The following is a 56265-nucleotide window of genomic DNA, read 5'->3' on the forward strand; positions in this document are numbered from 1 at the left end:
CGTGGGAGAAGGAGCGGCGTCCGGTGCGTGCTCTCGGCGTGCGGCGCGGAAGTCCTCGTAGCGGCGCTACTTGGGCTTTCGCGCGGTGCGGCGAGGGTGCGCGCCGGGCGTCGCGACGCCGCGGAGATCAATCAGAAGGGCCCCTAGGGGGTACCAGGGGTCGCGTGGCGTTGCCTGCGGGCGCGGGTGTCCCGCTACGCCGACGCCTCCGTCAGACGTTGCTTCTCCGCCTCCGTCAGCTTCAGCTCCGCCACGCCCAGCAGGGCGGGCAGTTGCTCGACCGTGCGTGCCGAGGCGATCGGGGCGGCGACGGTGGGCCGGTCGGCGAGCCAGGCCAGGGCAACCGTGGCGACCTCGGTGTCGTGGGCCCGGGCGATCTCGTCCAGGGCAGCGAGGACCTTCTGGCCCCGCTCCGTGCCCAGGTGCTGGGCGGCGCCCTGGGCCCGCGCGCTGTCCACCGTCGTACCGGGGCGGTACTTGCCGGTGAGGAATCCGGAGGCGAGCGCGAAGTACGGGACGGCCGCGAGGCCGGCGCGGTCGGCGAGGTCCTGGAGGTCGCCCTCGTAGGTGTCGCGGGAGACGAGATTGTAGTGCGGCTGGAGCGCCACGTACCGGGCGAGGCCCTCACGGTCGGAGAACTCCAGGGAGGCACGCAGGCGTTGGGGCGAGATGTTGGAGGCGGCGATGTGCCGCACCTTGCCCGCCTTCACCAGGTCGTCGAGCGCGCCGATGATCTCCTCGACGGGCACCTCGGGCTTGTCGAAGTGGGTGTAGTAGAGGTCGATGCGGTCGGTGTCGAGGCGGCGCAGGGAGGCGTCCGCGGCGGCCTTGATGTTGGCGGCGGTCAGGCCCTGGAAGTCGGGGTGCTGGCTGACCTTGGTGGCGATGACGACGTCGTCGCGGTTGCCGCGGGCCTTGACCCACTTGCCGATGAGGGTCTCGGACTCGCCGCCGCTGTTGCCGTCGACCCACGCCGAGTAGGAGTCGGCGGTGTCGAGGAAGTTGCCGCCGGCGGCGGTGTAGGCGTCCAGCACCGCGAAGGAGGCCGTCTCGTCGGCGGTCCAGCCGAAGACGTTGCCGCCGAGGGCGAGCGGGAAGACCTCGAGCCCCGAGGAACCGAGCTTGCGAAGAGAAGTCATGCTTCTCCTCAACACCGCGGCCGGAGGCGGGTATTCCGCGCCTCCGGCCAACGGTTCGCAACCGTCCGGGAAACCACCTCACCGGTCCCCGGACGTCAGGGGAGGTACGGGACCTCAGGGGTGGGGCCTCGGGGTTTGGGGCCCTTACGCTGTCGGATCTTCGGGCCCTGACGCCGTCAGGGTCCCAGCGGGCTCAGATGCTGAGCCCCTTGCCGCGCAGCCAGGCCGCCGGGTCGATGCCGGAGGAGCTGCCGCCCGGGTGCACCTCCATGTGGAGGTGGGCGCCCGTGACGTTGCCGGTGGCGCCGACGCGGCCGATGACCTCACCGGTGGAGACCTTCTGGCCGACGCTGACGCTGATGGAGGACTGGTGGGCGTACCAGATCTCGGTGCCGTCGTCGAGGGTGAGCACGGTCTTGTACCCGTACGACCCGTCCCACCCTGCGGAGGTGATCGTGCCGCTGTGGACGGCCTTGAGCAGGGTGCCGGTGGGGGCGGCGAAGTCGAGGCCGGTGTGGTAGCCGGAGGACCAGTAGGCGCCGGCCTGACCGAACGTCGAGGTGATGGTGTACGAGGAGGTCGGCAGCGTGTACTGCTTGGCGAGCGCGGCCAGGCGCTCGGCCTCGGCCTTCTTCGCGGCCTCCTCGGCGGCCTTCTTCTTCGCGGCGGCGGCCTCGGCCTCCGCCTCCTGCTTGGCCTTGGCGGCCGCGTCGGCCTCCGCCTTGGCCGCGGCGGCCTCGGCGGCGGCCTGGGCCTTTGCCTCCAGCTGGGTCTGCTGCGACTCGGCCTGGGCCATGATGCGGCTGCGCAGGGTCTCGCCGGCGTCGGCGGCGCTCTCGACGGTGTCGTCGGCCGCGACGGTGGTGCCGAAGCTCGCGAGGGCGGGTGCCGTCTCCTCGGGTGTGTTGTCGTCCGAGATCAGGGAACCCACGGAGGGGAGGTCCGGCATGGAGATGGAGACCGGCGGCTTGCCGGTGTTGGCACTGGCCATGCCGCCCGCGCCGACGGCGGCTATGACGCCGACGCCGAGAACGGTGGAGCTGCGGGCGAGTCCGCCGCGCTGCTTGGCGACGCGGTGCCGGCCGCGTACCGGGCGAATGGACTCCGCGGTGGGGTTCCATTCCTCCCAGGGGCCCTCGTCGGTGCGGTAGCCGCCGTAACCGAAGGTCTGGCTGGGCGCGATGGGGGCTTCTGGGGCAGGCGGGTTGGACGCCACGCGGGCGTGCTCCTTTCCTTCCGTCGCCTACCGGGTTAGCTGACGGGTTCGGAGCGGGAAGGTCTCCTACGCGCGTATACCGACCGTTGTTACACGGCGGATTCCGCGTGATTCACCCCAAGGTGGTGGTTCCCCGGTTCCCTTACGGGATTCGGCGCGTGCGCACGGAGCCGCCTCTTGTGACGGCTGGGACGACCGCGCTGCGTTATCGAACGTTAATAGACCCGAGGGCTGGTTTCCAAGCTGTTCCGCTTGATCAACAACATTTTTGGCCTGGACTTTCGGCGCAGGAGCGGTGAAAAACGGGCGAGTTGGCCGCCGCGGGGGACGCGGGGGCCAACCCTCCGGTTGTGATGGTGACTCAGTTGTTATGCGCTGGGCGCTCGCGCGCTCACGAAACGTGACGACAGGCGCCAGAGGAGACGTGGAAAACCGCGACAGACGCGACGAGGCGGATTCGGGGACAACCGGGGAGAAACCGAGGGGAACCGAGGGAAATCGGAGAACCGGGAGGACCTGGGGGAAACACACCGAGGGCCGGAATCCTGATCGGATTCCGGCCCTCGGCTTTCAGTAGCGGGGACAGGATTTGAACCTGCGACCTCTGGGTTATGAGCCCAGCGAGCTACCGAGCTGCTCCACCCCGCGTCGGTATGACACCAGTGTACGCCATGCGCGGGACCCGAAGTACAACGGTTATTCGAACGGGGTTTCCCGGGGTGGACGGCCCTCCACCCGGAGGTGGAGGTTCGGGGCCTTGGCCAGGTCCTCGTACTCCGGGAGCACCACGACGTCGACGCCTTCCGCGGCCAGCAGACCGGTGCCGTCGGCCGCGGTCACGAAGGTGTCCGGCTCCCGCCAGGCGGTCACGACCCGGCGCACCCCGGCCTCCAGGATGAGCCGGGCACAGGGGGCGGGCCGGGAGGACCGACGGGCGCAGGGTTCCAGGCTGCTGTACACGGTGGCCGTGGCCAGCCGCGGGTCGGCCGGGTCGATCTTCGCGAGGGCCGCCTCCTCGGCGTGGACGACGGGGTCGCCGGCCTCGCGGGAGTGGCCGCGCGCCAGCTCCGTCCCGTCGGCGGCCACCACCACCGCGCCCACGCTGAACGCGGTCTCCGACGGCGGGCAGGCGGCCGCCAGCTCGCAGGCCAGGGCCAGCCAGTGCCGGTCGGCGGCGGACGCGACGCGTCCGGTGCCCGGCCCGGTGGGCTCGTAGCGCATGAGGACGACGTCCTCGATGCGGCGGGTCTCGACGAGCCGCAGGCGTCCGCCCTGGTACCCGCCGGGGCCGAAGAGCCGGGGCGCGTCCGGGTCGCCCACGAAGAGAGGGGCCAGGACGAGCTGGAGCTCGTCGGCGAGGCCTTCCCTCAGCAGCTGGGTGTGGATGGTGCCGCCGCCCTCGACCATGAGCCGCCGTACACCCCGTACGTCGTGGAGGTGACGCAGGAGCGCACGCCAGCCGACGTCGGCACCGAGGGGGACGATGTCGGCTCCCAGCCCCAGCGAGGCGGCCCGTCCGGCGCCCCGGTCCGTCGTGTAGAGGACCTTCTCCCCGCCCGTGTGCCAGAACCGCGCCCGCGGGTCCAGCTCCCCCGAGCCGCTCACCGTGACCTTGAGCGGGTACTCCGGCTGCCCGGCGGCGACCCGGGCGGCCCGTCGCTCGGACGAGTTCACCAGCAGACGGGGGTTGTCGGCGCGGATCGTGCCGGCGCCGACCAGGATGGCGTCGACCGAGGCGCGGACCTCGTCGACCCGGTCGAAATCGGCGGGGCTGGAGAGCAGCAGGCGCTCGGGGCCGGTGTCGTCGAGGTAGCCGTCGAGGGAGACGGCGGCGGACAGCAGGACGTACGGGAACGGCATCGGCGCGGTCTCCGGGCTCGGTCCGACAGGGTCTTGGTTCAAGTTTGAAGCAAACCTACACTGGTCGCATGACGACCCGCTGGCTCACTCCCGAGGAGCAGCGCGCCTGGCGCGCGTACGTCGCCGCCTCCCTGCTCCTGGAGGACGCGATCGACCGGCAGCTCCAGCAGGAGGCCGGCATGCCACACCTGTACTACTCCATCCTGGCCAACCTCTCCGAGGTCGCGGAACGGCGCCTGCGCATGACCGACCTCGCGGAGCGGCTGAAGATCACCCGCAGCCGGCTGACGTACGCGGTCACCCGGCTGGAGAAGGACGGGCTGGTGCGGCGCGAGAACTGCCGCTGGGACAAGCGCGGCAGCGTCGCGGCCCTGACGGAGGCGGGCACGAGGGTGCTGGAACGGACGGCGCCCGGCCATGTCGAGACCGTCCGCGCCGCCCTCTTCGACCGGCTGACGCCGGAGCAGGTGGGCCAGTTGGAGGAGATCTGCACGAGCGTCGCGCAGGGCCTGCAGGGGGACGACGCGGGGGCCGCCCCCGAGGGCGGCGTGCCGTGGCTGCGCCGCTCGTCACCTCCGTGCTCGCCCTCGTGAGCCCCGCCGAACCGCAATGAGCCCCGCCCCACCACCATGAGCCGGGCCGGAGCGTGAGCCGCGCCGATCCGTAATGACCCGCGCCGAAGCGTGAGCCGGGCCGAAGCGTGAGCCCTGCTGAGGCGGCAGCCGGGCCGAAGCGCGTGAGCCGGACCGGAGTGTGAGCCGGGACACAACTCCATTGCTTCAAAATTAAAGCATGAGGTAAGGTCTCGACCCGTAGATCTGCTTCAGTTTTGAAGCAGATGACTCCCTGACCGGACCCGGAGAACCCGCATGCCCGACACCATCGCCGCCACCCCGCGTGCCCGCGTCCGGGTACCGCTGCGCTTCGACGACGGCTACTCTGTCGACGCCGAACTCGTCACCTTCCACGGCCTGACCGACGGTCAGGAGCACGTCGCCGTCGTCCTCGGCGATCCCGCTTCCGCTACCGTCCCCGGCAGCGTCCCCCTGGTCCGGCTGCACTCCGAGTGCCTGACCGGTGACGTCTTCGGTTCCGCCCGCTGCGACTGCGGGCCCCAGTTGCGCGAGGCGGTCGAGCGCATAGCCGACCGCGGCGGCGTCCTGCTCTACCTGCGCCAGGAGGGCCGGGGCATCGGCCTGTACAACAAGCTCGACGCGTACGCCCTCCAGGACCAGGGTCTCGACACCTACGAGGCGAACGCCGCCCTCGGCCTGCCGGAGGACGCCCGCGACTACACGGCCGCCGCCCAGATGCTGCGCGCCCTGGGCATCACCGGCCTGGACCTGCTGTCCAACAACCCCGACAAGGCGGAGCAACTGCGCTCGTTGGGCATCGACGTCCGCGACCGGGTGCCGACCGGCGTCTTCACCACCCCGCACAACGTCCGCTACCTGCGGGCGAAGGTCCTCCAGACGCAGCACACCCTGCCGCTGGGGGACCTCACGGAGCTCAGTGTGGGCTGACGCCCGCTCAGGCGTCCACCACCCGGAACGCTATGCACACCACGGGCGTGTCGTCCCCGACCGGTACGCCCTCGGTGCTCCAGAAACGTCGGTGACCCGCCCGCCACTCCTCCAGGTCGGCGTCGCCCTCGCCCTCGGCCGCCGCGTGTTCCCAGGTGACCCCGGCGAAGGTGGTCCGCTCCACGCCGGTCACCTCCAGGGTGGCGACGAATGAGCCGTCGCCGTCCAGGAGGGCGAGGCGCTCACCGACGTACTCCAGGCCCTCCGTCTCCTCCACGTACTCCGCGAGGAGACCCGTCGTGGCCCTCTTCCTGCCGGCCAGGACGAGGGAGTTCAACCGGACGCGCATCTCGTCCGGGGAGCCGAGCTCCATCGCCCGCATGCCGTTGACCCGTGGCCACATGGCCGTCTCCTCACTTCTCGGTTCGCGTGCCGGTTCGGTGGTCGGTCGTTCGGAACGGGCCGTCGAGCGCGGCCCACTGGAGCAGCATGACGGTCTTCGCGTCGGCGATCACACCGCCGCGGACGAGGTCGAGCGCCTCGGTGAAGGGCAGTTCCACGACGGTGATGTCCTCGCCCTCGTCGGCCACGCCCGCCCGGTCCGCGCCGGGCTCCGAGCCGTCGTAGGGGGCGGCGAAGAAGCTCAGCCGCTCGGTGACCGAACCGGGGCTCATGTAGGCGTCGAAGACGTGCTCGACCTCGTGGACGGTCCGGCCGGTCTCCTCCTCGGCCTCACGGCGGATCGCCGCCTGCGGGTCGTCGCCGTCCAGCAGCCCGGCCGCCGTCTCCAACAGCATGCCGTCGGGGTGCCCGTTGACGTAGGCCGGCAGCCGGAACTGACGGGTCAGCAGGACCGTACGCCGGTCGATGTCGTACAGCAGGACGGTCGCGCCGTCGCCCCGGTCGTACGTCTCGCGCCGCTCGCGGCTCCAGTGGCCGTCGGTGTGCCGGTAGTCGAAGGTGGTCCGCCGCAGCACCGACCAGTCGCAGGCGAGGACCTCGACGTCACGGATCCGGACGCGGGGGTTTCCGGTCAGGTCCCGGCCCTGGAGGTCGAGCCCGGTACGGCCGCGGGGGTCGGGGACGTCGATGCCCGGGCGGGGCGGCACCGCCTCCCCGGCGTCCGCCCGCCGTTCGCTGTGCCCGGTCATCGCCGGCCGCCGTCCGGTACGTCGGCAAGCGCGGAGTAGACGTCCTTGCCCTGCGCCCGGGCCCGCGCCACCATCCGGTCGGCGCCCGCCGAGGGCCCGCCGACGCGCAGGACCGCGTCGCAGCGGTCGAGCAGGCGTTCGGCGACGGGATGGAAGAGCTCCTCGAAGAGCGGGTCGTCGGGGCCGGTGCACCCGGCCGTCTCCAGCAGCGGGAGCGCCAGCGCCTCGCCGGTGACGGGCAGGTGCCCGGCACGGAAGAGTTCGAGGGCGGTCTCGTTCATCGCGCGGACGTTCGCGGCGAGCTTCGGGGGGTCGTCGCCGGTACCCGAACGGTACGGACCGGCGACGAGGATCATCAGGGGTGGATGGGACACAGGGGTCTCCTGGTGCTCAGGCGGTGGTGAGGCTCGGGGGCGGGCGGGCCAGGCGGTCGTACAGCTCACGGGGTGAAAGGCTCAGGCGGTCGTACAGCTCACGGAGTGAATGGCTCAGGCGGTCGGCTCAGGTTGTAAGGCTCACGGGGGTGAATGGCTCAGGGAGTGAGTGGCTCGGGCGGCCGCCCGATCCGGAGGGCGGCGCAGGTGGCCCCTGGACGGCGGGTGGCTCAGGCGGGCCGCCGGACCCGAAGGGCGGCTCACGGCGGGCCGCCGGACCCGGCGGTTGCTCACGCGAGGACCGTCCCCACGCCCGCCTCGCGCAGGGCCTCCAGGGTCGGCGGGCCGCCCGGATGGGTGGCGGGGTCGGCTGCGGCGGAGTCGGTGACGAAGGTGTCCACGGCGTCGAGCGGAGCGACCCGGCTGAAGGCGCGCACACCGAGCTTGGTGGCATCGGCCACGGCGACCGTACGGGTCGCCTGCCGGAGGCCGGCCTGCTTGACGGCGGCGTCGTCCAGGGAGAACTCCGACCAGCCGTGCGCGGCGTGCACTCCGCCGATGGACATCACGAACACGTCGAAGGCGAGGGACTCCACCGTGCGCAGCGCCAGCGGCCCCACCAGCGACCGCTCCCCCGGCCGGGACCGCCCGCCGACGACCAGCAGCTCGATCCCGGGCCGGTCGGCCAGTCGTACAGCCGCCTGGAGACTGAGCGTCGCGACGGTCAGCGGGCCGCGTGCTGCCAGGTGTTCGGCCACGTGCACGGTCGTCGTCCCGGCGTCGAGCAGGACGCGCGCGCCAGGCTCGACCAGGCCTGCGACGGCCGCGCCGAGCCGGTCCTTGGTCGCGGCCTGCCATCCCTCCCGCGCGTCGAACCCACCGCCCTCCTCCCGCGCCCGCCCGGCGACGGCACCCCCGTGCACCCGGCGCACGAGGCCCTGTCTCTCCAGCGCGTCGAGGTCCCTGCGCACGGTCATCTCGGACACCCCGAGCCGCTGCGACAGCTCGGACACGGAGACCCGCCCGGCGGCGCCCTGCACCAGGCGCAGGGTCAGGTCGAGACGGTGGGCGACACTCATGGAGCATTTCTACCACCCCAGCGGTAGAACGAACATGAAACTGTTCGAGCGCGCCCGCCCGACGCCGTCCACCCTCCGCCCGTGTCACAGCGCGGCCACCGCTTCGACCACGGCCAGGCAGCGGGCAGTTGTCCCGCCCGCGGCGCGGCTGTCGGCTCGGCGCCCGGCACCCCGACGACCATCCACCAGCGGGCGGCACGGGTAACGAGACGTGCCCGGGGAGCGGCCGGCCCGCCCAGTCATCCGAAGCCGTGACGTCCGCGGCCGCGGCCGGCACCCGTTGCCGACCGGGGCCGCTCGCGTGCCTGGGTGACTGCTCCCTCGCGTGGGCATACCGATTGCACCGGAACGGGGGGAGAAGCCATGGCTCGGTACGAGGGTGGCTGGTGGACCAAGAAGGTGTACTTCACCAAGGAGGAGACGGAAGACCTCGCGGACGCCGCCGCAGCGGCGGCAGTCATCGCCACGGCCGTCCCGGATCCCGGCGTGAGCAAAGGCGTGGCGGTGGTGGCGGGGCTGGTCACCATCCTGGCGCGGACGGCGAAGCGCAAGGACAAGGCGCTTGGCCTCACGATCAGGACTTTCCCGGCCGGGTCGGTCCTCCCTTTCTTCCACGACGACGAATGATCGGCGGCGCTACCGGTCGGGCGTCACAGCTGTAGCCCTCCCGGCCGAGCAAATGATCACCGGAGTCCCGGAACACGCCTGAGCCCCCGCGCCAATCCCTGTGACGTGGGGGCTCTGCGGTAGGCCCTGTGGGACTCGAACCCACAACCAATGGATTAAAAGTCCACTGCTCTGCCAATTGAGCTAAGGGCCCAGGCGATGTCGCCTCCATGAGCATAGCCGGACGAGGCCGCGTCTCCGATCGGGTATCGGGGACACGGCCCCGCCGGGGACGGAGAAAGGTCACGGATCCGTCGTTTCGGCCGGTACCCCCTCCCGTGTCGCCGTCCCGGCGTCCGCGGGGGCGAGGAACCAGTGGCGTGCCGAGACCAGCCACCAGGTCGCCGCGAAGCCGAGGACGACCAGGACGGCGACGGGGGCGTAGTTGAAGGTCTCCCAGGTGACGGGGGAGACCTGGGGCAGCATGAACAGGACGGTGATGACGGCCACCCAGCCCACCGACACCACGCCCACCACGCGCGACCAGCGGCCCAGGTGCCACGGCCCCCGTTCGAAGGCCTCGCCCTTGCGCAGCCGCAGCAACGTCGGGATGACGTACGCGATGTAGAGGCCGATCACCGCGATCGAGGTGACCGCCGCGTACGCGGTGACGTTGATCAGATACGGCAGGCCCAGTGCGAGCGCGCCGCCGGCCGCCAGCCAGACCGCCGCGACCGGCGTGCGGTTGACGGGGTCGACGGTGCTCCAGACCCGGGAGAAGGGCAGGGCGCCGTCGCGTGAGAAGGCGTAGATCATGCGGCTGTTGGCGGTGACCGAGGCCATGCCGCAGAAGAGCTGCGCGCCGATGACGACGAGCAGCAGCAGCTTGCCCGCGGTCGCGCCCAGCGCGTCGAGGAGGATCTGGGCGGGCGGCGCGCCGGTCGGGGAGGCGAGGGCGCCCTCGTACGACTGGATGGCGAAGGTGAAGCCGAGGAGCAGGACGAAGCCGGCGATCCAGGAGGTCCAGATGGAGCGGACGATGCCCTGAGGACCGGCCGTCGAGGCGTCGCGGGTCTCCTCCGTCATGTGCGCGGAGGCGTCGTACCCGGTGAAGGTGTACTGCGCCATCAGCAGACCCAGCAGCACCACGTACAGTCCGCTGCCCCAGCCGGTGTTGTTGACGAACTCGCCGAACACGAAGGACGCCGACTGGTGCCGGTCGGGGACCAGGACGAGCGCGCCGACGATCACCGCGACCCCGCCGACGTGCCACCACACGCTCACGCTGTTGAGCAGCGCGACGATGCGCACACCGAAGGTGTTGAGCAGGCCGTGCAGCAGCAGGATCGCCGCGAACAGCAGGATCGTCCGGCCCGGCGTCACCTCGAAGCCGAACTGGAGGTTCAGGTAGGCGCCGAGGAAGGACGCGGCCCCGAAGTCGATCCCGGCCGTCACCGCGACCTGGCCGAGCACGTTGAACCAGCCCGTGAACCACGCCCAGGCGGCGGCGCTGCGCGGCGGCGCGAGGCGGTGCGCCCAGAAGTACAGGCCCGCCGAGGTCGGGTACGCCGAGCAGATCTCGGCCATCGACAGCCCCACGAACAGGGTCATGAGACCCACGGCCACCCAGCCCCAGGTGATGACCGCCGGGCCGCCCGTGTTCATGCCGAACAGGTACAGCGTCAGACAGCCCGACAGCACCGAGATGATCGTGAAGGAGACCGCATAGTTGGAGAACGCCGACATACGGCGGGCGAGGACCTGTGTGTAGCCGAGCTGAGCCAGCCGTTCCTCGTCCGACAGCCCACTCGCTCTGACGTCATCTGTCATGCCCCCAGCAATTCCCTGCCGGAGGGCGTGACACACGTCACAACTTGGCCGGAAAGCACGCGGTCGGCCCCGAGCGGCACCCCGGACGCGAGAACGCCGTGGCCCCCACCGAAGAGTCGGTGGGGGCCACGGCGTTCACTCAGCGGAGCCGTCCGGCGGTGCGTCCGGCGTCGCGCCGGACGTCAGCCGTTGCGCTTCCAGCGCGGCTTGTCCTCGCGGCGGCCGAAGGAACCGCCCCGGTGGTCGTCACGACGGTGGTCGTCGCGGCGGCCGTTCGGGCGGTCGTGGCCGCCGGAGCGGAAGCCCGGGCGGTCGTCACGACGCTCGCGGTTGAACGGACGGTCGCTGCCACGGTGACCGCCGCGGTCGTCCCGGCGGAAACCGCCCCGGTCGTCACGACGCTCGAAGGAACGGCCACCGCGGTCGTCGCGGTCACGGTTGAAGCCACGGCCGCCACGGTCGTCGCGGTCACGGTCGAAGGGACGACGCTCGTCCCGGCGCTCGAAGCCACGGCCACCCCGGTCGTCACGACGCTCGAACGAACGGCCACCGCGGTCGTCACGGTCACGGTTGAAGCCACGGCCGCCACGGTCGTCGCGGTCACGGTCGAAGGGACGACGCTCGTCCCGGCGCTCGAAGCCACGGCCACCCCGGTCGTCACGACGCTCGAACGAACGGCCGCCACGGTCAGCGCGGTCGCCCCGGTCGCCCCGGTCGTCACGGCGGAAGCCGCCCCGGTCGTCACGACGCTCGAAGGAACGGCCACCGCGGTCGCCACGCTCACCCCGGTCACCGCGGTCGTCACGGTCCCGGTCGAACGAGCGGGCGCCCCGGTCCATGTCCCGCGCGGCCGGCTGCTCCGGCACGGAGACCTCGGTCGCCACCGCGGCCTCGACGGCCTCGACGGCCACCGCTGCCTGCGCCTCGGCCACCGCGGCCTCGGGGTCCTCGCCCCGCTCGCGCGCGACCCGGGCCACCAGCCGGTCGGCCTCCTCGCGCAGCTCGGTCGCGCGCCGCTGCGCCCGCTCCAGCTGCTTGCTGAGGTGGGCGACCTCACGCTCGGCCTGCTGCGCCGCGTTGCCCGCGGACTCGGCCTGCACCTCGGTCATCGACCGGGCGCCGGTGATCTCGGCGACCGCCGGGTCGAAGGCCGCGCCGCCCTGGATGATGTGACGCCCGGCGTCGACGCCCGCGTCCTCCATCAGACGGAAGATCTGACGCCGCTGGTGCGGCAGCGACAGCGAGACGACCGTGCCGGTGCGGCCGGCGCGCGCCGTGCGGCCGGCGCGGTGCAGGTAGTCCTTGTGGTCGCCGGCCGGGTCGACGTTGAGCACCAGGTCGATGCCGTCGACGTGGATGCCGCGCGCCGCGACGTCCGTGGCGACCAGGACGTTGACGTACCCGTCCTTGAAGTCGGCCAGGGTGCGGGTGCGGGCGCCCTGCGTCATGCCGCCGTGCAGCGCGTCGGCCTTCACACCGGCGTCGCGCAGCTGCTCGGCGACGCGGTCGGCGCCGAGCTGGGTGCGCACGAAGATGATGGTGCGGCCCTTGCGGGAGGCGATCGCGGCGGTGACCGGCGCCTTGTCCTTGGGCTTCACGATCAGGATGTGGTGCGACATGGTCGTCACGGCGCCCTGGGCGGCGTCGACCTCGTGGCTGACCGGGTCCTTCAGGTACCGGTCGACGAGGGTCTTGATCTCGTTCTCCATCGTCGCGGAGAACAGCATCCGCTGACCGCCCGCCGGCACCTGGTCCAGCAGCTCGGTCACCTCGGGCATGAAGCCCAGGTCGGACATCTGGTCGGCCTCGTCGAGGACGGCGATCTGCACGTTCTCCAGGGAGCAGGCGCCCCGGCTGATGATGTCGCGGAGACGGCCGGGCGTGGCGACGAGGACGTCGACGCCGCGCTCGAGGGCGTAGATCTGGTTGCCCATCGAGGTGCCGCCGCAGACGACCTTCATCTTCAGGCCGAGGACGTCGCCGTACGGCTGGAGGGCGTCGGCGACCTGCATGGCGAGTTCACGGGTCGGCGTGAGGATGACCGCGCGCGGCTTGTGCTTCTCGGTGCGGCCGCCGGCCAGCGTGGCCAGGGCCGGCAGACCGAACGAGAGGGTCTTGCCGGAGCCGGTGCGGCCACGGCCGAGGATGTCCTTGCCGGCCAGGGCGTCCGGGATGGTCGCGGCCTGGATCGGGAAGGGGGTGGTCACGCCGTTCTGCGCCAGCTTGCGCACGACACCCTCGGGCAGACCCAGGTCCGCGAAGGTCGTCTGGGGCGCCTCGTCGGCGACGGCCTCGAGGGTTTCGACGGCCTCGACGGCCTCGTCGTTCTCGGGCACGACGACGTGATCAGTACTGGAAATGGACATGCGTATGCGAAACCTTCCGGAGTCTCGTCGGCACGCGCCCGTCAACTCCGTGATTCGCTCTACGACCGCCTCGATGCGGTCCGCCACGGCAAGGGAGAGTACGCGCCACACGGCGCGCTCTGCGTTGGCGCCGGGCAAATAGGGTCAAACGATCTACCACCATACGCACCCACCACCCCCGAAGGCAAACCGGGTCCCAGGGACGTGCGTCACACCCCGGGCGGTGGTCGGTGCGGTGTCTCAGGCCGGCGAACCCGCCTCGGGCGCCGGCTCCCGCTCCACGAGCTGCGGCGCCGGCTCCTCGTGCGCCGAGGACGACGGCTCCGGGGAGGGCGACGGCGGGGGCTCCGGGGACGGCGGCGGCTCCGGCGAAGACGGCGGCTCGGGATCGGCCGAACGGGTGGGTGTCGGCTCCTCCTTCGGCGGCCCGGGCATGCCCGGATGCTCGCTCCGGCCCGGATGCGCCCCGGTGGAGGCGGGTGCGCTCACGCCCGCCGACGGGGAGGCCTGCGGGGACCCGGACCGGTCCGCCCCGCCCTTCCCGCCGCCCTTGCCGTGCCCGTGCCTGCCCTCGCCGCCCGCCGCGCCGAACCCGTGCCCGCCGGCCGGCCCGCCGGGCCCGCCGTCCGGCGCCTCACCGCCCCGCTGCCCCGCCGACCGCGACGGCTCGACCCGACCCCCCTCCCCGTCCCCCACGCTCATGCATCCGGCGGCCGCGGCGACGGCCATGACCGTGGCGGCCAGGCGAACGGGTACGTACAAGGGGCGCACAGGGCCACCTCCGGGGGAGAAGCAGAAGTAACCTCCCCAACTCCCTCCGCCCGCGGGAGGACACGCGCCCCGTTCACGACGGCTCCGCGCCGCGGGCCCGTCAGCCGTACCCGAGCGCGTGCAGCCGGGCGTCGTCGATGCCGAAGTGGTGGGCGATCTCACTCCTGTCGGACTTCCTCAACTGCGCGGAGTGCGGGGCCCGGATGTCGTACGACGCGTACTGGATCCGCAACGGCAATCCCTGGCCGCGCTATCGCTGCTCGCGTCGCCAGATGAGCGGCAGGTGCCCTGGAACGCTGATGAAGGGTGACCATGCGGACGCGCTGGTCACGGGGGCGCTGGTCGGCCACCTGACCGCCTTGGAGGATGACTCCCCTGCGCTCCTGGCCATCGCGGAACGCTGGGTGGTCCCGCACCTGTTCCAGGCGCGCGTCAACAAGGTCGCGGACGTGCGGGTGGTCGTCGTCGGCCCGAAGGTGTTCGCCATCAGGATCGACTCCGACCTGTTGGACTGGCGGGCGGATTACAGCGCCCTGACCTACAGGCCCATGACTCTGCCCACCGGGGTGGAGGGGCGCTGACCGCCCACCTGGAGCATTTCGGCCTTGCCTCCGGCAGCTTTGACCTGTGCATCACCCGTGATGGTGACCTCCAGTGGCTGGAGCTGAACCCGAACGGCCAATGGGGTTGGCTCGAAGAGGAGACCGGGCTACCGATCGCTGCCGCATTTGCTGATCTCCTGGGACAAGGAGCCACAACGTGACCCACTCCGACCCCGCGACCCTCCGCCGCGTTCTGGCTGACCACTTGGCAGACGGAGGAGTCCTGAAGACGCCAGCGTGGCGAAAGGCCATCGAATCCGTACCCCGGGAACTGTTCCTCCCGTCGTTCTTCAAGGACGAGCCGGGCCCCAACGGCATCACCCAGTACGTTCCCATCAGCCACAACGCCGACAAGGACGAGCGACCCTCACTCATCTACCAGAACGAGACCTGGGTGACCCAGCTCGACGGCCACCTGACAGCCGACACCGCCAAAGGGTCGGTGACCGACTTTCCCACCTCCTCCTCCACCATGCCGGCAGACCAAGCCCGGCGGGATCATCCTCGCCACCGTAGGGCCCAGCGCCTGGTCCTACGGCACCGGCCTGGCGAAACTCACCGTCAAGGACGACGGCACCGCAGAGGGCCGGATCATCGGTCGAACCTCGTTCATGCCTGCCCGGGCGGAGGCGGCCGTCCCGCTCTCCGGGGACCTTTCCGCCCGCGCCGCGCACGCCGACACCGAGCGGCGGAGCACCCTCTCCCCCGGCATCCTGGACGACTGGGTGCCCGCCTTCCTGGCTCAGCTTGCCGCGCCTGGCGCCCATCTCGTACGGGCGGTCAGCGACAGCCGGGAGACGGTCTACCTGTTCGACACGGCACGCGAGGCGTTCGCCGCCCTCACCGCCGGCGGGAACGGATGGGCAGTCCGGCAAGGGGGACCAGTCGCCATCTCGAAAACACGCTGACCGCCTGGCGGGACGCTGGCGAACCCGACATCACCGCCGTGCGCATGGAGGTCACTCCCACAGCGCACGCGTACTGGATCGGCGGACAGCAGATCACGACTCAGGCCCGCTCCTACCGGATCGGTGACCAACCGGCACTCCGCTGGAAGCACCAGCACCCCCCGCTGAGCGTCTGACCCCGCCGCCACACCGCACAGCCCTGGCCGGCCGTCCCCGGGTGGTGCCACGGCTGTGCGCTACGGCACGACGGCTCCACAGCCACTCCGCTACGCGCGGTCGTCCTGGACAATGACGGTGTGCTGGAGATGACACGCGACAGGTTCGAAGAACTGGTGAGTGAGGCCCTGGACCAGATCCCGCCGGAGCTGACGCGGGTCATGGACAACGTGGCCGTGTTCGTGGAGGACGAGCCCCCGGCGGACGATCCGGAGCTACTGGGCCTGTACGAAGGGACCCCACTCACCGAGCGCGGGGAGTGGTACGCCGGAGTCCTCCCCGACCGCATCACGATCTACATGGGCCCGACCCTGCGCTACTGCGAGACGCCGGAGGACGTGGTGCACGAAGTTGCGGTGACCGTCATCCATGAGGTGGCGCATCACTTCGGCATCGAGGACGCCCGGCTCCACGAACTGGGCTGGGGCTGACTTCCGGGCATCCCCGGCCACGCACCATAACGCCACTGACCAGGACGGATACCAGGCTCTACCGGCGACTCATCCAGTTGGCCGAAGATCAGCAAAAGATGTGTACGACGGGGCATCCTGCACCACGGTCACCTCGGTCTCCTCGACGACCTCCTCGCGCGTACCGCACATCCGCAGGGTCGGCCCCCGGTAGATGGTGATCCGGTCGGGCAGCACCCCCGCGTACCACTCGCCCCGGTCCGTCAGCGGCGTGCCCTCGTACAGCCCGAGCAGCTCGGGATCGTCCGCCGGCGGCTCGTCCTCGACGAACACCGCGACGTTGTCCATCAGCCGCGTCAGCTCCGGCGGAATCCGGTCCAGGGCCTCGGCGACCAGTTCCTCGAACTCCTCGCGCGTCATCTCCAGCACAAACCCATTCTCCGGCACGCGGGCGCCGTACGAGGGGCACGAACGGCCCGCATATCGGGGCGCGCACCTGGGCATACGGGACCAATGGTCCGCGTCCGCGTCCCCGCAGCCGCCCTGAGCCCCAAGAACCACCTGAACCGGATCCGCTCCTCCCGCCGCTCCCCCGTCACTCCCGAACTCACCCACCGGCCCCGCCCCTGGGGCCGCGCCGCCGGCCTCACCGCCGTCGTCCTGTTCGGCGCCTGGCTCGGCCTGCTCGTCGTCGGCAACGTCGGCGTCCCCGTCGGCCCCATGAACACGACGATGACGCTGCGCCCGTCCGTCACCGGCGGCACCAAGATCAACGTCTCGCCGCTGGGCGCCCTGCACCTCGACAGCCACATCGCCCCCGTCCGCCTGGACGTGAACGTCGACCAGCTCGATCCCGCCCGTTCCCAGGCCCTCGTGGACCACCCCGAGCGTCTCTCCGGCCTCCAGGACGAGGTCGCCCGGGACGTCGAGCACGGCACCCTCGACCTCGCCGTCCGCTCCTGCGTCGCCGTCGTCGTCGGCGCCACCGCCCTCGGCCTCGCCGTCTACCGCAGGCCCCGCCGCGCCCTGGCCGCCGGCGGGCTCGCGCTGGCCCTCCTCGCCGCCTCCGGCGCCACCGCGTACGCCACCTGGAACCCCAAGTCGGTCCTCGAACCCCGCTTCTCGGGACTGCTCGCCTCGGCTCCCTCCCTCGTCGGCAACGCCCGCAGCATCGTCACCGAGTTCGACGTCTACCAGCGGGAACTCGCCCGCCTGGTCACCAACGTCACCAAGCTCTACGACGCCACCTCGACCCTGCCCGCCTACCAGCCGGACCCCACCACCGTCCGCGTCCTGCACGTCTCGGACATCCACCTCAACCCGGCGAGCTGGAAGATCATCGCCTCGCTCGTGGCGCAGTACAAGGTCAACGTCATCGTCGACTCCGGCGACACCATGGACCATGGCACGGCCGCGGAGAACGGCTTCCTCGACCCCATCGCCGACCTCGGCGCCCCCTACGTCTGGGTACGCGGCAACCACGACTCGCAGATCACCCAGGAGTATCTGGGGGGCATCAAGAACGTCCACGTCCTGGACGACGGCCGCGCGGTCACGATCGCCGGTCTGCGCTTCGCCGGCATCGGAGACCCCCAGTTCACCCCCGACCGCTCCACCCGGCAGAACACCGAGGGCCTCCAGGAACGGGCCGGCGACCGCCTCGCGTCCGCGCTGCGCGTCCAGCGGACCCGGGGCACCCCCGTCGACATCGCCGTCGCCCACGAACCCGCCGCGGCCCGCCGGACCGACGGCGAGGTCCCCCTCGTCCTGGCCGGGCACGTCCACCACGAGGAGATGGAGGTCCTCGAGAAGGGCACCCGGCTGCGCATCGAGGGCTCCACGGGCGGCAGCGGTCTGCGCGCCGTCGAGGGCAAGTACCCCGACCCCATCCAGGCGTCGATCCTCTACTTCGACCGCGACACCCGCCGCCTCCAGGCCTGGGACGAGATCGAACTGGGCGGCCTGGGGCTGACGACGGCCGAGGTCAGCCGCCACCTCCCGAAGGAGAACCAGCCGGGCGCCGGCCCCTCACCCAGCGCTCCGACCCCCTCCGCCGACACGCCGTCCCCCACCGCCTCCGTCCCGCCCGCGGACAGCCCCTCGGCCACCGTCCCGTAAACCGTTTTGGCGATCCCTCCCGCCATCCCATATGCTTCTCACGTCCCCGACGCGCTGAGAAGCGCCCAGGCGGGCCGATAGCCCTCATCGTCTAGCGGCCTAGGACGCCGCCCTTTCAAGGCGGTAGCACGGGTTCGAATCCCGTTGGGGGCACGCAACACCGTGTGCGACACTGTCGTACACAAAGCTTGGTCCTGTGGAGCAGTTTGGAGTGCTCGCCACCCTGTCAAGGTGGAGGCCGCGGGTTCAAATCCCGTCAGGACCGCTGAGGTTTCACGTGAAACCTCGTGGCTGGGTAGCTCAGTTGGTACGAGCGTCCGCCTGAAAAGCGGAAGGTCGCCGGTTCGACCCCGGCCCCAGCCACCGTCGCTGAACAGCGAGAGAACCCCCGTCGAGATCCTCGACGGGGGTTCTTCATTGGCGTGACGGTGCGGAGCGGTTCCGGACACCTGAGGAGCCGGGTCAGCCGCACGGACGTCCGCGGCGGCCCAGCGACTCACTCCGGGACGTCCGCCGGCCCTGTCTGCCTGGCGGATCTGCTGGACGAGGCCTCCGGCCGACAGGCCCGTCACGGCTGCTGACGCCGTCCTCGCCCGCCTTCGCCGCTCGCCGCCCGTGCCCGCAGTCCGTCCGCCGTGCGTGGTCGGCCGTCCGCAGCCGTCCGCCCAGGACATCGGCGGGAGACACGGCGCGGCAAAAGCGTTCGCCACGTTTTTCCCCGGGATGAGATCCTGGACCGCGTATGTCTACGCACCCTGCCCCCGCCCTCGGCGCCCTCGCCCCCCGCCTGGCCGAGCTGACCCTGCGCGATGCGCATCGGCTCGGGCGCAGGCTCGAAGGTGCGCGCAAGATCCGTAAGCCGGAGGCCCGCGCCGCCGTTCTCGCCGAGATCGAGGCCGAGGTCGCTCTGGCCGAGGAGCGCATGGAGGCGCGGCGGGCGCGGATGCCTGCCGTCAGCTATCCCGAGCAGCTTCCGGTCAGCCAGAAGAAGGACGCGATCGCGGAGGCCATCCGTGATCACCAGGTCGTCATCGTCGCAGGTGAGACGGGGTCCGGAAAGACGACCCAGATCCCGAAGATCTGTATGGAGCTGGGGCGGGGGGTGCGCGGCATGATCGGGCACACACAGCCCCGGCGGCTCGCCGCCCGGACCGTCGCCGAGCGGGTGGCCGACGAGCTGAGGACACCGCTCGGGGAGACCGTCGGCTGGAAGGTGCGGTTCACCGACCAGGTGAACCCGGACGCCACCTTCGTGAAGCTGATGACCGACGGCATCCTGCTCGCCGAGATCCAGACCGACCGCGAGCTGCGTGCCTACGACACGATCATCATCGACGAGGCCCACGAGCGGTCCCTCAACATCGACTTCCTGCTGGGCTACCTCGCGCAGTTGCTCCCGCGCCGGCCCGACCTGAAGGTCGTCATCACCTCCGCGACCATCGACCCCGAGCGGTTCTCCCGGCACTTCGGCGACGCCCCGATCATCGAGGTCAGCGGGCGGACGTATCCGGTGGAGGTGCGGTACCGGCCACTCCTGGAGGACGACTCCGAGGACGCCGACAGGGACCAGATCACCGCCATCACCGACGCCGTCGAGGAGCTGATGGGTGAGGGGCAGGGCGACATCCTCGTCTTCCTCTCCGGTGAGCGGGAGATCCGGGACACCGCGGACGCGCTGGAGAAGAAGAAGTACCGGTTCACCGAGGTTCTCCCGTTGTACGCCCGGCTCTCGCACGCCGAGCAGCACCGCGTCTTCCAGGCGCACACCGGTCGCAGGATCGTTCTGGCGACGAACGTCGCCGAGACCTCCCTGACCGTCCCCGGCATCAAGTACGTCATCGACCCCGGCTTCGCCCGCATCAGCCGCTACAGCCACCGCACCAAGGTGCAGCGGCTGCCGATCGAGCCGATCTCGCAGGCCAGCGCCAACCAGCGCAAGGGGCGCTGCGGCCGTACGTCCGACGGCATCTGCATCCGCCTCTACTCCGAGGACGACTTCCTCGCCCGCCCGGAGTTCACCGACGCGGAGATCCTGCGCACGAACCTGGCCAGCGTCATCCTGCAGATGACCGCCGCCGGCCTCGGCGACATCGAGAAGTTCCCCTTCATCGACCCGCCGGACCACCGCAACATCCGCGACGGCGTGCAGCTGCTCCAGGAGCTCAACGCGCTGGACCCGGCGCAGAAGGACCCGCGCAAGCGGCTCACCGACACCGGCCGCAAGCTCGCCCAGCTCCCCGTCGACCCGCGTCTGGCCCGCATGGTCCTGGAGGCCGACCGCAACGGCTGTGTCCGCGAGGTCATGGTCATAGCCGCCGCGCTGTCCATCCAGGACCCGCGCGAGCGCCCGGCCGACAAGCAGGCCCAGGCGGACCAGCAGCACGCCCGCTTCAAGGACGAGACCAGCGACTTCCTCGCCTACCTCAACCTGTGGCGGTACGTGCGCGAGCAGCAGCGCGAGCGCGGCTCGTCGTCCTTCCGCCGCATGTGCAAGCAGGAGTACCTGAACTTCCTGCGCATCCGCGAGTGGCAGGACATCTACACCCAGCTCCGCACCGTCGCCAAGCAGATGGGCATCCACCTCAACGAGCAGGACGCCCCCGCCGACAGCATCCACACCTCGCTCCTCGCCGGCCTCCTCTCCCACCTCGGGATGAAGGACGTGAAGGACGGCAACAAGAACGAGTACCTCGGCGCCCGCAACGCCAAGTTCGCGATCTTCCCCGGCTCGGCGCTGTTCCGGAAGCAGCCCCGGTTCGTGATGTCGGCGGAGCTGGTGGAGACGAGCCGTCTGTGGGCCCGGGTCAACGCGAAGATCGAGCCGGAGTGGGTCGAGCCGCTCGCCGAACACCTGCTGAAGCGGACGTACAGCGAGCCGCACTGGGAGAAGGACCAGGCCGCGGTGATGGCGTACGAGAAGGTCACGCTGTACGGCGTACCGATCGTCGCCCAGCGGAAGGTGAACTACGGGCGCATCGACCCGGAGGTCTCCCGGGAGCTTTTCATCCGCAACGCGCTCGTGGAGGGCGACTGGCGAACGCACCACAAGTTCTTCGCCGACAACCGCAGACTGCTCAGCGAGGTCGAGGAGCTGGAGCACCGGGCGCGGCGCCGGGACATCGTGGTCGACGACGAGACACTGTTCGACTTCTACGACCGGCGGGTGCCCGAACACGTGGTGTCCGGCGCCCACTTCGACTCGTGGTGGAAACACAAGCGGCACGAGCAGCCGGACTTTCTGGACTTCGAGCGGGAGATGCTCATCCGGGAGTCGGCGGAGGCGGTCACCAAGGCCGACTACCCGGACTCCTGGCGACAGGGCCCGCTGAAGTTCCGCGTGACCTACCAGTTCGAGCCGGGCGCGGACGCGGACGGCGTGACCGTCCACATCCCGCTCCAGGTCCTCAACCAGGTCACGGACGAGGGCTTCGACTGGCAGATCCCGGGCCTCAGGGAAGAGGTCGTCACCGAGCTGATCCGCTCGCTGCCGAAGCCGATCCGCCGCAACTACGTGCCCGCGCCGAACTTCGCCAGGCGGTTCCTGGACCGGGTGGTGCCGGTGCAGGAGCCGTTGACCTCGGCGATGGCCCGCGAGCTGAAGCGCATGGTCGGCGTCCCCTTCGAGGCCGAGGACTTCGACTGGTCGAGGATCCCCGACCACCTGAAGATCACCTTCCGGATCGTCGACGAGCGGCGCCGCAAGCTGGCCGAGGACAAGGACCTGGAGGCCCTGAAGCTCCGGCTGAAGCCGAAGGCACGCCAGGCGCTCTCCCAGGCCGCCGCGGCCACCGCCGAGCGGCAGGGCGGCGAGTCACTGGAGCGCAAGGGCCTGACCGACTGGACGATCGGCACGCTCACCCGTGTCTTCGAGACCCGTCGCGCCGGCCAGCCCGTGAAGGCGTACCCGGCGCTGGTCGACGACGGCGACACCGTCTCCGTACGGCTCTTCGACACCGAGGCCGAGCAGACGGAGGCCATGTGGAAGGGCACGCGTCGGCTGATCCTGCGCAACATCCCGGTCAATCCCGCGAAGTTCGCGTCCGAGAAGCTGACGAATGCCCAGAAGCTCGCGCTGTCCTCCAATCCCCACGGGTCGATCCAGGCGCTGTTCGACGACTGCGCGATGGCGGCCGCGGACAGGCTGATCGCCGACTTCGGCGGGCCGGCGTGGGACGAGGAGTCGTACCGGAAGCTGTACGACAAGGTGCGCGCCGAGATCGTCGACACGACCGTGCGGACGGTCGGGCAGGTGCAGCAGGTGCTGGCCGCCTGGCAGGCCTGTGAGCGCCGTCTGAAGGCCGTGAGCAGCCCGACCCTGCTCGCAAACCTGACGGACGTGCGCAAGCAGTTGGACGCCCTCGTGAAGCCCGGGTTCGTGACCTGGGCGGGGCTGCGGCGGCTGCCGGACCTCATGCGCTACCTGGTGGCCGTGGACCGGCGGCTGCAGCAGATGCCGACCGGCGTCCAGCGGGACACCGCCCGCATGGAGAAGGTCCACGAGATGCAGGACGAGTACGCCTGGCTCCTGGAGCAACTGCCCCCGGGCCTGCCGGTATCTCAGCAGGTACTGGACATCCGCTGGATGATCGAGGAGCTACGGGTCAGCTACTTCGCCCACGCGCTGGGCACGGCGTACCCCGTCTCGGACAAGCGGATCGTGAAGGCGATCGATGCCGCCGTACCGTAGCGGCACTCGCACGGAGGGTGAGTTCGACCGGGGGGCTCACCCTCCTGTACAGTCCTTCTCGCAGCGCAACGCAGGAAAAGCGCCGCGAAACCTGGTCCTGTGGAGCAGTTTGGAGTGCTCGCCACCCTGTCAAGGTGGAGGCCGCGGGTTCAAATCCCGTCAGGACCGCACAGATACAGAAGGCCCGTCCCGCAAGGGGCGGGTCTTCTGCGTATCCCCGCAGGGCACGCGGGCCTTCCCCGGACCGAGTCCACACCAGCACCCGTCGGCACCAGCACCGGCACCGGTCCTCCACCGCCGGCCGGGCCTCCGCACCCGCAACCCCACCGCCGCCGCACGGACCGCACCCCGCGGCCGCCTCCGAACCACTCGCGCGCCCCCCAGCCGCCTCCGAACCGCTCACGCACCCCACGGCCGACGCCCGGGCTGCTCACGGCCGCCCCCGCACCCGTTCCGCCGGCTCCCGAACCGGACCGATCCGGACGGAACGGACCCATCCCGGACCGCCGAGCACTCCCGCGCCGGCGTGCGCGCCGGCGCGGGTGACCGGTTGACCGGACCTCGAATCTCCGGATCCCGGCTGTTTCGGGTGGTCGGCGGGCCTTCGGGGGCGGCCGGGCCACCGGCGCACGCGCACCGCTCTCTTGACGGCGTCACATTCCCTCGGTACCCAGGGTTCAGGGCCCCGTTCCCCGCGCGGCCCGCTGGAGGTGGCGTATGACGGCATCGGCTAGGCACGAGACGCGGGCCCTGCTCCGCGCGCACCTGTCGGCCGCGTCGTCCTATCGGCATCTGACCCGCCACTGCCCCATCTGTCACCGCCTGCTGCGGCTGGCCATGGACGGTGCCGTACGGGGCGCGGAGGCCCCTGCGGAGGCGGCCGAGCGTGCCGTGGAGGACGAGCGCCCCGCGGGGGCGTGAGCGGCGCGTCGAGCGGCCGACGCGGCGTCAACCTCCGTATGGGGAAGGGACGCTGGAGACGGAGCCCTCTCTAGCGCATATGCCACGGCGCCAACAAGGCCAGCGGCATGTGACGGGTGTCACCGCATGAGTTTCCGAAACGGGGGTTCTTACCCACCTCCTACAACTGGTCAATTTAATATGTGCAATTGCACCACTCTGGAAGGTGCTCCCCGGAACCCCCCCAGACCCTCCCCAGACTCCGACAAGGCCACTCACAGACCCTCCCGCTACACCGGTCCGAGCGCACAAAAAAGATCGCGCTGGACCCGGCGGGGTCCAGCGCGATCGACGACGCACCGTGTGGGCAACGGGCCTGTTGGGGCAGACCCGCGTCGCTTGGAGCTAGGTTTCGGGCGCCGCGACAGATTGGGGGACCTGTCGCACCACCCGGTATTCAGTTGTTCAGGCCTCGCTGCGCTGCTGCGGGATGCCCGCCAGCAGCGCGCGGACCTCGGCCTCGCGGTAGCGGCGGTGTCCGCCGAGCGTGCGGATCGACGTGAGCTTGCCGGCCTTCGCCCACCGTGTGACCGTCTTCGGGTCAACGCGGAACATGGTGGCGACCTCAGCCGGGGTCAGCAGCGGCTCAGCATCAGGGGTGCGAGCGGTCATGAGCGGCCTCCTCGGGAGAACCGAACCTTCTCGGTTCTTTCCTCTAAATTCTGCACCTTGACCCGCGTTGCCCGAAATGGCGGACGCGAGTCGAGTCGGTTATAGGACGAACGGCTTGTCCTCGGCACTACAACTACACCATCTGTCCAGCCGCGTCGGCCAAACCGATGGAATTGCCCCCCAGGTGTTCATCGGCGACGGAAGCCGATGGACCATGCCATAGCGGACAGTCACGCCACTGTGACGATCAGTCACAGGACGATCAGGAGTCACCAGACCCCCCAAAGCGTGCAATGCTGAGATCCCGCCCACAGTGGAACACAAGCGGACGGAGGGAGCCCTCCCCGGACTCCTTGTCCTATTTTGGCACGAGGAGGGGCAAGCGACGCAAGGGCCGCGTACGTGCGGTCCATCACCCTTGCCTCAAAAGCCCGGATCGGGATCAACGTCCCGTCAGTTCCGCGAAGTGCGGTCGACCGTACGCTGTTCGAAGGCTCCGTGGCCGTGACGTACGTCACTAAGGGCTCCGGACGAAGCCGACGCCCCTTTTTTCGGAGCTCCGGGGGAACGGCTGTCGCGTCTGTCACACCGTCAGTTCGCCGAACGCCGGTCCCGCACGGCCCGCCACCGGTCCACCAGCCGCGCGTATGCCTCGCCCGCCGCTGCGCCGTCGCCCCTCCGCAGGGCCGCGATGCCCTCGGCGACGTCGGCCGCCGAGTGGTCGCCCTCCAGATCGCCGGCCGGCAGGGTGTGGACGAGTCCGCCGTAATCCAGTTCCACCAGCGAACGCGGGTGGAACTCCTCCAGCCAGCGCCCCACGTCCACCAGACCCTCGATGAGCGGCCCCTCGTCCATGGCGTCCCGCAGCGCGCGCAGCGCCCGGGCCACCCGGCGGCGCGCCTGCACCATCGGTGTGCGGTAGCGCAGCACGGGCGCGACCTCCGCGGTCCCCTTGTCGTACTCCCGCTCGTCGTCGGCGACGAGGACGAACCAGTTCAGCGGGATCTGCCAGGTCGCCGTGCGGATCCAGGGGCGGGCGTCGGGGTTGCGGGCCAGCCAGCGCTCGTAGTCCTGGGCGGCCTGGAGACGGACCAGCGGGGGCAGGACGGCGTCCAGGACCGGGCCGGGCAGTTCGTCGCCCAGTTCACCGAGGGCCTGCCAGCCGCGCAGCCGGGTGCGCCAGGGGCACACGCACAGCACGCCGTCGACGTCGAGGACGAACGCGTCCCCGCTCTCGTGCACCGGCACCGCCACCGGCGGGGTGGGCAGCAGGTCGGCCAGCGACCGGCGCAGCTCGTCCTGGTAGGAGGGGAGGTCGGGGCGACGGGCGTACCGCACCCAGTGGCCGCGCTCAGGCTCGGCGAAGGCGCCCAGCGGCTCGTACACGCGCAGATAGGCCGCGTACGGAACGATCACCGAGGACACCTGGGGCACGCATCCTCCCTCCCCTGTGGACCGACCGGGAAACCTTCCGGAACCGCTCTCGGGTGGCGGTGGAACGGGCCGGAAATCATGCAAATCGTCGCACGTCCGTACTCCGGGAGGAGGTGATCCCGAGCAGTACGCGTTCGGCGGGCCGTACAGGCTCTACGCTCAGCACCACAGGCCCCGCCACCCGTACGGGAGCCCCCGTCCCTACCGCCGCGAGCTACCCAGGAGTCACCACCGTGACCGACGTATCCACCGGCGTCCTGCACACCCTGTTCCAGTCGGACCAGGGGGGTCACGAGCAAGTCGTGCTCTGCCAGGACCGTGCCAGCGGCCTCAAGGCCGTCATCGCCCTCCACTCCACCGCCCTGGGCCCCGCGCTCGGCGGTACGCGCTTCTACCCCTACGCGACCGAGGAGGAGGCCGTCGCCGACGCCCTGAACCTCGCGCGCGGGATGTCGTACAAGAACGCCATGGCCGGGCTGGATCACGGCGGCGGCAAGGCCGTGATCATCGGCGATCCCGACGTGATCAAGACCGAACAGCTGCTGCTCGCCTACGGCCGGTTCGTGGCCTCGCTCGGCGGGCGGTACGTGACCGCCTGCGACGTCGGCACGTACGTGGCCGACATGGACGTCGTGGCGCGCGAGTGCCGCTGGACGACCGGACGCTCGCCGGAGAACGGCGGCGCGGGCGACTCCTCGGTCCTGACCGCCTTCGGCGTCTACCAGGGCATGCGGGCCAGCGCGCAGCACCTGTGGGGCGACCCGTCGCTGCGCGGGCGCCGGGTCGGCGTCGCGGGCGTCGGCAAGGTCGGCCACCACCTGGTGCAGCACCTGCGCGACGAGGGCGCCGAGGTCGTCGTCACGGACGTGCGCGAGGACGCCGTGCGCCGGATCCTCGACCGGCACCCGCAGGGAGTCACGGCGGTGGCCGACACCGAGGCGCTGATCCGGGTCGAGGGGCTCGACATCTACGCGCCCTGCGCGCTCGGCGGCGCGCTGAACGACGACTCCGTGCCCGTGCTGACCGCGAGGGTGGTCTGCGGCGCGGCCAACAACCAGCTCGCCCACCCGGGTGTCGAGAAGGACCTCGCCGAACGCGGGATCCTCTACGCGCCGGACTACGTGGTCAACGCCGGCGGGGTCATCCAGGTCGCCGACGAGCTTCACGGTTTCGACTTCGAGCGCTGCAAGGCGAAGGCCTCGAAGATCTACGACACCACGCTGACGATCTTCGCACGTGCGAAGACGGATGGTGTTCCGCCGGCCGCCGCCGCCGACCGGATCGCCGAGCAGCGGATGCACGAGGGGGCACGGGCCCGCGGCTGGTGAACCGGAGGACGGGGTTCCGCGGGCAGGTCCGGGGACCCCGTTCGAGGCCTTGTCCGGTACCGCTCGGAGAAAAGTTAGAGAGAACTCTCACTCTTCCCGGCGGGTCGCCCGCGGATAAGTGGTTAAAATCGCCACTGACCAGCGAGGACGGGGCGCCTCGAAGGTTCTGCGCACACGCGCGTCCCACGGGCGACGTACCGTATGGGTGTGGGCTCAGGTACCGTGGAAGCCCTACGGACCGGCCTCTCTGCGGAGAGTCCGTTCCGGATCATGAACGCGTGTCAAGACTCTGGGGCCGTCGAGCCCCGTCGTTGAGGGGGTCGAGCCATGGGGCGCGGCCGGGCCAAGGCCAAGCAAGCGAAGGTCGCCCGCCAGCTGAAGTACAACAGCGGCGGGACGGACCTCTCACGCCTGGCCGAAGAGCTGGGCGCATCGTCTACATCGAGCATGCCGCCGAATGGCGACCCGTTCGAGGACGATGAGCAGGACGACGACCCGTACGCACGGTACGCCGAGCTGTACGGGGACGACGAGGACGACGAGGACGAGGACTCCTCGCAACATCGTCGCGGCGCTTGACGTTGCTCTGAGCATGCACCCGGTCGGTGACTTCGGTCACCGACCGGGTCTTGTGCTGCGCCCGGGGTTTCAGCCGGCGTAGTCCCCGACCAGAGTGGCTCCGGTGGTGTGCTCGCCGCGCTCGGTGATCTCACCGGCGACCCAGGCCTCGACCCCGCGGTCGTCGAGCGTCGCCAGGGCCACGTCCGCCGACTCCTGCGGCACGATCGCGATCATGCCGACGCCCATGTTCAGCGTCTTCTCCAGCTCCAGTCGCTCGACCCGGCCGGTCGTGCCGACGAGGTCGAAGACCGGAGCGGGCGTCCAGGTGGAGCGGTCGACGGTCGCGTGCAGCCCGTCGGGGATGACGCGCGCCAGGTTGGCCGCGAGGCCGCCGCCGGTGATGTGCGAGAAGGCGTGCACGTCCGTCGTCCGGGTCAGGGCCAGACAGTCCAGCGAGTAGATCTTCGTCGGCTCGAGGAGTTCCTCGCCGAGGGTGCGGCCGAGGTCCTCGACGTGCGCGTCGAGCGAGAGGCCCGCCTGGTTCAGCAGGACGTGCCGGACGAGGGAGTATCCGTTCGAGTGAAGGCCGGAGGCCGCCATGGCGATCACGGTGTCACCCGTACGGATGCGATCCGCGCCCAGCAGCCGGTCGGCCTCCACCACGCCCGTACCGGCGCCGGCGACGTCGAAGTCGTCGGCGCCCAGCAGGCCCGGGTGTTCGGCCGTCTCGCCGCCGACCAGGGCGCAGCCGGCCAGCACGCAGCCCTCCGCGATGCCCTTGACGATGGCGGCGACCCGCTCGGGGTGGACCTTGCCGACGCAGATGTAGTCGGTCATGAACAGCGGCTCGGCGCCGCACACCACGATGTCGTCCATGACCATGGCGACCAAATCGTGGCCGATGGTGTCGTAGACGCCCATCTGGCGGGCTACGTCGACCTTGGTGCCGACGCCGTCGGTGGCGGAGGCGAGCAGGGGGCGCTCGTAGCGCTTGAGGGCGGAGGCGTCGAAGAGCCCGGCGAAACCGCCGAGGCCGCCGAGGACCTCGGGGCGCTGGGTCTTGCGCACCCACTCCTTCATCAGCTCGACGGCGCGGTCGCCCGCTTCGATGTCGACGCCCGCGGCTGCGTAGCTGGCACCAGTTGTCTCAGACATGGCTAGTGAGAACCTTCGTGTCGTACGGCAGGTGTGACGGGCCGTCTACGGACGGCGGATCGCGTCGGCGGCGGCCGTGGCGGCCGGGCCGGCGGCCAGCTCCGTCTCCAGGAGCTGCTTGCCCAGCAGCTCGGGGTCGGGGAGCTCCATCGGGTACTCGCCGTCGAAGCAGGCGCGGCACAGGTTCGGCTTGGCGATGGTGGTCGCCTCGATCATGCCGTCGATGGAGATGTAGGCGAGGGAGTCGGCGCCCAGGGAGGTGCCGATCTCCTCGATGGTCATGCCGTTGGCGATCAGCTCCGCGCGGGTGGCGAAGTCGATGCCGAAGAAGCAGGGCCACTTCACGGGCGGCGAGGAGATCCGGATGTGGACCTCGGCCGCGCCCGCCTCGCGGAGCATGCGGACCAGGGCGCGCTGCGTGTTGCCGCGGACGATCGAGTCGTCGACGACGACCAGGCGCTTGCCCTTGATCACTTCCTTCAGCGGGTTCAGCTTCAGGCGGATGCCCAGCTGGCGGATGGTCTGCGAGGGCTGGATGAAGGTCCGGCCGACGTAGGCGTTCTTGACCAGACCGGCGCCGAAGGGGATGCCGGAGGCCTCGGCGTAACCGATGGCGGCCGGGGTTCCGGACTCCGGGGTCGCTATGACCAGGTCGGCCTCTGCCGGGGCCTCCTTCGCCAGGCGGCGGCCCATCTCCACGCGGGAGAGGTACACGTTCCGGCCGGCGATGTCGGTGTCGGGGCGGGCCAGGTACACGTACTCGAAGACACAGCCCTTGGGCTTCGCTCCCGCGAACCGGGAGGTGCGCAGGCCGTTCTCGTCGATGGCGACGAACTCGCCCGGCTCGATCTCGCGGACGTAGCTGGCTCCGCAGATGTCGAGGGCGGCGGACTCGGAGGCGACGACCCAGCCGCGCTCCAGCCGGCCGAGGACCAGCGGGCGGATGCCCTGCGGGTCGCGGGCGGCGTAGAGGGTGTGCTCGTCCATGAAGACGAGGCTGAAGGCGCCCCGGACCTTCGGCAGGACCTCGTGGGCGGCCTCCTCGATGGTCAGCGGCTTTCCGTCGTCGTCGACCTGGGCCGCGAGAAGGGCCGTGAGGAGGTCGGTGTCGTTGGTGGCCGCCACGCGCGGGGTGCGGCCCTCCTGCTTGGGCAGGTCGGCGACCATCTCGGCGAGCTGGGCGGTGTTGACCAGGTTGCCGTTGTGACCGAGCGCGATCGAGCCGTGCCCGGTGGCCCGGAACGTCGGCTGGGCGTTCTCCCAGACGGAGGCGCCGGTGGTCGAGTAGCGGGCGTGTCCGACCGCGATGTGACCCTGGAGCGATCCGAGGGAGGTCTCGTCGAAGACCTGGGAGACGAGGCCCATGTCCTTGAAGACGAGGATCTGGGAGCCGTTGCTGACCGCGATTCCCGCGGATTCCTGGCCCCGATGCTGGAGGGCGTAGAGCCCGAAGTAAGTGAGCTTGGCGACCTCTTCGCCGGGAGCCCAGACACCGAAGACGCCGCAAGCGTCCTGGGGGCCCTTCTCACCGGGGAGCAGATCATGACTGAGTCGACCGTCACCACGTGGCACGCTTCCGAGTGTAGGCGAGGTCGACCACTGGTCCGAATTGGGGATACTTGCCGGTAACTGGATCTTGAGCCCGGCCGACACCCCTGTTTCGGCTTGTTTCCGCAGGTCAACCCAGGGTTTTCATGATCCGAGGGGCGGGTCGGCCGGTCCCGGGAGCGGCCGACCCGGGACCGGATGCCGATCCGTGAGTGAGGTGTCGCACATCATTCGGGGCGGTGTGCGCGGTCCCACGGTGCGGGGCTCAGCTCCTGGTCAGCCGCACCTGGGTGCCGTCGGACGCGCGCAGCGTCAGCGTGCCGTCCCCGACCTCGGTGGTCAGGGTGCCCGCGGCGAGCGTGCGGGACAGGATCCGCTCGAAGGCCATCGGAGCGCCCTCGCAGGCCATTCTGGTCGCCCTGAGGTCGCTCAGCCGGACGCTGTCGCCCTCGACGGCGGCCTTGCCGTGGAAGTGGTTGCAGCCGTAGGTGCCGGACGCCTTGCCGTCCTTGATCTCGACGTTCGCCCCGGCGTCGGCGGGAGCACGGTGACGGGTGCCGTCCACCGTGACGCTGTCGACCTTCCACCGGACGCCGGTGACGGGCTGCTCGACGCCCACCGAGCCGCTGCCGGCCTGCTCGCCGCCCGCCTTCTCGCTGCCGCAGGCCGCCGCGAGGGGGACGAGAACGGCGACGGCGGCCAGCAGCATGCGCTGCGTGGGCCTGTGCCTCTGCGTGTGCCTCTGCCTGTACATGCCGATTCGACGGGACAGGTGGGGTGGTCGGTTCCCTCAGGACGTCAGCGGCAGCAGGTCCGCGAGGTCGGCCCGCTCGCCGCTCGCGCTCACGTTCGCGTCCGCGACGGCGTCCTTCCAGGTCAGCCGACCGGTCGCCAGCCGCACCCAGGTCAACGGATCGGTCTCGACCACGTTCGGCGGGGTGCCGCGGGTGTGCCGGGGCCCCTCCAGGCACTGCACGACGGCGAACGGCGGCACCCGCACCTCGGTCGCCCCGCCCGGCGCCTTCGCGGCGAGGGCGTCGGCGAGCAGCCGGGTCGCGGCGGCCAGCGCCTGCCGGTCGTACGGCACGTCCAGACCGGGCACGGCGGCGTTCAGGTCGTCCGTGTGGACGACGAGCTCGACGCACCGCGTGACCAGGTAGTCGCCCAGGGACAGCGCGCCGGCGTCGGTCTGGAGCAACCGGGTCGCGGGGTGGGCGTCGAGCCGCTCGCGCAGGGTCGCTTCGACGTCGGCCAGGTGGGCGGCGAGGTCGGGGTGCCGGGCGGCCGGAGCCCGGGTGAGGTCGGCGGCGGCCGGGGCGTCGGTGGCGGTGGCGGTGGCGGTGGTGGTGGTGAACGGCCAGTCGAGCAGCACGGCGTCCTGCCGCGCGGGCTCCGGCAGGTCCAGCGAACGGTGCACGGCCGTGACCGCCGTCCCGATGTGCGCCACCAGCTCGCCCACGGTCCACTCGCCCGACCCCGCGGGCAGGGCGAGCTGCTCGGGCGTGAGTGAGCCGACCACCTGCCGGACGTTCCCGAGCTGCGCCAGCACGGCGGTACGGATCTTGGCGTGGTCGTAGCTCCTGATGCGCTTCTTCGCCGGGGACATGACGGGGAGCCTAGTCGGCGGTGCCGGCCTGCTTCGGAGGGTGGGGGCGGGAGGTTCCGGGGCGACCGAGCGCCTGCGGGAGCGGGGGGCTGGGCGGTGAGGCATGGGGCGGGGGCGCCGCGGGGTGGGGAGGGCGGGCGTCCGCTGGCGCCCGGCGGCGGTGCGGGCCGTCGAGCGAGGAGGGGCCGTCGAGCGGGGAGGACCGTCGAGTCGTGACGGCGGTCGAGTCGTGACGGCCGTCGGGCGGTGCGGGCCGTCGGGCGGGCGTCGGGGGCGTGGCCCGGCCGGGATCGAGGGGCCGGCGTTGGGCTTCGGCGCCCGGGGTCGGTCGGGGCCGGGCGTCGGGGGCGTGGGGGTGAGGTGCCTCGCCGAGGGGAGGCGGCGGCTCGGGCAGGCGGGCGGAGCGTGACCGCAGCCGGCGGGGCTGTCGGGCTCGCGGCACGGGGTCGGAGCCGGGGACACCGGAGAGGGCCCCACTGGGACGAGCAGGCCCGGCTGGGGCGAGGGGATCTGATCCACGGGGGCCGTGAGGCGCGGGAAGGCCCCGCCCGGAGTGCGGGCGGGGCCTGGTGTCGTGTGGGCGGGTGCTCAGGCCAGGAGGGCCGGGATGGTCTCCTCGTGCGCCGTGCGCAGCTCCTCCAGGGGGAGGGAGAACTCGCCCTGAAGTTCCACCGTGTCACCGTCGACGACGCCGATACGGGTGGCCGGGAGGCCGCGCGCACCGCACATGTCGTTGAAGCGGACCTCCTCCGAGCGCGGGACGGCCACGACGGCGCGGCCGGCCGACTCGGAGAAGAGGAAGGTGAACGCGTCCAGACCGTCCGGGACGATCAGGCGCGCGCCCTTGCCACCGAGCAGCGCCGACTCGACGACCGCCTGGATCAGACCGCCGTCGGACAGGTCGTGCGCGGAGTCGATCATGCCGTCACGGGAGGCGGAGATCAGGATCTCGGCCAGCAGCCGCTCGCGCTCCAGGTCGACCTTCGGGGGCAGGCCGCCGAGGTGGTCGTGGATCACCTGGGACCAGGCCGAGCCGCCGAACTCCTCACCGGTGTCGCCGAGGAGGTAGAGCAGCTGGCCCTCCTCCTGGAAGGCGACCGGCGTGCGCCGGGCCACGTCGTCGATGACGCCGAGGACGGCCACCACCGGGGTCGGGTGGATGGCCACCTCACCCGTCTGGTTGTAGAGCGAGACGTTGCCGCCGGTCACCGGGGTGCCGAGCTGCTGGCAGGCGTCGGCGAGACCGCGGATGGCCTCCGCGAACTGCCACATGACGGCCGGGTCCTCGGGCGAGCCGAAGTTCAGGCAGTCGGAGACGGCGAGCGGCTTGGCGCCGGTGGTGGCGACGTTGCGGTACGCCTCGGCCAGGGCGAGCTGGGCGCCGTGGTACGGGTCCAGCTTGGCGTACCGGCCGTTGCCGTCCGTGGCGATGGCGACGCCGAGGCCGGTCTCCTCGTCGATGCGGATCATGCCGGAGTCCTCGGGCTGGGCGAGGACGGTGTTGCCCTGCACGAAGTGGTCGTACTGGGACGTGATCCACTTCTTCGAGGCCTGGTTCGGGGACGCGACCAGCTTCAGGACCTGGTCCTTCAGCTCGGCCGACGTCGCCGGGCGCGGCAGCTTGTTCGCATCGTCCGCCTGGAGTTCGTCCTGCCAGGACGGGCGGGCGTACGGACGCTCGTACACGGGGCCGTCGTGCGCGACCGTCCGCGGGTCGACGTCGACGATCTTGCCGCCGTGCCAGAAGATCTCCAGGCGGTCGCCGTCGGTCACCTCGCCGATGACGGTGGCGATGACGTCCCACTTCTCGCAGATCTCCAGGAAACGGTCGACCTTCTCCGGCTCGACGACCGCGCACATGCGCTCCTGCGACTCGCTCATGAGGATTTCCTCGGGAGAGAGGGTCGAGTCGCGCAGGGGGACGTCGTCCAGCGTCACGCGCATGCCGCCGGAACCGTTGGAGGCCAGCTCGGACGTGGCGCAGGACAGGCCCGCCGCGCCGAGGTCCTGGATGCCGACGACCAGCTTCTCCTTGAAGGCCTCCAGGGTGCACTCGATGAGGAGCTTCTCCTGGAAGGGGTCGCCGACCTGGACGGCCGGGCGCTTCGACGGCTTGGCGTCGTCGAAGGTCTCGGAGGCGAGGATCGACGCGCCGCCGATGCCGTCGCCGCCCGTGCGGGCGCCGTACAGGATGACCTTGTTGCCGGCGCCGGAGGCCTTCGCGAGGTGGATGTCCTCGTGCCGCATGACGCCGATGGCACCGGCGTTGACCAGCGGGTTGCCCTGGTAGCAGGCGTCGAAGACGACCTCGCCGCCGATGTTCGGCAGTCCCAGGCAGTTGCCGTAGCCGCCGATGCCGGCGACGACGCCCGGCAGGACGCGCTTGGTGTCGGGGTGGTCGGCCGCGCCGAAGCGCAGCGGGTCGACGACGGCGACCGGGCGGGCGCCCATCGCGATGATGTCGCGGACGATGCCGCCGACACCGGTGGCCGCACCCTGGTAGGGCTCGACGTAGGAGGGGTGGTTGTGCGACTCGACCTTGAAGGTGACCGCGTAGCCCTGGCCGACGTCGACGACACCGGCGTTCTCGCCGATGCCGACGAGCAGCGCGTCGGACTGCGGGGCCTTCTCGCCGAACTGGCGCAGGTGCACCTTCGACGACTTGTACGAGCAGTGCTCCGACCACATGACGGAGTACATGGCGAGCTCGGCGCCGGTCGGGCGGCGGCCGAGGATCTCCACCACCCGCTCGTACTCGTCCTTCTTCAGGCCGAGTTCGGCCCAGGGCAGCTCGACGTCGGGGGTCGCGGCCGCGTGCTCGACCGTGTCCAGAGGCGTCCGGCTCATGCGTTGACCAGCTTCTTGAGGATCGAGGTGAAGAAGGGGAGGCCGTCGGTGCGGCCGGTGCCGATCAGCGGCTCGACGGCGTGCTCGGGGTGCGGCATGAGGCCCACGACGTTGCCGGCCTCGTTGCTGATGCCGGCGATGTCGCGGAGCGAGCCGTTCGGGTTGAAGTCCACGTACCGGAAGGCGACCCGGCCCTCCGCCTCGAGCTGGTCGAGGGTGTACTCGTCGGCGACGTACCGGCCGTCCATGTTCTTCAGCGGGATGTGGATCTCCTGGCCGGCGCTGTAGTCGCTGGTCCAGGAGGTCTCCGCGTTCTCCACCCGCAGCTTCTGGTCGCGGCAGATGAAGTGGAGGTGGTCGTTGCCGAGCATCGCGCCCGGGAGCAGGTGGGCCTCGGTGAGGATCTGGAAGCCGTTGCAGATGCCGAGGACCGGCAGACCGGCCTTCGCCTGCTCGATGAGCGGCTCCATGACCGGCGAGAAGCGGGCGATGGCACCGGCGCGCAGATAGTCGCCGTAGGAGAAACCGCCGCACAGCACCACGGCGTCGACCTGGTGGAGGTTCCTGTCCTTGTGCCAGAGGGCGACCGGTTCGGCGCCCGCGAGGCGGATCGCGCGCTGGGTGTCCCGGTCGTCCAGGCTGCCCGGGAAAGTGACGACGCCAATACGAGCGGTCACTTCGCGGCCTCCGCGACTTCATCAACCCGGACCGTGAAGTCCTCGATCACGGTGTTGGCGAGGAAGGATTCCGCGAGATCGTGGATGCGGGCGAGCACGGCCTCGTCGACGGGTCCGTCAACTTCCAGTTCGAATCGCTTTCCCTGACGTACGTCCGAGATGCCCTCGAAACCCAGCCGCGGCAGTGCGCGCTGCACCGCCTGGCCCTGGGGGTCGAGGATCTCCGGCTTGAGCATGACGTCGACTACGACGCGTGCCACTGGCACTCCCGGTGTTGTGGTGCTGAGCAGGTTCCTGCGGCTGTGTTCAGGCAGGTGTCTTCAGACTACCCGCACAAAATTTCTACGCGAGTAGAGTTGTAGGAATCTACGTGACGACTGTCACGATGCGGCCTCAGGGCGAGGGCTTCACGAAAAGTTCAGGGAAAGATCCCGGATCGATGCACCAGAGGTATTGCGCTGGGACACGCGGGCAGATTTAGTCGGGCTTCACTTTCCATTGCCGGGCACTGTACAAATGAAATGGCAATAGCCGATACTTTGCCCCATAACAGGCTGACAGTCGACATCTCCGTGACGTCTTGGCACGTCATCGCAGAGCTGTCGCACGAAGGGACCGATATTCGTGGCGCAGAAGGTCGTGGTCACTCTCTTTGACGACATCGACGGCTCGGAAGCGGCGGAAACGATCGCCTTCGGACTCGACGGCAAGTCGTACGAGATCGACCTGAATGAAGCCAATGCCGGGAAACTGCGTAAGGCACTCGCACCGTACGTGGAGGCCGGCCGCAAGCGGTCGCGCTCGGGCAAGGCCTACAAGCAGACGGAGGTCGCGCCCGACCCGGCGGCCGTCCGGGCCTGGGCCCTGGCCAACAAGATGGACGTGCCGGCGCGGGGCCGCATCCCCAAGAGGGTCTACGAGGCGTTCACCGAGGCCCAGTGACCCCCTGCGCACCACCTGCCCCAGGGTCCGTCAGCGGGCCCTGGGGACAACCGACTTGCGCTACCCCCCACATGGTCGGCTAATGTCTGGAGCACGCCGCCGGGCCGGGAGAAAACCCAGCTCACGGAGGCCACGCGGGTGTAGTTCAGTAGCAGAACATCCCCCTTCCAGGGGGAAGGCGCAGTGTGCGATTCCTGTCACCCGCTCTGCACCGCCGGTCCGATCCTCCTTGTGGATCAGGTAGGCTGGTGCTCGCACCGATCAGTGAAAGCTGGTCGGCGGCAATGCGGACGTAGCTCAGTTGGTAGAGCGCAACCTTGCCAAGGTTGAGGTCGCGAGTTCGAGCCTCGTCGTCCGCTCGGGAATTAGACCCCGGTCCATTGGACCGGGGTCTTTTCATGCGCCCACTGATCGTTCGTCGTCTGATCTCTCGCGTCTGATCTCTCGTGTCTGATCTCTCGCGTCTGACCTTTCGCGTCGTCCGACCGTTCACGGCTGGTGCGCTCGGGGGCTGCCGGCCCTCCCGGTCGCCCTGGCCTGCTCGGTCGCCCTGGCCTTCCCTGGTCGTCCGCTCCTTCCGGTCCTTCCGGTCCTTCCGGTCCTTCCGTCGCGCGGGCTTCCCGTCCTCTGACATTTGTCATACGGAGTGATGACAGCGCGCACTGCAGTCGGCGCCCGTCCGCCGGGAGGCTGGAGTCATGGAAGCCAGGGACACGAAAGAGCACGTGATCGAGGTCACCGACCTGCGGCGTGTGTACGGGGGCGAGTTCGAGGCGGTGCGCGGGATCACCTTCCACGTCGACCACGGGGAGGTCTTCGCGCTGCTGGGCACCAACGGGGCCGGCAAGACGTCGACGGTGGAGCTGCTCGAGGGGCTCGCGCGGCCCGACGGGGGACGCGTCCGCATCCTCGGCCACGACCCCTACGCCGAGCGGGCCGCCGTCCGGCCGCGCACCGGGGTGATGCTCCAGGAGGGCGGCTTCCCCTCGGAGCTGACCGTCAAGGAGACCGCGCGGATGTGGGCCGGCTGTGTCAGCGGGGCCCGGCCGGTCGGGGAGGCGCTCGCCCTCGTGGGGCTCGCCGGCAAGACCGGCGTACGCGTCAAGCAGCTGTCCGGGGGCGAGCGGCGGCGGCTGGACCTGGCGCTCGCGCTGCTCGGCGACCCGGAGGTGCTGTTCCTCGACGAGCCGACGACCGGCCTGGACGCCGAGGGCCGCCGCGCCACCTGGGACCTGGTGCGCGCCCTGCGGGACGCGGGGACGACCGTGTTGCTGACCACGCACTACCTGGAGGAGGCGGAGGGCCTCGCAGACCGGCTGGCCATCCTGCACGAGGGACGCATCGCGGCCGCCGGGACACCCGCCGAGGTGACCGCCGCCCAGCCGTCCCGGATCTCCTTCGAACTGCCCGAGGGGTACTTCGTCGGCGACCTGCCGCCGCTCGGTGAGCTGGGCGTGAGCGACCACGAGGTCGACGGGCGCCTGGTCCGGCTGCGGACGCGGGAGTTGCAGCGGACGGCCACCGGTCTGCTGGTGTGGGCCGAGCGGGCCCGGATCGAACTGCGCCGACTGGACATGCGGTCGGCGTCACTGGAGGAGGCGTTCCTGGGGATCGCCCGGGACGCGGCGAACGCCTCGGGTGTCGAGGCGGAGCACAAGGAGGTCGCGGCATGAGCGGGATCGTCGTCAAGGGCCGGGGTGCGGTGACCACGCCGGCGAGCCGGATGGCCGCCCTCGCCCGCGCCGAGCTCGTCCTGCTCGGCCGCAGCAAGGCCACCCTGGTCACGGCCGTCCTGGTGCCGCTGGCGCTGCCCTTCAGCCTGCGGTCCGTGATCGACGAGATGGACGTCCAGGACGTCGGCCTCAGCGTCGGCCTGGTCATGCTGCCGGCCGCCATCGGGTTCTCACTGCTGTTCGGCGTGTACGGGGCGCTCACCGGCATCTTCACCGCCCGGCGCGAGGAACTCGTGCTGAAGCGGCTGCGCACGGGCGAGCTGCGGGACGTCGAGGTCCTCGCCGGCTCCGCACTGCCGGTGCTCACCACCGGCCTCGCGCAGTGCCTGGTGCTGGCGGCCGCCTGCACCGCCTTCCTCGACGTACCCGCCCCCGAGGCGCCCCATCTCGCGGTACTGGGCGTGCTGTTGGGGCTGGTGATGTGCGCGGCCCTGGCGGCCGTCACGGCGAGCCTGACCCGGACCGTGGAGAGCGCACAGGTCACCACCATGCCGTTCGTGATCGTCTCGATGATCGGCTCGGGTGTGGCCGTCCCCCTGGAACTGCTGCCCGACCGGGTCGCCTCCGTCCTGGAACTGCTGCCGCTGAGCCCGGTCATCACCCTCGTCCGCGGCGGCTGGACCGGCGACCTGTCGGCGTACGAGGCGGTGGGCGCCCTGGCGACCGCACTGGCCTGGACCGTGCTGTCGGTGTTTGCTGTACGGCGGTGGTTCCGCTGGGAACCGCGGCGCTGACGTACCGGGGGAACGGGGAGACGCGAGCATGAGCAGGCCGGGGGGCTGGTGGCGGCGAAAGAGCACGCCGGCCAAGGTCGAGACGTACACACGGTGGTCCTTCCACTTCTTCGCCGTGGCCGAGTTCACCTCGGTGGGCGTGCCGTTCGGTTCGGGGGTGTGGACCGGGGCCGGGCTGTGGCTGCCGGTGCTGATGCTCGGGCACAGCGTGCTGTGCGCCCTGACGGCGTCGCGGGCGCTGGACTGGACGCGCGGTCGCCGGGCCCGGCCGGTCCGGCTGCTGTGGGCGCTCGCCGCGGCCACCGCGGCGGTCGGTGTCCTCGCGCTGTGGATCGCCGAGCACACGGCACACGGCAGGGACGACGTCGCGACCGCTGCGGGCGGCGTGTTCGGGGTCAGCATGATCTTCGCGGCGGGCAACACCGCGCTCGGCGTCCGCGGCCTGCGGCGCGTCACGGGGGTCGTCGTCGGCTACGCCGTGGGCGCCGGTGCGGTGGCGCTGCTGCTCGTCCTGCCCCTCGGCGCCGCCCTGGTCTCGGTGGTGGCGGTGCTGATCGGCGGCGCGTTCCTCGCCTCCACCTTCGTCTTCTCCGTGTGGCTCCTCAACGCCGTCTACCAGCTCGACGAAGCCCGCGAGACCCGGGCGCGGCTCGCCGTCGCCGAGGAGCGGCTGCGGTTCGGGCGGGACCTGCACGACGTCATGGGGCGCAACCTGGCGGTCATCGCCCTCAAGAGCGAGCTGGCCGTGCAGTTGGCGCGCCGGGGCCGGCCCGAGGCCGTGGAGCAGATGATCGAGGTGCAGCGCATCGCGCGGGAGTCGCAGCGCGAGGTGCGGGACGTCGTACGCGGCTACCGGGAGGCCGACCTGGGCGTCGAACTCGCCGGTGCGCACGGGGTGTTGACGGCCGCAGGCATCGACTGCGACGTGCGCGGCGAGACCGACGGACTGCCCGCCGAGGTGCAGTCGGCGCTCGGGTGGGTCGTCCGGGAGGCGACGACCAACGTGCTGCGCCACGGCGACGCGGCGCGGTGTTCGGTGAGGCTGCGGGTGACGGGGGGACGAGTGGTGCTGACGGTGGAGAACGACGGTGCGGAGCCCTCGGGGGACGGGGAGGGCTCCGGCCTCGCCGGGCTGCGGGAGCGGCTCGCACGGGTGGACGGGACGCTGGAGGCGGGGTTCGCGGGGCCGGGGGTCTTCCGGGTGGTGGCGGAGGTGCCGGTGCGGGATTCGGGGTGTGCGGCGGGGCGGGATCCGGCGACGACTGCGGGATGGGAGTCGGCGTCTTCGGGAACGCGGGAATCGGCGTCTTCGGAGACGCGGGAGTCGGCATGGACGGCGGGGCGGGATCCGGCTGCGGCGGGGCGGGATCCGGCGTCTTCTCACGCTCGGGACTCGGCGTCGGAGGGGCGGGAGTCGGCTGCGGCGGGTCGGGGGTCGGGGTCCGAGGTGCCGGAGTCGGCTGCGGCGGGCCGGGAGTCGGCTGCGGTGCGGGAGGGGGTCGTATGAGTGTGCGGGTGTTGCTCGCGGACGACGAGCATCTGATCCGGGGGGCGTTGGCCGCGCTGCTGTCGTTGGAGGACGACCTGCTGATCGTCGCCGAGGCGGCCACCGGGCCGGAGGCCCTGGCGATGGCCCGGGCCCACGAGCCCGACGTCGCCGTCCTCGACCTCCAGATGCCCGGCGCGGACGGTGTGAAGGTCGCCACATCCCTGCGGAGCGAACTGCCCGGCTGCAAGGTGCTGATCGTCACCAGTCACGGCCGGCCCGGCCATCTCAAGCGGGCGCTGGCGGCCGGTGTGCGCGGGTTCGTGCCGAAGACGGTCAGTGCGCAGCGGCTCGCGGAGATCATCCGGACCCTGCACGCCGGAAACCGCTACGTCGACCCGGAGTTGGCCGCCGACGCGATAGCCGCCGGGGACTCGCCGCTGACCTCGCGCGAGGCCGAGGTGCTGGAGCTCGCCGCCGACGGGGCGCCCGTCGCGGAGATCGCCGAGCGGGCCGCGCTGTCCCCGGGGACCGTGCGCAACTACCTCTCCTCGGCCGCCTCCAAGCTGGGAGCGGAGAACCGGCACGCGGCGGTGCGTCTCGCGCGCGAGCGAGGTTGGGTATAGTTGCTCTCGCGCCACGGCGCACTGCGGACGTAGCTCAGTTGGTAGAGCGCAACCTTGCCAAGGTTGAGGTCGCGAGTTCGAGCCTCGTCGTCCGCTCTGGTCGCGAAGGCCCCCGGTTCCCCGGGGGCCTTTCGCGTTACGTCCAGCTGACGCCCGTCAGACGCTCGTAGGCCTCCACGTACTTCGCACGGGTCGCCTCGACGACGTGGCCGGGCAGCGCGGGCGGGGGCTGCTCGCTCGCCCGGTCCCAGCCGGACTCGCCCGAGGTCAGCCAGTCCCGCACGAACTGCTTGTCGTACGACGGCTGCGCGCGCCCCGGCTGCCACTGGTCGGCCGGCCAGAAGCGGGAGGAGTCCGGGGTGAGCACCTCGTCGGCGAGGACGAGGCTCTCCCCGTCGTAGCCGAACTCGAACTTGGTGTCCGCGAGGATGATGCCGCGGTCACGCGCGATGTCCCGGCCGCGGGAGTAGACGGCGAGGGTCGTCTGCCGCAGTTGGGCGGCCGTCTCCGCGCCGACCTGGCGGGCGATCTCCTCGTAGGAGACGTTCTCGTCGTGCTCGCCCACGGCGGCCTTGGTGGCCGGGGTGAAGATCGGGGCGGGGAGTTCGGAGCCGTCGACCAGGCCCTCGGGGAGGGCAAGGCCGCAGACTGTGCGGGAGGCGTTGTACTCCAGCAGGCCGGAGCCGGTGAGGTAACCGCGGGCGACCGCCTCGACGGGGACCATCTTCAGGGACTTGCAGACCAGGGTGCGGCCCTGCCACGCGGCGGGGGCGCCCGCGGGCGGCTCGGTGCTCAGGACGTGGTTCGGGACCAGGTCGGCGAGCTGGTCGAACCACCACAGGGAGAGCTGGGTGAGGACGCGGCCCTTGTCGGGGATCTCCGTGGGCAGGACCCAGTCGAAGGCGGAGATGCGGTCGCTGGCGACCATCACGAGGTCGCCCGCCTCGTTCTGGTAGAGGTCGCGCACCTTGCCCGTGTGCAGATGCACCAGGCCCGGCACCTCGAGGGGTTCGGGCTTTTCTACGAATCCGGACACGGTTCCTCCCCGTGGTTCTGTCCTAGGCCTTGATTGTCCCGTATGGGGGCCCGGGTGGGGGCAGCGGGTCGGTTCTGCGGGAGGGGCGGGTGATCTTGTGAGAGGCGGGGGGGCGTTCCGCTGGTGGTGGCGTGCGGGTGCCGAGCGGCGGGCGGGTCAGTCCCGCTTGCAGATGCGGTCCAGGAGGTTGGCCGTGGCGCGCTGGACGCGGGGATCGGCGTGGCCGGGGCGGTCCAGGGCAGGGGACCAGGCGAAGGTGCCGGAGGCGAAGACCCAGGCGCCGGAGGGGGCCCGGTAGAGGGAGGTCTCCTGATGGCGCAGGACGCCGTCGGGGTCGGCGTAGGGGGAGTGCGCGAGGAGTGTGCGCTCCTCGTGGGGCGGGAGCGCGGTGCGCGGGAAGTAGCGGTCGGCCTCACCCGCGACCAGGCCCTCGATGCCGTCGCCCTCGTGCGCGCCGGTCGCCTCCCACAGCCAGTGCCCGGAGTTCCGCACGATCAGGGGGTGCGGCTCGGGGACGCGGCCCGCGTACTGGATGCCGATCAGCTGCTGCTCGGCGCGGTCGATCTCCCGCCACAGCGCGGGCTTGCCCGGCCCCTTGCGTTTCCGGCAGGTGAGGAGGCGGCCGGGGACACCGGACGGCGACGGGCCCAGTTCCACCTGCCAGTAGACGGAGTTGGCGGCGAGGAAGACGAGCGAGGTGCCGCCGTCGCGGGCGAGTTCCACGGTGCGGCGCATGGCCTGCGACCAGTACTCGTCGTGGCCGGGGAAGATCAGGCCGCGGTAGCGGGTGGGGTCGATCTGACCGGTGTGCAGGTCGCGGGCGTCGGCGTAGGCGAGTTCGTAGCCGTAGCGCTCGGCCCACCGGATGACGTCGTAGGCGTGGCCGACGTGCAGCGGGAGGCCGGCGCCCGCGTACGGACGGTCGAACGACACGGTCGTCGCGGCGTCGGCCTCGCCGAGCAGCCGGCCGTTCTCGTCCCAGGCGTGGTAGAGGCTGGCACCGGTGCGGCCGTCCTCCGGATAGAGGTTGTACGCCTGCCAGGTGATGTCCGGGAGCAGCAGGAGCAGGTCGGCGGGGCGGCTGTCGCGGACGGTGAAGGGGATGTGGGAGCGGTAGCCGCCGACGGTGGTGAGGACGGCGACGTACGCGCCGACGTTCCAGTACGAGGGGACCTGGAGACGCCAGGAGAGCCACCAGTGGTGGCAGGAGACCGTGCGGTCGGCGGTCAGCGGCGGGGGCTGGACGATGCCGGGCAGGCGCGGACTGGTGGTGATCTTGGCGGCGCCGTCTCCGTCGTAGTGACCGATGCGGTAGATGTCGACGCTGAACTCCTGCGGCGGGTCGACCGTGATGTGGAAGTCGACGGCACCGCCGGGGGCGACCGCACCGGTGGAGATGAAGCCCTTGATCTGGCGGCGCACGTCGTCGGCGGAGCGGGGGCCGCCGACGGCGGGGCGCGGGGCCGGGATCCTCGGGGCGTCCTGGGTGAGCGTGGTCCCCCTGGGCACGGCGGCCGGAGCGGCCGGGTCGACGTACCAGGGGACGATCTGGCCGGAGTCGCCGAAGTAGGTCTCGCCGCCGCGCAGCCAGGGGAGCGGCCCCTGACCGAAGGGGTCCGTCACGGCGTGCGCCAGTGCTCCCGATTCCCATCGGCGGACGTGCTGCGGTCCTGGCCCTGGTCCCGGTCCCATGGTGCTCCCCTCCCTCGGCCCCCGTGCTGGTCGTCCGTGTGCTTGTCCTATGTCCCTCGCCCATGCCATGGGCGCGTTCGGTCCCAGCACATCACATAACGCACGCAGACTGTCACTATTCGTTGCGGATTGGCAGAAAGTGGAATGAAGTGCTCCGGCCGGGTGTGGCGGTACGGCTGTGGGGTGGCGGTACGGCTGTGGGGGGCGGGGGTGCCACGTGTGCGCGCCGTGGCCGGAGGTGGCGTCTGATGCCGTGCCGTGCGTCTGACGCGGTGCCGTGCGTCGCTGCCCGTGCCGTGCCCCCTGATGCCGTTCGGTGGCCGCCCCGCGTCCGGCGCGTTCGGTGACCTGTGGTGCCGCCCCCGTGGGGTGGGTGCGTTCGGTGACCCGTGGTGCCGCCCCGTGGGGCGGGTGCCCGGCCGTGCCGTTCGGGGCTCAGCCGAGGCGTACCGGCTTCTCCGGTCGTATGCCGAGCTCCACCAGCCAGGCCCGCAGCGGTGTCGCGTCGCCGTCCTCGACCAGGCTGAGGACCCGGGGGTTCAGGTCGGCCACCCGTTCGCCGTGGACGAGGAGGGTCGGGCCGTCGAGCCAGTCCAGGCCCGGGGTGGCGCCGACGGTGTCCATGGCGGCGCAGCAGACCATCGCCGTGACGTGGTCGGCGAGGAGGTCGCGGTCGGTGCGCGGGGGCTGGAGGGGGAAGAGCGGCAGGGCGCCGTCGTCCCACAGGGGGGTGTCCGGGCCGGCCGGTCCGGGTGCCGGGGAATCGGACGCGGGTGCTGCCTCGGCCTCTTCGCGGGCCAGCTCGGCGCCGAGGCGGGCGGCGAGGGCGCTGGTGCGGGGGTGGTCGTCCGCCGGGAGGGCGTCCTCCGGGGCGGCGGGCTGGGAGGTGGCGGACGAGGGGGCGGGCGGGGCCGGTGCCGGCACGTCCGTCAGATGGTCGAGCACCCGGGCCAGGGTCGGGCCCTCGGCGGGCGGGGTCGCGGGCGGGCCGGGCGCGCGGCGGACGCCGAGCGCGTCGAGGACCCGGTGCAGGCGGGCCGCGTCGGCGCGCCACTTCCGGTCCACGACCTCGTCCGGATACTCCTGCCAGCCCACCGGCGACCAGTCCGGGCCGGACTTCGCGGGGCCGCCGTGGAACAGCCGGGCGGCGAGGAGGGAGGCGGCCTCGTCGATGGCGCCGGGCTCTTCCAGCAGGTCACAGGCGGGACGCTCGCCCAGGCGGGAGGTGAAGCCCTCGGCCAGCCGGTCACGCCGGGACAGCTCGGTCAGGGCGGCGACCACGCCCGCGTCCAGCCGCGAGGGCCAGCGGCCCATCCGCCAGGCGGGCAGCGCGACCCGGGTGAGGAGGCGGTCCCAGCCCGCGTAGGCGAGGCCCACCTGCTCCTGGGCGACGATCCGCAGTCCGTAGTCCACAGCCTGTGCGCGCTCGGCCGCCGCCGCCGCCACCCCGCGCTCCATCTCGGCCGCGTGGACCTGGCAGCTCCGCAGCAGCAGCCGCGCCACCCAGCCGATGCCCGCGCAGACCAGACGGACACCGGGACAGCGCCCGCGGTCGGCGGAGACGGCCACCGCCGCGTCCAGGCCCCGTACGAAACGCCGGGCCGCCGCTATGTCGGGGTGCGCCGAGGGTCCCGTACCGGCGACCACCGGGGCGAGGACGGCCCGCAGCTCGCCCACGCGCATCCACCACAGGAACGGCGAGCCGATGACGAGCACGGGCGCCGTCGCCGTACGGCGGTGCAGGTGCCGGGCGGGGCCCGCGCCTGCTATCTCGTCGCGCTCCCGGGGCGGGGGCGGGCCGTGGGCCGGATGGGTACGGTCCTCCAGCCAGCTGTCGCAGTCCGGGGTGAGCGCTATGGCGGAGGGCGCGGGCACCTCGAGCCGGTCGGCGAGGTCGCGCACCATCCGGTACAGGTCGGGGGCCGAGCTCTCGGCGATGGCGACCGTCGGGCTGACGGCCGGGCGGGCGCGGGCGACGACGAGGGCGACGAGGCCGGCGGCGAGCAGCACGAGCAGCGCGCACGCGGACACCACCCAGCGGGCGATGTTCCAGCCGGCCCCGACGAGATGCCCCGTGGAGTCACCGGCGAGCAGGATCACCGCGGCCGCCGCGGGCAGCAGCGCGACGGCGAACGCCCTGCCGCGGATGCGCAGCACGGCCATCGCCCGGGCCCGCGCCGCCTGTGCGCCCGCCTCCACTCCGATACCGGTCACGACCGGACCTCACCCCCTCCCCCGCGGTACTGGCTCTCCTGTCTTGTCCACTCCCCCACTGTGGCACTCGCGCCTGACATCGCAATGCCGATGGGCCAAGTGCCGGAAAGCTTGCGCCGCACCCTAGTTGGCGGTTCGGCCTCCGTCAGCCGGATGGGGCAGCGCTCACTCGATGGAATGGCTTTGGGGAAAGGTGGATGACGGTGGGCAAGGATCAGGCCCCGGGTCCGCGGGGTGGTTCCCTGCGGACACCGGGGCCTGGGAGATGCCTGGTGAGAGCCCGGAGTCAGGCCTTTGCGAGCCCGGAGTCAGGCCTTCGCCGCCGCCTCCGACGCCATGTCTGCCGCCGCCTTCGCCGCGATGTCGGTGCGGTGCTGGGAGCCGTCCAGGCCGATGCGTGCGACCGCCCGGTAGGCACGCTCGCGGGCCTGGGTGAGGTCTGTGCCGGTGGCGGTGACGGACAGGACGCGGCCGCCCGCGCTGACCACGTGCTCGCCCTCCCGCCGGGTGCCGGCGTGCAGGACGTAGGCGTGCGGGGCGTCCTCGGCGGCCACCTCGTCCAGGCCGGTGATCGGGTCGCCGGTGCGCGGGGTGGCGGGGTAGTCGCGCGAGGCGACGACCACGGTCACGGCCGACTCGTCGCTCCAGCGCAGGGGCTCCAGATGGGCCAGCGTGCCGGTCGCGGCGGCCATCAGCAGCCCGGCGAGCGGGGTCTTCAGACGGGCCAGGACGACCTGGGTCTCGGGGTCGCCGAAGCGGGCGTTGAACTCGATGACCCGGACACCGCGGGAGGTGATCGCGAGGCCCGCGTAGAGCAGACCGGAGAAGGGGGTGCCCCGACGGTGCATCTCGTCGACGGTCGGCTGGAGGACGGTCGCCACGACCTCGTCGACCAGCTTCGGGTCGGCCCACGGCAGCGGGGAGTACGCGCCCATGCCGCCGGTGTTCGGGCCCTCGTCGCCGTCGAGCGCGCGCTTGAAGTCCTGGGCGGGCTGGAGCGGGACGACCGTCTCGCCGTCGGTCACCGCGAAGAGGGAGACCTCGGGGCCGTCGAGGAACTCCTCGATGACGACGCGCTCGCAGCCGGCCGCGTGGGCCTCGGCGACCGCGAGGTCGTCGGTGACGACGACGCCCTTGCCGGCGGCGAGACCGTCGTCCTTGACGACGTAGGGGGCGCCGAACGCGTCGAGGGCCTCGGTGACCTCCTCCGGCGTCGTGCACACGTAGGAACGGGCGGTGGGGACGCCGGCCGCGGCCATCACGTCCTTGGCGAACGCCTTGGAGCCCTCGAGCCGCGCGGCCTCACCGGAGGGGCCGAACACCGGGATGCCCGCCTCGCGTACGGCGTCGGCGACCCCGGCGACCAGGGGCGCCTCCGGTCCGACGACGACGAGCTCGGCGCCCAGCTCGGTGGCGAGCGCGGCGACGGCCTTGCCGTCGAGGGCGTCGACCTGGTGCAGCTCGGCGACCTCGCCGATGCCGGCGTTGCCGGGCGCGCAGTGCAGCGCGGTGACGGCGGGATCGAGGGACAGGGAGCGGCACAGGGCGTGTTCGCGGGCGCCGCTGCCGATGACGAGGACGTTCACGGGGCCAGCCTAACGGGAGGGCGGGCCGGGGGTTGTGCGGGCTTCCGAAGGCTCGCAGGTTCGGGTGTTGTGCGTTCCTATGAAAAGAGGGTGGGCGGGGGCGGGCCGTCGGCGACCCGTCGGCGACTCGTTCTGCCACTTTCCACGCGCTTCGTGCCCCCTTCCCGCGTGCCTTGTGACTCCCTTCCTGCGCGTTTCGGCACGCCTCGACCTGTTGTGGAGCGTGGAGCGCCGCTACTCGTTGTGGAACTCCTCCACCACCGTCGCCCCCAGCTCCCGGACGATCAGTTCGTGGCCGGAGAGGGCCGACTCGTTGAGGTCGGGGTCGTCGTCCTCGGGGATGTCGTCCTCGAGGGAGACGGGTTCCGGGGCGGGGGGCTGGGGGGCGGGGCTCGACGCCGGGGCGGCGTGCGTGGACGCCGAGGGGGGCGTGGTGCGGGTGGGCGTGGGGGCCGAGGGGCCGGCCGGGCCGGCCGACGGCGTGGGCCGGGGTGCCGTACCGCCGCCGTAGCCGCCCTGGGGGCTGCCGTAGCCGCCGGACGGCGGGCTCGGGGGGCCGCCGAAGCCGCCGGCCGGTGCGGGGGCCGAGCCGCCGCCCGACGGGTCGACGACCGCGTCGATCTTCCAATGCACGTTGAACTGCTCGGTCAGGGCCTGACGCAGCACGTCCTCGCTGCCGCTGCTCGCGAAGTTGTCGCGGGCGCCGGCGTTGACGAAGCCGAGCTGGAGGGTGGTGCCGTCGAAGCCGGTGATCTGGGCGTTCTGGCTGAGCAGGATCCAGGTGAAACGGCGACGGTTCTTGACCGCTTCCAGGATGTTGGGCCAGAGCGTGCGCGGGTCGATACCGCCGGCGGGAGGAGCGTAGGCGACTGCCGGGGCGGCGCTGGGAGCCGGGGCGGGAGCCGGGGGGGCGGGCGCCGGGGCCGCCGGAGGGCGGGCGCCGCCGCCTGCGGGCGCCGCGGTGGGCCAGCCGCCGGGACGGCGCCCGCTGCCGGCGGCGGCGGGGGTCGGCCAGGCGCCGGGGGCGGGCGGAGCGGCCTCCGCGGCTGCGGGGCCGGACGCGGGGGGCGCCGGGGTGGGCGCCTGGGTGGGAGGTGCCGGCGGTGCGGGCGGTGCGGGCGGTGCGGGTTGCGCAGGGGCAGGCGCCGGTGGCGCGGCCGCCGGGTCGGGGGCCGCAGCCGGGCCGGGGCTCGGGGCGGAAGCCGGGGCGCCGCCGCGCACGGCGGCCCGGGCGGCAGCGGCGCCGCCACCGGGCGGAACCGCCTGCGCCGCCGGTGCGACGGGAGCCCCTCCGTGCGCCTCGGGGCCGGGCACGTATCCCGTGGCGGGCATCCCTGCCGCGGCGGCGCCCGCCGAGAAGTTCACACCGCGCTCGATGCGGTCGAGGCGGGCCATGACGGACCGCTCGTCGCCGTAGGCGGCGGGCAGCAGGACGCGGGCGCAGATCAGCTCGAGCTGGAGGCGGGGCGACGTGGCGCCGCGCATCTCGGTGAGGCCCTCGTTGACGAGGTCGGCTGCGCGGCTGAGCTCGGCGGCGCCGAAGACGCCGGCCTGCGCCTGCATCCGCTCGATGACATCGGCGGGGGCGTCGATGAGGCCCTTCTCGGCCGCGTCGGGCACCGCGGCGAGGATGACGAGGTCGCGCAGCCGCTCCAGCAGGTCGGCGACGAAGCGGCGCGGGTCGTTGCCGCCCTCGATGACGCGGTCCACGACCTCGAAGGCCGCCGCGCCGTCCCCGGTGGCGAAGGCCTCCACCACCGAGTCGAGCAGCGAGCCGTCCGTGTAGCCGAGGAGGGAGGTGGCCATGGCGTATGTCACACCGGCCTCGGTGGCTCCGGCGAGGAGCTGGTCCATGACGGACATGGAGTCACGCACCGAACCGGCGCCGGCGCGCACGACCAGCGGCAGGACGCCCTCCGCGACGGGGATGTCCTCCTTCTGGCACACCTCGCCGAGGTAGTCCCGCAGGGTGCCCGGCGGCACCAGCCGGAACGGGTAGTGGTGGGTCCGCGACCGGATGGTCCCGATGACCTTCTCGGGCTCGGTGGTGGCGAAGATGAACTTCAGATGCTCCGGGGGCTCCTCGACGACCTTCAGCAGCGCGTTGAAGCCGGCCGACGTGACCATGTGGGCCTCGTCGATGATGTAGATCTTGTAGCGACTGCGGGCGGGGCCGAAGAAGGCCTTCTCCCGCAGGTCACGGGCGTCGTCCACACCGCCGTGCGAAGCGGCGTCGATCTCGATGACGTCGATCGAACCCGGCCCGTTGCGCGCCAGGTCACGGCACGACTCGCACTCGCCGCACGGCGTCGGCGTGGGCCCCTTCTCGCAGTTCAGGCAACGGGCCAGGATGCGCGCGCTGGTCGTCTTGCCACATCCGCGCGGACCGCTGAACAGGTACGCGTGGTTGACCCGGTTGTTCCGCAGCGCCTGCTGCAGCGGGTCGGTGACATGCTCCTGCCCAATGACCTCGGCGAACGACTCCGGGCGATAGCGGCGGTACAGCGCGAGAGACGACACGCATACGAGGTTATAGGCGCCCACTGACAACCGGACCCGCCCGAGTCCGCCCCCGCGGCCCCGCCCCGACACGCAAGCGCCCCCCACGCACCCGCCAGAGCCGACCTACCCTTGCTGCCTTCCGGCCCTGGGGGAGTTCAGTCAGATAGCGCCGCGTGAGGGGCTGCCCAAACAGTACCCGATGCCGGCGGCCGGGAACGAGTTCGCGAGCACTCCTCTCGGTCATGTAATGTTCCTGGCGGAGGATTCGCCTAGAGGCCTAGGGCGCACGCTTGGAAAGCGTGTTGGGGGCAACCCCTCACGAGTTCGAATCTCGTATCCTCCGCCAGTGCCTCACCGGGCACGATGTCGAAGGGCCCCACCGTTCGCGGTGGGGCCCTTCGGCGTACTCCGTCTCACTCGCGCCGAAGCAGCGCCACCCCGAAGCCGATACGCCGACCTGTCAGGGACAGCGCGGCCATCGCCTCATTCATCGGTGTCGTCTGGTTCGCGCGGCCAGACAGCGATGGCGATCAGCACGGCTGCCCACACCCCCAGCGGCGTGACCGGCCAGTAGTACGTCAGCTCTCCCTTCTCTGCACAACGCGCGCCCCAGATCGCCGACATGATCAACGCACCGCCGAGCCAGTAGCGCCATTCGGCCAGCCAATCCCTGAGGTCTTTGCGGTCCTGCTCCGCTCGGGTGGGGGTCGGTGTGGGTAAGTCGGCTACCAGCAGGGCAAGCTCATCAGCCGTGCGTGCGCGCAGTGCGCGTCTCGAACGGGCCTCATGCTCGTGCGGATCAAGTCGCCCCTCAGCCAGTGCCGCTGCCAGTACATCGAGCACTTCGTCGCGGTCCCGGTCCGAGACCCTCACGGCAGGCACAGAATGCTCACGCCGGTCGTCCACCCCTGTCCCCTTTCGGCACCACACAGCACCTGGTCCGATGACGCTTTAGAATACGACTGTATCTTAAAGATGGAGCGTGACCGATGCCCAAGACGGTTGACAGGGAGAAGCAGCGCCGACAGATCGGTGCGGCCCTGCTCCAGCTGGTCTCCGAACGCGGCCTTGACGAGGTCAGCGTGCGTACCGTGGCCGCCGCCACCGGCCGCTCCCCCGGCGCCGTTCAGAAGTACTTCCGCACCAAGGACGAGATGCTCACCTTCGCCGCCGAGCTGGCCGGTGAGCGCATCGAGCGCCGGATGGCCGACGTGAACACGACACTGCCGCTGCGCCAAGCGCTGCGCGAACTGATCCTGACCACGCTCCCAGTGGACGCCGAACGACGCGCCGAGGCCACCGCGCAACTCGCCTTCGCCATCCACGCGGCACACCACCCCCGCCTTGCCGAGATCCGGCGGCAGGTCGACGAGGACATCCGTCAGGCACTGGCCGCCTGGCTGGAGTCGGCCGGGCACAAAGCCGAATCGGCGACCGTCGCCGATTCGGTGATCGCACTGTCCGACGGCCTTGCATTGCGCATGCTGTACACCCCACAGGACCATGAGCACCTGCTCACGGTCCTGGACCAGGCCTTGGACGCCCTGATCCCGGGCCCTGAGGCAGACGTCCACGTCAGCGAGTAGTCCGGGGCGACCAGGGTGTGCCGCATCGGGCGGGGAGCGACGGGGAGCACCGCACCTGTCAGGGCGGCCGGACGCTCTCCCCTCCCGCTCAGCGCTCGACGCGTATCTCGGCCCGCTCGCTCACCTGGTCGATCTCCGTGACCCGCACCGTCGCCTTCATCTCCCAGGTGCCGGGGAGGGGCAGGTTCACGTTGCCGGCCCAGTAGCCGCCCCGGTCGGTGAGCTCGGCTTCGAGGGGGCCGATGTCCTGGCTGGGGAGGCTGAAGGACAGCCGCAGTTCGGGGATGCTGATGAACCCGCCGTCGAAGCCGTAGACGACCGCCTGGACGGGGTTGTCGCCGACGCGGCCCGGGTCGAGGGTGATCTGCACCCGGCCGCGGGCGCCGGGGAACTCGGGGCTGCCGGCGTCGAAGGGGATATACGTCACCGAGGCGGCGGGGATGCCGGCGGACTGCTCGGTGGTCGCCGCCTCGGCCTCGGCCCGGCCGGGCAGGGTGCCCGTCAGCACGGTCGTGAGCATCAGCACCACGACGGAGACGACGACCTCCGCCAGGACGGAACGGCGCAGCGCCCGGCGGTGCGCGTCCTCGGCCGGGGGCAGGGGCGGCTGCCGGGGGGTGCCGGGGGCCGCCGGTGTGTCCGGGGCGGCGGGGCCGGAGGGGGGCGCGGCCTCGCCCCCGCCGTGCGGCCGGAGACGGTCTTCGCCGGGCCCGCCAGGGCCGTCGCCCAGCGCTCCCGTGTCCGCGTCCGCAGGCGTGGCGGGCTCGTCGGGGGTCGTCGTGTCCGGGGGCGCGGGGGCGCCCACCGGCTGGGGGACGCGCGAGGCCACCGCCGCCGTCCGCCGTGTCGCTTCCGCGGCCGCCACCGTCCTGTTCGCCGCCTGGACCGCCTCTTTTCCCGTCTCTCGGGCCTTCTCCATCTCTTGGAGCCTCTCCGTCTCCTGGAGCCTCTCCGTCTCCAGCCTCTCCGTCTCCTGAAGCCTCTCCGTCTCCTGGCGCCTCTCCGTCTTCGTCGTCCCGTCCGTCTCCGTGTTCTCGTCCGGGTTCGTCGTCGTGGCCGCGTGGGCCCTCAGCAGGGCTGCCGTGAACTGACGGGAGAACGCGCCCGCCAACAGCAGGAAGAGCACCGCCGCCAGCTTGGCGAGGAGGGTGCGGCCGTAGGTCGTGGTGGTGAGGGTGTCGAGGGTGCCGAGGCCGCGCCAGGACTGGTAGACGCCGGTGAGGGCGAGGGCGGCCACGGAGACGGTGGCCAGGCGGGAGAAGCGGGCGATCACGGTCGGCGGCAGGGCGTCGTGGCGCAGCAGGACGAGGACTGCCGGGAGGCCGCCCAGCCAGGCCGCCATCGCCAGGAGGTGCACCACCGAGGAGGTCATCGCGGCCGGGACCTGGATGCCGGCCGACGCGTGTTCGGCGGCGGCCCAGGTCAGGGCGAGGCCGACGGCGAGGGCCGCGCCGGTCACGAGGGTCGCGCGGGAGGGCCGTTCGCGGTCGCGCTCGCGCCGGAGGAGGACGGCGGCCGCGGCCAGGAGGGCCAGCCGGGCCAGCAGGGCGAGGCCGGGGCGGCTGGTGAGGGTGCGGCTGAGGCCGGAGGGGTCCAGCGCCTCGGCCGGGGACACGCCCGTCTCGTAGGGGGCGCGCAGGAGGAGCAGCAGGAGCGTCGAGGCGGTGAGGAGACACCAGCCGGCCAGGAGAGCCCTGCGCAGGGGGCGGGGGTCCGGTGGGCGGCAGACGATGACGAAGACCGCCGTGCCGATGAGCAGGGCCGCGCCGCCGTACGCCGCGTAGCGGCCGATCTTGTAGAGGGCGCCGGTGGCGGGGTCCTCGATGGCGGTCGCGGGCAGGGCGGCCGTGGTCGGGGACGGTTGGCCGACGGAGAAGGTGAAGGCGCCGGAGACCGGGTGGCTGTCCGCCGAGACGACGCGCCAGGCCACGGTGAAGGTGCCCTCGCCGAGTTGTTCCGGCAGGGTGACCCGCGCCGTGTCCCCGCGGCCCTCGGCGTGCCGGGCCGGGCCCGTCTTCACACGTTCGTTGTCGGGGCTCAGCACGCGGAAGGAGTCGTCGAGCAGGCCGACGGACTCGGTGAAGGTCAGGGTCAGGGCGCGGGGAGCGGTTTTGACGACGGATCCGTCGGCGGGATCGCTGGAGCGGAGGGCGGAGTGGGCCGACGCCTGTCCCGCACCCTGGAGGAGGAGCAGGACCAGCACGGTGCCCAGCAGCACCAGTCCCTGAAGTCGCCGGGTTCGGCCGGCCGCCTGGCCGCGTCCGCCACTGCGTCGTCCGTCGTGGGACTCTTCGCTCACGTCACCGCTCCGTACTTCGGACTCGTGTGCTCGAAGGACAGATACGGACGGCGGACCCGTCCTGCTCACCACGTCGGCCGTGCCGAGACCCCGCCGTCCACCACCAGGTCGTGGCCGGTGATCCAGGAGGCCAGCGGGGAGGCGAGGAAGACGCAGGCGTCGCCGACGTCCCCGGGGCGGCCCAGCCGGCCGACCGCCACCGCCTCCCGCCACCGCCGCACCCCCTCGGGCCACGCCTCGGCCAGGCCGTCCCGTTCGATCAGGCCGGGGGAGACGGTGTTGACGCGGATGCCGTACGGGCCGTACTCCTGCGCGGCGGCGCGGGCGTGCATCACGACCGCCGCCTTGGAGGCGGAGTAGTGGGCGTGGCCGGGTGCGGGCAGGCGTGCCTCCACCGAGGCGATGTGCGTCACCGTGCCGCCGTCCCGGCTCTCCCGCATGACCTGGGCGGCGGCCTGGGTGCAGGCGAAGACGCTGGTCAGGTTGGTGTCGACGACGGTCCGCCAGTCCTGGGCCGTCATCGACTCCAGTGACTGCACGGGCTGGACGCCCGCGTTGTTGACCAGGGCCGTCAGCCGGCCTCCACCCCACTCGGCGGCCTCGCGCACGAGCCGCGCGCACTCCTCGGGGCGCGTCAGGTCGGCCCGCAGGACGACCGCCCGGCCGCCCGCCCCGACCACCCGGCCGGCGACCTCGCGGGCCGCCTCGGCCGCCGTACGGCAGTGCAGGGCCACCGCCGCGCCCTCTTCGGCGAAGCGCAGCGCGATGGCGCGGCCGAGTCCGCCGCTCGCACCCGTGATCAGGGCCACCTGGCCCGCCAACAAACCCGTCGTCATGGACGGCAGAGTTCCCTGATCAGGGCGGCGCGGTCCGGGTGGCGCGCCGTGAGGTCGGCCGCGTCGCCGTGTTCGTAGTCCCCGTAGGTGAAGCCGGGGGCCATGGTGCAGCCGAAGAAGGTCCAGGCGCCGCCCGCGGCCACCCGCGCGCCCATCCAGGTGCGCGCGGGGACGGTGAGCTGCGGCTGCTGTCCGCCGAGCACGTCCGGGCCGAGGACGGCCGTGCGCGAGGTGCCGTCGGGGGCGAGGAGCAGCAGCTCCAGGGGGTCACCGAGGTAGAAGTGCCAGACCTCGTCGGTGGGCAGGCGGTGCAGGGCGGAGAAGTCGTCCGCGGTGAGCAGGGCGACGATCGCGGAGCCGGCGGGGCGGCCGTCGGCCCCCTCCGGCCCGGCCCAGGTGCGGTGGAACAGTCCGCCCTCGCGGGGGATCGGCTCCAGCCCGTAGTGGGCGACGAGGTCTGCGGGGGTGAGCGGGCCGTGGGGGGTCACCCGGGGAAGGCTACCCGCCGACTCAGGAAGGCCAGTTGGGCCCGCTTCTCCGGCAGGTACACGTCGGGCAGGTCGATCTCGGGCAGGGTGACGACCGGGCCCGGCTCGAAGCCCTGGCGCAGGAAACGGGAGACGGCCTTCTCGTTGCGCACGTCGGGGTCGACCACGACCCGGCGCCGGTCCAGGCGGAGCAGCACGTACGTCGCGAGGACGGTCATCAGGGCGGAGGACCAGCCGCTCCGTGCGCCCTGGACGCCGGCCGGGGCGAGGAGCAGGTGGACGCCGATGTCGCCGTCCTCGACCGGGTAGCACTCGCCGACCCGGTCCTCGGCGGGCTCGTACGTCTGGAGCAGGGCCACCGGGGTGCCGTCCAGTTCGGTCAGGTAGGCGTGGTGGGTGTCGAGGCCGGCCATGTGGGCGTAGACCTCGGCGACCTGGTCGCGCGTCAGGCCGGTCATGCCCCAGAACGCGGCCCTCTCCTGGCTCACCCACCCGTGGACGACGTCGGCGTCGCCCTCGGCGTCCAGGGGGCGCAGGGCGACGGTGCCGAACCCCTCGACCTTCTGCTCGTGCACGTACGGGTCAGACATCGCTCTCCTTCGTCAGGTGCGTCCAGTCGGTGACGACCGGGGCCAGCTCGCCCGTGAGCCACAGGGGCAGCTGGTCGTGGTGGTGGGGGCTGTCGGGCAGGCCGGAGGCGCCGTGCGGGACGACCCAGCGGCTGTCCTCGCGGCGGGCCAGGTCCCACACGTAGCGGGCGGCGGGCCCCCGGGCCGCGAGGTCGGTCCAGCCGGGGACGGCCGAGGTGCACAGGACGCAGTCGTGGTCGCCGGAGAGCTCCGGCGCCCGGTACGAGGGGTCGGGCAGGGCCCGCCAGGGGGCCAGCCGGTGGGTGTCGCCCCAGCGGGCGGCCGGTTGCCC

Annotated in this window: 49 protein-coding genes, 10 tRNA genes, 1 other RNA gene, 2 pseudogenes and 1 riboswitch (1 of these 63 only partly in view); of the genes and pseudogenes, 27 read left to right on the forward strand and 35 right to left on the reverse strand. The window is 71.7% G+C overall.

Going from position 1 to position 56265, the window contains the following annotated elements; genetic code table 11:
• Positions 1-194: 194 nt before the first annotated feature.
• The 4 genes from ACZ4YY_RS08345 to ACZ4YY_RS08360 all read right to left on the reverse strand — a co-directional run bounded on the left by ACZ4YY_RS08345 (position 195) and on the right by ACZ4YY_RS08360 (position 4215).
• Positions 195-1139, reverse strand: a complete 945-nt coding sequence (locus tag ACZ4YY_RS08345) for an aldo/keto reductase (protein WP_468285316.1) — start codon at positions 1137-1139, stop codon at positions 195-197.
• Between the two features lie 193 nt (positions 1140-1332).
• On the reverse strand, positions 1333-2355 hold the full coding sequence (locus tag ACZ4YY_RS08350; protein ID WP_468285319.1) for a M23 family metallopeptidase: 1023 nt from the start codon (positions 2353-2355) through the stop codon (positions 1333-1335).
• Between the two features lie 9 nt (positions 2356-2364).
• Positions 2365-2522, reverse strand: a riboswitch (cyclic di-AMP (ydaO/yuaA leader).
• Between the two features lie 407 nt (positions 2523-2929).
• Positions 2930-3003: transfer RNA gene (locus tag ACZ4YY_RS08355), tRNA-Met, on the reverse strand.
• 48 nt (positions 3004-3051) lie between these two features.
• Entirely contained in the window at positions 3052-4215 is a 1164-nt protein-coding gene (locus ACZ4YY_RS08360; protein WP_468286534.1) for a dihydrofolate reductase family protein, read from the reverse strand.
• A 68-nt stretch (positions 4216-4283) separates the two neighbouring features.
• Between ACZ4YY_RS08360 and ACZ4YY_RS08365 the strand changes: the two genes are divergently transcribed.
• Both ACZ4YY_RS08365 and ACZ4YY_RS08370 read left to right on the forward strand, forming a co-directional pair.
• Entirely contained in the window at positions 4284-4808 is a 525-nt protein-coding gene (locus ACZ4YY_RS08365) for a MarR family winged helix-turn-helix transcriptional regulator (protein ID WP_468285322.1), read from the forward strand.
• 276 nt (positions 4809-5084) lie between these two features.
• Positions 5085-5738, forward strand: a complete 654-nt coding sequence (locus ACZ4YY_RS08370; protein ID WP_468285325.1) for a GTP cyclohydrolase II — start codon at positions 5085-5087, stop codon at positions 5736-5738.
• A gap of 7 nt (positions 5739-5745) precedes the next feature.
• Here the strand turns inward: ACZ4YY_RS08370 and ACZ4YY_RS08375 are convergent, their stop codons facing one another.
• The 4 genes from ACZ4YY_RS08375 to ACZ4YY_RS08390 form a co-directional block, all read right to left on the reverse strand.
• The gene (locus ACZ4YY_RS08375) at positions 5746-6141 is read right to left on the reverse strand and encodes an ASCH domain-containing protein (protein ID WP_468285328.1); all 396 of its coding nucleotides are present in this window, start codon (positions 6139-6141) and stop codon (positions 5746-5748) included.
• Between the two features lie 10 nt (positions 6142-6151).
• Positions 6152-6889 (reverse strand): NUDIX domain-containing protein, encoded by a 738-nt coding sequence (locus ACZ4YY_RS08380; protein ID WP_468285331.1) that lies wholly within the window; start codon positions 6887-6889, stop codon positions 6152-6154.
• Complete coding sequence (locus ACZ4YY_RS08385; RefSeq protein WP_468286537.1) at positions 6886-7245, reverse strand: TIR domain-containing protein; 360 nt, start codon at positions 7243-7245, stop codon at positions 6886-6888. Before ACZ4YY_RS08385 ends, ACZ4YY_RS08380 begins: the two co-directional genes overlap by 4 nt.
• A gap of 308 nt (positions 7246-7553) precedes the next feature.
• Positions 7554-8342 (reverse strand): DeoR/GlpR family DNA-binding transcription regulator, encoded by a 789-nt coding sequence (locus tag ACZ4YY_RS08390; RefSeq protein ID WP_468285333.1) that lies wholly within the window; start codon positions 8340-8342, stop codon positions 7554-7556.
• A gap of 363 nt (positions 8343-8705) precedes the next feature.
• Between ACZ4YY_RS08390 and ACZ4YY_RS08395 the strand changes: the two genes are divergently transcribed.
• Positions 8706-8969 carry a hypothetical protein gene (locus ACZ4YY_RS08395; protein ID WP_468285336.1) on the forward strand — a complete coding sequence of 88 codons (264 nt, stop codon included), beginning with the start codon at positions 8706-8708 and terminating at the stop codon, positions 8967-8969.
• A gap of 120 nt (positions 8970-9089) precedes the next feature.
• Here the strand turns inward: ACZ4YY_RS08395 and ACZ4YY_RS08400 are convergent.
• The 5 genes from ACZ4YY_RS08400 to ACZ4YY_RS08420 all read right to left on the reverse strand — a co-directional run bounded on the left by ACZ4YY_RS08400 (position 9090) and on the right by ACZ4YY_RS08420 (position 14147).
• A tRNA-Lys gene (locus ACZ4YY_RS08400) sits at positions 9090-9162 on the reverse strand.
• An 89-nt stretch (positions 9163-9251) separates the two neighbouring features.
• On the reverse strand, positions 9252-10778 hold the full coding sequence (locus tag ACZ4YY_RS08405; protein ID WP_468285339.1) for an amino acid permease: 1527 nt from the start codon (positions 10776-10778) through the stop codon (positions 9252-9254).
• Between the two features lie 182 nt (positions 10779-10960).
• Complete coding sequence (locus ACZ4YY_RS08410; RefSeq protein WP_468285344.1) at positions 10961-13144, reverse strand: DEAD/DEAH box helicase; 2184 nt, start codon at positions 13142-13144, stop codon at positions 10961-10963.
• Between the two features lie 240 nt (positions 13145-13384).
• Positions 13385-13915: a hypothetical protein gene (locus ACZ4YY_RS08415; protein ID WP_468285347.1), complete on the reverse strand. Its 531-nt coding sequence runs from the start codon at positions 13913-13915 to the stop codon at positions 13385-13387.
• A 100-nt stretch (positions 13916-14015) separates the two neighbouring features.
• On the reverse strand, positions 14016-14147 hold the full coding sequence (locus ACZ4YY_RS08420; protein WP_468285350.1) for a hypothetical protein: 132 nt from the start codon (positions 14145-14147) through the stop codon (positions 14016-14018).
• On the opposite strand from ACZ4YY_RS08420, the pseudogene ACZ4YY_RS08425 reads away from it, so the two are divergent.
• From ACZ4YY_RS08425 to ACZ4YY_RS08445, 5 genes and pseudogenes are all read left to right on the forward strand, one after another.
• Positions 14119-14193 (forward strand): annotated as a pseudogene (locus ACZ4YY_RS08425) (hypothetical protein); the annotation flags it as partial. The gene ACZ4YY_RS08420 and the pseudogene ACZ4YY_RS08425 sit on opposite strands and share 29 nt — an antisense overlap.
• A gap of 126 nt (positions 14194-14319) precedes the next feature.
• Positions 14320-14678, forward strand: a pseudogene (locus ACZ4YY_RS08430) (MvdC/MvdD family ATP grasp protein); the annotation flags it as partial.
• Between the two features lie 450 nt (positions 14679-15128).
• Positions 15129-15425 carry a hypothetical protein gene (locus ACZ4YY_RS08435; RefSeq protein WP_468285353.1) on the forward strand — a complete coding sequence of 99 codons (297 nt, stop codon included), beginning with the start codon at positions 15129-15131 and terminating at the stop codon, positions 15423-15425.
• Between the two features lie 44 nt (positions 15426-15469).
• Positions 15470-15601 carry a hypothetical protein gene (locus ACZ4YY_RS08440; protein WP_468285355.1) on the forward strand — a complete coding sequence of 44 codons (132 nt, stop codon included), beginning with the start codon at positions 15470-15472 and terminating at the stop codon, positions 15599-15601.
• A gap of 120 nt (positions 15602-15721) precedes the next feature.
• Positions 15722-16072: a metallopeptidase family protein gene (locus tag ACZ4YY_RS08445; protein ID WP_468285358.1), complete on the forward strand. Its 351-nt coding sequence runs from the start codon at positions 15722-15724 to the stop codon at positions 16070-16072.
• Between the two features lie 69 nt (positions 16073-16141).
• Here the strand turns inward: ACZ4YY_RS08445 and ACZ4YY_RS08450 are convergent, their stop codons facing one another.
• On the reverse strand, positions 16142-16480 hold the full coding sequence (locus ACZ4YY_RS08450; RefSeq protein WP_468285361.1) for a metallopeptidase family protein: 339 nt from the start codon (positions 16478-16480) through the stop codon (positions 16142-16144).
• An 84-nt stretch (positions 16481-16564) separates the two neighbouring features.
• Between ACZ4YY_RS08450 and ACZ4YY_RS08455 the strand changes: the two genes are divergently transcribed.
• The 7 genes from ACZ4YY_RS08455 to ACZ4YY_RS08485 all read left to right on the forward strand — a co-directional run bounded on the left by ACZ4YY_RS08455 (position 16565) and on the right by ACZ4YY_RS08485 (position 23777).
• Positions 16565-18169, forward strand: coding sequence for a metallophosphoesterase family protein (locus ACZ4YY_RS08455; protein WP_468285364.1), 1605 nt, complete (start codon positions 16565-16567; stop codon positions 18167-18169).
• Between the two features lie 80 nt (positions 18170-18249).
• Positions 18250-18322 (forward strand) — tRNA-Glu (locus ACZ4YY_RS08460).
• A 37-nt stretch (positions 18323-18359) separates the two neighbouring features.
• Positions 18360-18434, forward strand: a tRNA-Asp gene (locus tag ACZ4YY_RS08465).
• 24 nt (positions 18435-18458) lie between these two features.
• A tRNA-Phe gene (locus tag ACZ4YY_RS08470) sits at positions 18459-18532 on the forward strand.
• Positions 18533-18911: 379 nt separating this feature from the next.
• Complete coding sequence (hrpA, locus tag ACZ4YY_RS08475; RefSeq protein WP_468285367.1) at positions 18912-22856, forward strand: ATP-dependent RNA helicase HrpA; 3945 nt, start codon at positions 18912-18914, stop codon at positions 22854-22856.
• 93 nt (positions 22857-22949) lie between these two features.
• A tRNA-Asp gene (locus ACZ4YY_RS08480) sits at positions 22950-23024 on the forward strand.
• A 549-nt stretch (positions 23025-23573) separates the two neighbouring features.
• Positions 23574-23777: a DUF6274 family protein gene (locus ACZ4YY_RS08485; protein ID WP_468285370.1), complete on the forward strand. Its 204-nt coding sequence runs from the start codon at positions 23574-23576 to the stop codon at positions 23775-23777.
• Between the two features lie 444 nt (positions 23778-24221).
• Here the strand turns inward: ACZ4YY_RS08485 and bldC are convergent, their stop codons facing one another.
• Together bldC and ACZ4YY_RS08495 are read right to left on the reverse strand one after the other, a co-directional pair.
• Positions 24222-24428 carry a developmental transcriptional regulator BldC gene (gene bldC, locus ACZ4YY_RS08490; RefSeq protein ID WP_003949541.1) on the reverse strand — a complete coding sequence of 69 codons (207 nt, stop codon included), beginning with the start codon at positions 24426-24428 and terminating at the stop codon, positions 24222-24224.
• Between the two features lie 591 nt (positions 24429-25019).
• A complete protein-coding gene (locus tag ACZ4YY_RS08495; RefSeq protein WP_468285373.1) occupies positions 25020-25862 on the reverse strand; it encodes a DUF8083 family protein in 843 nt (280 codons plus the stop codon).
• A gap of 233 nt (positions 25863-26095) precedes the next feature.
• Here ACZ4YY_RS08495 and ACZ4YY_RS08500 point away from each other — a divergent pair, with 233 nt between their 5' ends.
• Together ACZ4YY_RS08500 and ACZ4YY_RS08505 are read left to right on the forward strand one after the other, a co-directional pair.
• Entirely contained in the window at positions 26096-27190 is a 1095-nt protein-coding gene (locus tag ACZ4YY_RS08500) for a Leu/Phe/Val dehydrogenase (RefSeq protein WP_468285376.1), read from the forward strand.
• 327 nt (positions 27191-27517) lie between these two features.
• Positions 27518-27769: a DUF3073 domain-containing protein gene (locus tag ACZ4YY_RS08505; RefSeq protein WP_468285378.1), complete on the forward strand. Its 252-nt coding sequence runs from the start codon at positions 27518-27520 to the stop codon at positions 27767-27769.
• Between the two features lie 69 nt (positions 27770-27838).
• On the opposite strand, the gene purM is transcribed toward ACZ4YY_RS08505, so the two are convergent.
• From purM to purS, 7 genes are all read right to left on the reverse strand, one after another.
• Positions 27839-28906: a phosphoribosylformylglycinamidine cyclo-ligase gene (gene purM, locus ACZ4YY_RS08510; RefSeq protein WP_468285381.1), complete on the reverse strand. Its 1068-nt coding sequence runs from the start codon at positions 28904-28906 to the stop codon at positions 27839-27841.
• 45 nt (positions 28907-28951) lie between these two features.
• A complete protein-coding gene (gene purF, locus ACZ4YY_RS08515; RefSeq protein WP_468285384.1) occupies positions 28952-30478 on the reverse strand; it encodes an amidophosphoribosyltransferase in 1527 nt (508 codons plus the stop codon).
• Between the two features lie 241 nt (positions 30479-30719).
• Positions 30720-31208 carry an META domain-containing protein gene (locus tag ACZ4YY_RS08520; protein WP_468285386.1) on the reverse strand — a complete coding sequence of 163 codons (489 nt, stop codon included), beginning with the start codon at positions 31206-31208 and terminating at the stop codon, positions 30720-30722.
• A gap of 36 nt (positions 31209-31244) precedes the next feature.
• Positions 31245-32060: a sterol carrier family protein gene (locus ACZ4YY_RS08525; protein WP_468285389.1), complete on the reverse strand. Its 816-nt coding sequence runs from the start codon at positions 32058-32060 to the stop codon at positions 31245-31247.
• A 588-nt stretch (positions 32061-32648) separates the two neighbouring features.
• Positions 32649-34907, reverse strand: coding sequence for a phosphoribosylformylglycinamidine synthase subunit PurL (purL, locus tag ACZ4YY_RS08530; RefSeq protein ID WP_468285392.1), 2259 nt, complete (start codon positions 34905-34907; stop codon positions 32649-32651).
• On the reverse strand, positions 34904-35584 hold the full coding sequence (gene purQ, locus ACZ4YY_RS08535) for a phosphoribosylformylglycinamidine synthase subunit PurQ (protein WP_468285395.1): 681 nt from the start codon (positions 35582-35584) through the stop codon (positions 34904-34906). Before purQ ends, purL begins: the two co-directional genes overlap by 4 nt.
• The gene (gene purS / locus ACZ4YY_RS08540; RefSeq protein WP_360835218.1) at positions 35581-35844 is read right to left on the reverse strand and encodes a phosphoribosylformylglycinamidine synthase subunit PurS; all 264 of its coding nucleotides are present in this window, start codon (positions 35842-35844) and stop codon (positions 35581-35583) included. Before purS ends, purQ begins: the two co-directional genes overlap by 4 nt.
• 364 nt (positions 35845-36208) lie before the next feature.
• On the opposite strand from purS, the gene ACZ4YY_RS08545 reads away from it, so the two are divergent.
• From ACZ4YY_RS08545 to ACZ4YY_RS08580, 8 genes are all read left to right on the forward strand, one after another.
• Positions 36209-36526, forward strand: coding sequence for a histone-like nucleoid-structuring protein Lsr2 (locus ACZ4YY_RS08545; RefSeq protein ID WP_468285398.1), 318 nt, complete (start codon positions 36209-36211; stop codon positions 36524-36526).
• Positions 36527-36660: 134 nt separating this feature from the next.
• Positions 36661-36732 (forward strand) — tRNA-Gly (locus ACZ4YY_RS08550).
• Between the two features lie 80 nt (positions 36733-36812).
• Positions 36813-36885 (forward strand) — tRNA-Gly (locus ACZ4YY_RS08555).
• 339 nt (positions 36886-37224) lie between these two features.
• Positions 37225-38199, forward strand: a complete 975-nt coding sequence (locus tag ACZ4YY_RS08560; protein WP_468285401.1) for an ABC transporter ATP-binding protein — start codon at positions 37225-37227, stop codon at positions 38197-38199.
• The gene (locus ACZ4YY_RS08565) at positions 38196-38993 is read left to right on the forward strand and encodes an ABC transporter permease (RefSeq protein WP_468285404.1); all 798 of its coding nucleotides are present in this window, start codon (positions 38196-38198) and stop codon (positions 38991-38993) included. The genes ACZ4YY_RS08560 and ACZ4YY_RS08565 overlap by 4 nt, the downstream gene beginning before the upstream one ends.
• A 28-nt stretch (positions 38994-39021) precedes the next feature.
• Positions 39022-40500, forward strand: a complete 1479-nt coding sequence (locus tag ACZ4YY_RS08570; RefSeq protein ID WP_468285407.1) for a sensor histidine kinase — start codon at positions 39022-39024, stop codon at positions 40498-40500.
• A complete protein-coding gene (locus ACZ4YY_RS08575; RefSeq protein WP_468285410.1) occupies positions 40497-41105 on the forward strand; it encodes a response regulator in 609 nt (202 codons plus the stop codon). The genes ACZ4YY_RS08570 and ACZ4YY_RS08575 overlap by 4 nt, the downstream gene beginning before the upstream one ends.
• 23 nt (positions 41106-41128) lie before the next feature.
• Positions 41129-41201, forward strand: a tRNA-Gly gene (locus ACZ4YY_RS08580).
• 40 nt (positions 41202-41241) lie between these two features.
• Here ACZ4YY_RS08580 and ACZ4YY_RS08585 read toward each other — a convergent pair.
• The 6 genes from ACZ4YY_RS08585 to ffs all read right to left on the reverse strand — a co-directional run bounded on the left by ACZ4YY_RS08585 (position 41242) and on the right by ffs (position 50321).
• Complete coding sequence (locus tag ACZ4YY_RS08585) at positions 41242-42141, reverse strand: phosphoribosylaminoimidazolesuccinocarboxamide synthase (RefSeq protein ID WP_468285412.1); 900 nt, start codon at positions 42139-42141, stop codon at positions 41242-41244.
• A gap of 156 nt (positions 42142-42297) precedes the next feature.
• Entirely contained in the window at positions 42298-43833 is a 1536-nt protein-coding gene (locus ACZ4YY_RS08590; protein WP_468285414.1) for a N,N-dimethylformamidase beta subunit family domain-containing protein, read from the reverse strand.
• Between the two features lie 435 nt (positions 43834-44268).
• Positions 44269-45996: a M48 family metalloprotease gene (locus ACZ4YY_RS08595; RefSeq protein WP_468286539.1), complete on the reverse strand. Its 1728-nt coding sequence runs from the start codon at positions 45994-45996 to the stop codon at positions 44269-44271.
• 359 nt (positions 45997-46355) lie between these two features.
• Complete coding sequence (gene purD, locus ACZ4YY_RS08600) at positions 46356-47633, reverse strand: phosphoribosylamine--glycine ligase (protein ID WP_468285419.1); 1278 nt, start codon at positions 47631-47633, stop codon at positions 46356-46358.
• A 234-nt stretch (positions 47634-47867) separates the two neighbouring features.
• Positions 47868-50153, reverse strand: a complete 2286-nt coding sequence (locus ACZ4YY_RS08605) for a DNA polymerase III subunit gamma and tau (RefSeq protein WP_468285422.1) — start codon at positions 50151-50153, stop codon at positions 47868-47870.
• A 69-nt stretch (positions 50154-50222) separates the two neighbouring features.
• An RNA gene (gene ffs / locus ACZ4YY_RS08610) (signal recognition particle sRNA small type) lies at positions 50223-50321 on the reverse strand.
• Positions 50322-50393: 72 nt separating this feature from the next.
• Between ffs and ACZ4YY_RS08615 the strand changes: the two genes are divergently transcribed.
• Positions 50394-50481 (forward strand) — tRNA-Ser (locus tag ACZ4YY_RS08615).
• A 137-nt stretch (positions 50482-50618) separates the two neighbouring features.
• Here ACZ4YY_RS08615 and ACZ4YY_RS08620 read toward each other — a convergent pair.
• Positions 50619-51041, reverse strand: coding sequence for a DUF1707 SHOCT-like domain-containing protein (locus tag ACZ4YY_RS08620; protein WP_468285425.1), 423 nt, complete (start codon positions 51039-51041; stop codon positions 50619-50621).
• A gap of 83 nt (positions 51042-51124) precedes the next feature.
• On the opposite strand from ACZ4YY_RS08620, the gene ACZ4YY_RS08625 reads away from it, so the two are divergent.
• Positions 51125-51721 (forward strand): TetR/AcrR family transcriptional regulator, encoded by a 597-nt coding sequence (locus ACZ4YY_RS08625; protein WP_468285431.1) that lies wholly within the window; start codon positions 51125-51127, stop codon positions 51719-51721.
• Positions 51722-51809: 88 nt separating this feature from the next.
• Here the strand turns inward: ACZ4YY_RS08625 and ACZ4YY_RS08630 are convergent, their stop codons facing one another.
• From ACZ4YY_RS08630 to ACZ4YY_RS08650, 5 genes are all read right to left on the reverse strand, one after another.
• Positions 51810-54020 (reverse strand): copper resistance CopC/CopD family protein, encoded by a 2211-nt coding sequence (locus ACZ4YY_RS08630; RefSeq protein ID WP_468285435.1) that lies wholly within the window; start codon positions 54018-54020, stop codon positions 51810-51812.
• 65 nt (positions 54021-54085) lie between these two features.
• Positions 54086-54856 carry an SDR family NAD(P)-dependent oxidoreductase gene (locus tag ACZ4YY_RS08635; protein ID WP_468285437.1) on the reverse strand — a complete coding sequence of 257 codons (771 nt, stop codon included), beginning with the start codon at positions 54854-54856 and terminating at the stop codon, positions 54086-54088.
• Positions 54853-55344, reverse strand: a complete 492-nt coding sequence (locus tag ACZ4YY_RS08640; protein ID WP_468285440.1) for a cupin domain-containing protein — start codon at positions 55342-55344, stop codon at positions 54853-54855. The genes ACZ4YY_RS08635 and ACZ4YY_RS08640 overlap by 4 nt, the downstream gene beginning before the upstream one ends.
• Complete coding sequence (locus tag ACZ4YY_RS08645) at positions 55341-55934, reverse strand: GNAT family N-acetyltransferase (RefSeq protein ID WP_468285442.1); 594 nt, start codon at positions 55932-55934, stop codon at positions 55341-55343. The genes ACZ4YY_RS08640 and ACZ4YY_RS08645 overlap by 4 nt, the downstream gene beginning before the upstream one ends.
• Positions 55927-56265: the end of a penicillin acylase family protein gene (locus ACZ4YY_RS08650; protein WP_468285445.1), read on the reverse strand. The gene runs 2208 nt beyond the window's last position; 339 of the gene's 2547 nt are visible here — the last part of the coding sequence; its start codon lies off the right edge, out of view; the stop codon is at positions 55927-55929. The genes ACZ4YY_RS08645 and ACZ4YY_RS08650 overlap by 8 nt, the downstream gene beginning before the upstream one ends.

The organism is Streptomyces sp. NPDC030143, from assembly GCF_055573695.1.

Coding starts and splice junctions, on each gene's coding strand:
- ACZ4YY_RS08345 (WP_468285316.1), bottom strand. CDS start 1,139: ATGACTTCTCTTCGCAAGCTCGGTTCCTCGGGGCTCGAGGTCTTCCCG.
- ACZ4YY_RS08360 (WP_468286534.1), bottom strand. CDS start 4,215: ATGCCGTTCCCGTACGTCCTGCTGTCCGCCGCCGTCTCCCTCGACGGC.
- ACZ4YY_RS08365 (WP_468285322.1), top strand. CDS start 4,284: ATGACGACCCGCTGGCTCACTCCCGAGGAGCAGCGCGCCTGGCGCGCG.
- ACZ4YY_RS08370 (WP_468285325.1), top strand. CDS start 5,085: ATGCCCGACACCATCGCCGCCACCCCGCGTGCCCGCGTCCGGGTACCG.
- ACZ4YY_RS08375 (WP_468285328.1), bottom strand. CDS start 6,141: ATGTGGCCACGGGTCAACGGCATGCGGGCGATGGAGCTCGGCTCCCCG.
- ACZ4YY_RS08380 (WP_468285331.1), bottom strand. CDS start 6,889: ATGACCGGGCACAGCGAACGGCGGGCGGACGCCGGGGAGGCGGTGCCG.
- ACZ4YY_RS08385 (WP_468286537.1), bottom strand. CDS start 7,245: ATGATCCTCGTCGCCGGTCCGTACCGTTCGGGTACCGGCGACGACCCC.
- ACZ4YY_RS08390 (WP_468285333.1), bottom strand. CDS start 8,342: ATGAGTGTCGCCCACCGTCTCGACCTGACCCTGCGCCTGGTGCAGGGC.
- ACZ4YY_RS08395 (WP_468285336.1), top strand. CDS start 8,706: ATGGCTCGGTACGAGGGTGGCTGGTGGACCAAGAAGGTGTACTTCACC.
- ACZ4YY_RS08405 (WP_468285339.1), bottom strand. CDS start 10,778: ATGACAGATGACGTCAGAGCGAGTGGGCTGTCGGACGAGGAACGGCTG.
- ACZ4YY_RS08410 (WP_468285344.1), bottom strand. CDS start 13,144: ATGTCCATTTCCAGTACTGATCACGTCGTCGTGCCCGAGAACGACGAG.
- ACZ4YY_RS08435 (WP_468285353.1), top strand. CDS start 15,129: ATGCCTGCCCGGGCGGAGGCGGCCGTCCCGCTCTCCGGGGACCTTTCC.
- ACZ4YY_RS08440 (WP_468285355.1), top strand. CDS start 15,470: ATGGAGGTCACTCCCACAGCGCACGCGTACTGGATCGGCGGACAGCAG.
- ACZ4YY_RS08455 (WP_468285364.1), top strand. CDS start 16,565: ATGGTCCGCGTCCGCGTCCCCGCAGCCGCCCTGAGCCCCAAGAACCAC.
- hrpA (WP_468285367.1), top strand. CDS start 18,912: ATGTCTACGCACCCTGCCCCCGCCCTCGGCGCCCTCGCCCCCCGCCTG.
- ACZ4YY_RS08485 (WP_468285370.1), top strand. CDS start 23,574: ATGACGGCATCGGCTAGGCACGAGACGCGGGCCCTGCTCCGCGCGCAC.
- bldC (WP_003949541.1), bottom strand. CDS start 24,428: ATGACCGCTCGCACCCCTGATGCTGAGCCGCTGCTGACCCCGGCTGAG.
- ACZ4YY_RS08505 (WP_468285378.1), top strand. CDS start 27,518: ATGGGGCGCGGCCGGGCCAAGGCCAAGCAAGCGAAGGTCGCCCGCCAG.
- purM (WP_468285381.1), bottom strand. CDS start 28,906: ATGTCTGAGACAACTGGTGCCAGCTACGCAGCCGCGGGCGTCGACATC.
- ACZ4YY_RS08520 (WP_468285386.1), bottom strand. CDS start 31,208: ATGTACAGGCAGAGGCACACGCAGAGGCACAGGCCCACGCAGCGCATG.
- ACZ4YY_RS08525 (WP_468285389.1), bottom strand. CDS start 32,060: ATGTCCCCGGCGAAGAAGCGCATCAGGAGCTACGACCACGCCAAGATC.
- purL (WP_468285392.1), bottom strand. CDS start 34,907: ATGAGCCGGACGCCTCTGGACACGGTCGAGCACGCGGCCGCGACCCCC.
- ACZ4YY_RS08560 (WP_468285401.1), top strand. CDS start 37,225: ATGGAAGCCAGGGACACGAAAGAGCACGTGATCGAGGTCACCGACCTG.
- ACZ4YY_RS08565 (WP_468285404.1), top strand. CDS start 38,196: ATGAGCGGGATCGTCGTCAAGGGCCGGGGTGCGGTGACCACGCCGGCG.
- ACZ4YY_RS08570 (WP_468285407.1), top strand. CDS start 39,022: ATGAGCAGGCCGGGGGGCTGGTGGCGGCGAAAGAGCACGCCGGCCAAG.
- ACZ4YY_RS08575 (WP_468285410.1), top strand. CDS start 40,497: ATGAGTGTGCGGGTGTTGCTCGCGGACGACGAGCATCTGATCCGGGGG.
- ACZ4YY_RS08590 (WP_468285414.1), bottom strand. CDS start 43,833: ATGGGACCGGGACCAGGGCCAGGACCGCAGCACGTCCGCCGATGGGAA.
- ACZ4YY_RS08595 (WP_468286539.1), bottom strand. CDS start 45,996: ATGGCCGTGCTGCGCATCCGCGGCAGGGCGTTCGCCGTCGCGCTGCTG.
- ACZ4YY_RS08625 (WP_468285431.1), top strand. CDS start 51,125: ATGCCCAAGACGGTTGACAGGGAGAAGCAGCGCCGACAGATCGGTGCG.
- ACZ4YY_RS08635 (WP_468285437.1), bottom strand. CDS start 54,856: ATGACGACGGGTTTGTTGGCGGGCCAGGTGGCCCTGATCACGGGTGCG.
- ACZ4YY_RS08645 (WP_468285442.1), bottom strand. CDS start 55,934: ATGTCTGACCCGTACGTGCACGAGCAGAAGGTCGAGGGGTTCGGCACC.